This is a genomic window from Velazquezella soli (genome assembly GCF_977018685.1).
The window spans coordinates 231,579-288,575 of record NZ_CDRNXF010000005.1 but is presented as its reverse complement, the minus strand read 5'-3'; the positions used below and the strand labels follow the sequence as shown (position 1 = coordinate 288,575).

Annotated in this window: 51 protein-coding genes and 2 pseudogenes (2 of these 53 running past the window's edge); 21 read left to right on the top strand and 32 right to left on the bottom strand. The window is 59.1% G+C overall.

What is annotated here, in order from left to right; genetic code table 11:
* The 5 genes from AC0JZ8_RS21805 to AC0JZ8_RS21785 form a co-directional block, all read right to left on the bottom strand.
* Nucleotides 1–790, bottom strand: the 5' portion of a protein-coding gene (locus tag AC0JZ8_RS21805; RefSeq protein WP_062459725.1) for a branched-chain amino acid ABC transporter permease. The gene continues 209 nt to the left of window position 1, outside the view; 790 of the gene's 999 nt are visible here — the first part of the coding sequence; the start codon lies at nt 788–790; the stop codon falls past the left edge of the window.
* 15 nt (nt 791–805) lie between these two features.
* Complete coding sequence (locus AC0JZ8_RS21800) at nt 806–1,693, bottom strand: branched-chain amino acid ABC transporter permease (protein ID WP_062459730.1); 888 nt, start codon at nt 1,691–1,693, stop codon at nt 806–808.
* Nucleotides 1,694–1,790: 97 nt separating this feature from the next.
* The gene (locus tag AC0JZ8_RS21795; protein ID WP_471893859.1) at nt 1,791–2,495 is read right to left on the bottom strand and encodes an ABC transporter ATP-binding protein; all 705 of its coding nucleotides are present in this window, start codon (nt 2,493–2,495) and stop codon (nt 1,791–1,793) included.
* Nucleotides 2,495–3,277, bottom strand: a complete 783-nt coding sequence (locus AC0JZ8_RS21790; protein ID WP_174197701.1) for an ABC transporter ATP-binding protein — start codon at nt 3,275–3,277, stop codon at nt 2,495–2,497. The genes AC0JZ8_RS21795 and AC0JZ8_RS21790 overlap by 1 nt, the downstream gene beginning before the upstream one ends.
* A gap of 3 nt (nt 3,278–3,280) precedes the next feature.
* A complete protein-coding gene (locus AC0JZ8_RS21785; RefSeq protein ID WP_062578008.1) occupies nt 3,281–4,495 on the bottom strand; it encodes an ABC transporter substrate-binding protein in 1,215 nt (404 codons plus the stop codon).
* A gap of 212 nt (nt 4,496–4,707) precedes the next feature.
* Between AC0JZ8_RS21785 and AC0JZ8_RS21780 the strand changes: the two genes are divergently transcribed.
* On the top strand, nt 4,708–5,628 hold the full coding sequence (locus AC0JZ8_RS21780) for a LysR family transcriptional regulator (protein ID WP_174197702.1): 921 nt from the start codon (nt 4,708–4,710) through the stop codon (nt 5,626–5,628).
* A gap of 77 nt (nt 5,629–5,705) precedes the next feature.
* Here the strand turns inward: AC0JZ8_RS21780 and AC0JZ8_RS21775 are convergent, their stop codons facing one another.
* A complete protein-coding gene (locus AC0JZ8_RS21775) occupies nt 5,706–7,985 on the bottom strand; it encodes an FdhF/YdeP family oxidoreductase (RefSeq protein WP_471893542.1) in 2,280 nt (759 codons plus the stop codon).
* Between the two features lie 283 nt (nt 7,986–8,268).
* Between AC0JZ8_RS21775 and osmF the strand changes: the two genes are divergently transcribed.
* The 4 genes from osmF to AC0JZ8_RS21755 all read left to right on the top strand — a co-directional run bounded on the left by osmF (nt 8,269) and on the right by AC0JZ8_RS21755 (nt 12,096).
* On the top strand, nt 8,269–9,180 hold the full coding sequence (gene osmF, locus AC0JZ8_RS21770; RefSeq protein WP_062578000.1) for a glycine betaine ABC transporter substrate-binding protein OsmF: 912 nt from the start codon (nt 8,269–8,271) through the stop codon (nt 9,178–9,180).
* A gap of 68 nt (nt 9,181–9,248) precedes the next feature.
* Nucleotides 9,249–10,415: an ABC transporter permease gene (locus AC0JZ8_RS21765; protein WP_471893541.1), complete on the top strand. Its 1,167-nt coding sequence runs from the start codon at nt 9,249–9,251 to the stop codon at nt 10,413–10,415.
* Nucleotides 10,412–11,350, top strand: a complete 939-nt coding sequence (locus AC0JZ8_RS21760) for an ABC transporter ATP-binding protein (RefSeq protein WP_471893540.1) — start codon at nt 10,412–10,414, stop codon at nt 11,348–11,350. Before AC0JZ8_RS21765 ends, AC0JZ8_RS21760 begins: the two co-directional genes overlap by 4 nt.
* A complete protein-coding gene (locus AC0JZ8_RS21755) occupies nt 11,347–12,096 on the top strand; it encodes an ABC transporter permease (RefSeq protein WP_062459757.1) in 750 nt (249 codons plus the stop codon). The genes AC0JZ8_RS21760 and AC0JZ8_RS21755 overlap by 4 nt, the downstream gene beginning before the upstream one ends.
* A 33-nt stretch (nt 12,097–12,129) precedes the next feature.
* On the opposite strand, the gene AC0JZ8_RS21750 is transcribed toward AC0JZ8_RS21755, so the two are convergent.
* From AC0JZ8_RS21750 to proV, 4 genes are all read right to left on the bottom strand, one after another.
* Nucleotides 12,130–12,390 (bottom strand): helix-turn-helix domain-containing protein, encoded by a 261-nt coding sequence (locus AC0JZ8_RS21750; protein ID WP_062459760.1) that lies wholly within the window; start codon nt 12,388–12,390, stop codon nt 12,130–12,132.
* A 78-nt stretch (nt 12,391–12,468) separates the two neighbouring features.
* A complete protein-coding gene (locus tag AC0JZ8_RS21745; protein WP_430245663.1) occupies nt 12,469–13,341 on the bottom strand; it encodes a glycine betaine ABC transporter substrate-binding protein in 873 nt (290 codons plus the stop codon).
* 67 nt (nt 13,342–13,408) lie between these two features.
* The gene (locus AC0JZ8_RS21740) at nt 13,409–14,299 is read right to left on the bottom strand and encodes an ABC transporter permease (RefSeq protein ID WP_062459766.1); all 891 of its coding nucleotides are present in this window, start codon (nt 14,297–14,299) and stop codon (nt 13,409–13,411) included.
* A gap of 88 nt (nt 14,300–14,387) precedes the next feature.
* Nucleotides 14,388–15,620 (bottom strand): glycine betaine/L-proline ABC transporter ATP-binding protein ProV, encoded by a 1,233-nt coding sequence (gene proV, locus AC0JZ8_RS21735; RefSeq protein ID WP_471893539.1) that lies wholly within the window; start codon nt 15,618–15,620, stop codon nt 14,388–14,390.
* A gap of 267 nt (nt 15,621–15,887) precedes the next feature.
* On the opposite strand from proV, the gene AC0JZ8_RS21730 reads away from it, so the two are divergent.
* The 5 genes from AC0JZ8_RS21730 (at nt 15,888) to AC0JZ8_RS21710 (ending at nt 19,752) form a co-directional block, all read left to right on the top strand.
* Nucleotides 15,888–16,022: a hypothetical protein gene (locus tag AC0JZ8_RS21730; RefSeq protein ID WP_471893538.1), complete on the top strand. Its 135-nt coding sequence runs from the start codon at nt 15,888–15,890 to the stop codon at nt 16,020–16,022.
* A 309-nt stretch (nt 16,023–16,331) separates the two neighbouring features.
* Nucleotides 16,332–17,510: an amidohydrolase family protein gene (locus AC0JZ8_RS21725; protein ID WP_471893537.1), complete on the top strand. Its 1,179-nt coding sequence runs from the start codon at nt 16,332–16,334 to the stop codon at nt 17,508–17,510.
* 67 nt (nt 17,511–17,577) lie between these two features.
* Nucleotides 17,578–18,576, top strand: coding sequence for an alpha/beta fold hydrolase (locus AC0JZ8_RS21720; RefSeq protein WP_471893536.1), 999 nt, complete (start codon nt 17,578–17,580; stop codon nt 18,574–18,576).
* The gene (locus AC0JZ8_RS21715; RefSeq protein ID WP_430249823.1) at nt 18,563–19,006 is read left to right on the top strand and encodes a DoxX family protein; all 444 of its coding nucleotides are present in this window, start codon (nt 18,563–18,565) and stop codon (nt 19,004–19,006) included. The genes AC0JZ8_RS21720 and AC0JZ8_RS21715 overlap by 14 nt, the downstream gene beginning before the upstream one ends.
* A 128-nt stretch (nt 19,007–19,134) precedes the next feature.
* Nucleotides 19,135–19,752: a hypothetical protein gene (locus tag AC0JZ8_RS21710; protein ID WP_062460469.1), complete on the top strand. Its 618-nt coding sequence runs from the start codon at nt 19,135–19,137 to the stop codon at nt 19,750–19,752.
* Nucleotides 19,753–19,769: 17 nt separating this feature from the next.
* Here the strand turns inward: AC0JZ8_RS21710 and AC0JZ8_RS21705 are convergent, their stop codons facing one another.
* The 3 genes from AC0JZ8_RS21705 to AC0JZ8_RS21695 form a co-directional block, all read right to left on the bottom strand.
* Nucleotides 19,770–21,128 (bottom strand): sensor histidine kinase, encoded by a 1,359-nt coding sequence (locus tag AC0JZ8_RS21705; RefSeq protein ID WP_371816254.1) that lies wholly within the window; start codon nt 21,126–21,128, stop codon nt 19,770–19,772.
* A 4-nt stretch (nt 21,129–21,132) separates the two neighbouring features.
* Nucleotides 21,133–21,786, bottom strand: a complete 654-nt coding sequence (locus tag AC0JZ8_RS21700) for a response regulator (protein ID WP_113165382.1) — start codon at nt 21,784–21,786, stop codon at nt 21,133–21,135.
* Between the two features lie 180 nt (nt 21,787–21,966).
* Complete coding sequence (locus tag AC0JZ8_RS21695; RefSeq protein WP_062459785.1) at nt 21,967–23,586, bottom strand: phosphoethanolamine transferase; 1,620 nt, start codon at nt 23,584–23,586, stop codon at nt 21,967–21,969.
* 432 nt (nt 23,587–24,018) lie between these two features.
* Between AC0JZ8_RS21695 and AC0JZ8_RS21690 the strand changes: the two genes are divergently transcribed.
* Together AC0JZ8_RS21690 and AC0JZ8_RS21685 are read left to right on the top strand one after the other, a co-directional pair.
* A complete protein-coding gene (locus AC0JZ8_RS21690; protein ID WP_471893535.1) occupies nt 24,019–25,248 on the top strand; it encodes a M24 family metallopeptidase in 1,230 nt (409 codons plus the stop codon).
* Between the two features lie 184 nt (nt 25,249–25,432).
* Nucleotides 25,433–27,541, top strand: a complete 2,109-nt coding sequence (locus tag AC0JZ8_RS21685) for a carboxy terminal-processing peptidase (protein ID WP_471893534.1) — start codon at nt 25,433–25,435, stop codon at nt 27,539–27,541.
* Nucleotides 27,542–28,271: 730 nt separating this feature from the next.
* Here AC0JZ8_RS21685 and AC0JZ8_RS21680 read toward each other — a convergent pair.
* From AC0JZ8_RS21680 to AC0JZ8_RS21645, 8 genes and pseudogenes are all read right to left on the bottom strand, one after another.
* Nucleotides 28,272–29,918, bottom strand: a pseudogene (locus AC0JZ8_RS21680) (HAMP domain-containing methyl-accepting chemotaxis protein); the annotation flags it as partial.
* A gap of 457 nt (nt 29,919–30,375) precedes the next feature.
* Nucleotides 30,376–30,861, bottom strand: a complete 486-nt coding sequence (locus tag AC0JZ8_RS21675; protein WP_062459796.1) for a chemotaxis protein CheW — start codon at nt 30,859–30,861, stop codon at nt 30,376–30,378.
* 1 nt (nt 30,862) lies between these two features.
* Complete coding sequence (locus AC0JZ8_RS21670; protein WP_471893533.1) at nt 30,863–32,098, bottom strand: HD-GYP domain-containing protein; 1,236 nt, start codon at nt 32,096–32,098, stop codon at nt 30,863–30,865.
* 11 nt (nt 32,099–32,109) lie between these two features.
* The gene (locus AC0JZ8_RS21665; RefSeq protein WP_471893532.1) at nt 32,110–34,302 is read right to left on the bottom strand and encodes an ATP-binding protein; all 2,193 of its coding nucleotides are present in this window, start codon (nt 34,300–34,302) and stop codon (nt 32,110–32,112) included.
* Nucleotides 34,299–34,808, bottom strand: coding sequence for a putative pterin-binding protein (locus AC0JZ8_RS21660; RefSeq protein WP_471893531.1), 510 nt, complete (start codon nt 34,806–34,808; stop codon nt 34,299–34,301). The genes AC0JZ8_RS21665 and AC0JZ8_RS21660 overlap by 4 nt, the downstream gene beginning before the upstream one ends.
* 341 nt (nt 34,809–35,149) lie before the next feature.
* Nucleotides 35,150–35,884, bottom strand: a complete 735-nt coding sequence (locus tag AC0JZ8_RS21655) for a helix-turn-helix transcriptional regulator (RefSeq protein ID WP_062459805.1) — start codon at nt 35,882–35,884, stop codon at nt 35,150–35,152.
* Between the two features lie 102 nt (nt 35,885–35,986).
* The gene (locus tag AC0JZ8_RS21650) at nt 35,987–37,444 is read right to left on the bottom strand and encodes a chemotaxis protein CheW (protein WP_471893530.1); all 1,458 of its coding nucleotides are present in this window, start codon (nt 37,442–37,444) and stop codon (nt 35,987–35,989) included.
* A gap of 3 nt (nt 37,445–37,447) precedes the next feature.
* A complete protein-coding gene (locus AC0JZ8_RS21645; RefSeq protein WP_471893529.1) occupies nt 37,448–39,550 on the bottom strand; it encodes a methyl-accepting chemotaxis protein in 2,103 nt (700 codons plus the stop codon).
* Between the two features lie 266 nt (nt 39,551–39,816).
* Between AC0JZ8_RS21645 and AC0JZ8_RS21640 the strand changes: the two genes are divergently transcribed.
* The 4 genes from AC0JZ8_RS21640 to AC0JZ8_RS21625 all read left to right on the top strand — a co-directional run bounded on the left by AC0JZ8_RS21640 (nt 39,817) and on the right by AC0JZ8_RS21625 (nt 44,226).
* Nucleotides 39,817–40,065 (top strand): hypothetical protein, encoded by a 249-nt coding sequence (locus tag AC0JZ8_RS21640; protein ID WP_062459810.1) that lies wholly within the window; start codon nt 39,817–39,819, stop codon nt 40,063–40,065.
* A 359-nt stretch (nt 40,066–40,424) separates the two neighbouring features.
* Nucleotides 40,425–41,126, top strand: coding sequence for a gluconate 2-dehydrogenase subunit 3 family protein (locus AC0JZ8_RS21635; protein ID WP_471893528.1), 702 nt, complete (start codon nt 40,425–40,427; stop codon nt 41,124–41,126).
* Between the two features lie 2 nt (nt 41,127–41,128).
* Nucleotides 41,129–42,898, top strand: a complete 1,770-nt coding sequence (locus AC0JZ8_RS21630; protein WP_062459814.1) for a GMC family oxidoreductase — start codon at nt 41,129–41,131, stop codon at nt 42,896–42,898.
* Nucleotides 42,899–42,909: 11 nt separating this feature from the next.
* Nucleotides 42,910–44,226: a c-type cytochrome gene (locus tag AC0JZ8_RS21625; RefSeq protein WP_471893527.1), complete on the top strand. Its 1,317-nt coding sequence runs from the start codon at nt 42,910–42,912 to the stop codon at nt 44,224–44,226.
* Between the two features lie 64 nt (nt 44,227–44,290).
* Here the strand turns inward: AC0JZ8_RS21625 and AC0JZ8_RS21620 are convergent, their stop codons facing one another.
* The 4 genes from AC0JZ8_RS21620 to AC0JZ8_RS21605 form a co-directional block, all read right to left on the bottom strand.
* Entirely contained in the window at nt 44,291–45,265 is a 975-nt protein-coding gene (locus AC0JZ8_RS21620) for a GGDEF domain-containing protein (RefSeq protein WP_471893526.1), read from the bottom strand.
* Between the two features lie 4 nt (nt 45,266–45,269).
* Complete coding sequence (locus tag AC0JZ8_RS21615) at nt 45,270–45,689, bottom strand: hypothetical protein (protein WP_156461768.1); 420 nt, start codon at nt 45,687–45,689, stop codon at nt 45,270–45,272.
* Between the two features lie 39 nt (nt 45,690–45,728).
* The gene (locus tag AC0JZ8_RS21610; RefSeq protein ID WP_092663004.1) at nt 45,729–47,318 is read right to left on the bottom strand and encodes a globin-coupled sensor protein; all 1,590 of its coding nucleotides are present in this window, start codon (nt 47,316–47,318) and stop codon (nt 45,729–45,731) included.
* 520 nt (nt 47,319–47,838) lie between these two features.
* Nucleotides 47,839–48,183, bottom strand: a complete 345-nt coding sequence (locus tag AC0JZ8_RS21605) for an ArsR/SmtB family transcription factor (RefSeq protein WP_471893525.1) — start codon at nt 48,181–48,183, stop codon at nt 47,839–47,841.
* Between the two features lie 281 nt (nt 48,184–48,464).
* Between AC0JZ8_RS21605 and fliQ the strand changes: the two genes are divergently transcribed.
* Nucleotides 48,465–48,731, top strand: coding sequence for a flagellar biosynthesis protein FliQ (gene fliQ, locus AC0JZ8_RS21600; RefSeq protein WP_062459823.1), 267 nt, complete (start codon nt 48,465–48,467; stop codon nt 48,729–48,731).
* 21 nt (nt 48,732–48,752) lie between these two features.
* Here fliQ and AC0JZ8_RS21595 read toward each other — a convergent pair whose 3' ends face one another.
* On the bottom strand, nt 48,753–49,124 hold the full coding sequence (locus tag AC0JZ8_RS21595; protein ID WP_062459825.1) for a hypothetical protein: 372 nt from the start codon (nt 49,122–49,124) through the stop codon (nt 48,753–48,755).
* A 151-nt stretch (nt 49,125–49,275) separates the two neighbouring features.
* Complete coding sequence (locus AC0JZ8_RS21590; protein WP_471893524.1) at nt 49,276–50,148, bottom strand: MBL fold metallo-hydrolase; 873 nt, start codon at nt 50,146–50,148, stop codon at nt 49,276–49,278.
* Nucleotides 50,149–50,614: 466 nt separating this feature from the next.
* Between AC0JZ8_RS21590 and AC0JZ8_RS21585 the strand changes: the two genes are divergently transcribed.
* The 4 genes and pseudogenes from AC0JZ8_RS21585 (at nt 50,615) to arsK (ending at nt 53,750) form a co-directional block, all read left to right on the top strand.
* On the top strand, nt 50,615–51,148 hold the full coding sequence (locus AC0JZ8_RS21585; protein ID WP_062577956.1) for a lipocalin family protein: 534 nt from the start codon (nt 50,615–50,617) through the stop codon (nt 51,146–51,148).
* Nucleotides 51,149–51,448: 300 nt separating this feature from the next.
* A complete protein-coding gene (locus AC0JZ8_RS21580; protein ID WP_113165418.1) occupies nt 51,449–51,781 on the top strand; it encodes an ArsR/SmtB family transcription factor in 333 nt (110 codons plus the stop codon).
* 46 nt (nt 51,782–51,827) lie between these two features.
* The gene (gene arsH / locus AC0JZ8_RS21575) at nt 51,828–52,523 is read left to right on the top strand and encodes an arsenical resistance protein ArsH (protein WP_471893523.1); all 696 of its coding nucleotides are present in this window, start codon (nt 51,828–51,830) and stop codon (nt 52,521–52,523) included.
* Between the two features lie 7 nt (nt 52,524–52,530).
* Nucleotides 52,531–53,750: pseudogene (arsK, locus tag AC0JZ8_RS21570) on the top strand (arsenite efflux MFS transporter ArsK).
* A gap of 45 nt (nt 53,751–53,795) precedes the next feature.
* On the opposite strand, the gene arsB reads toward arsK, so the two are convergent.
* The 5 genes from arsB to AC0JZ8_RS21545 all read right to left on the bottom strand — a co-directional run.
* The gene (arsB, locus tag AC0JZ8_RS21565) at nt 53,796–54,866 is read right to left on the bottom strand and encodes an ACR3 family arsenite efflux transporter (RefSeq protein ID WP_471893522.1); all 1,071 of its coding nucleotides are present in this window, start codon (nt 54,864–54,866) and stop codon (nt 53,796–53,798) included.
* Nucleotides 54,867–54,917: 51 nt separating this feature from the next.
* On the bottom strand, nt 54,918–55,352 hold the full coding sequence (arsC, locus tag AC0JZ8_RS21560) for an arsenate reductase (glutaredoxin) (protein WP_471893521.1): 435 nt from the start codon (nt 55,350–55,352) through the stop codon (nt 54,918–54,920).
* The gene (locus tag AC0JZ8_RS21555; RefSeq protein WP_471893520.1) at nt 55,349–55,876 is read right to left on the bottom strand and encodes an arsenate reductase ArsC; all 528 of its coding nucleotides are present in this window, start codon (nt 55,874–55,876) and stop codon (nt 55,349–55,351) included. The genes arsC and AC0JZ8_RS21555 overlap by 4 nt, the downstream gene beginning before the upstream one ends.
* Nucleotides 55,873–56,226, bottom strand: a complete 354-nt coding sequence (locus tag AC0JZ8_RS21550; protein WP_184655806.1) for an ArsR/SmtB family transcription factor — start codon at nt 56,224–56,226, stop codon at nt 55,873–55,875. The genes AC0JZ8_RS21555 and AC0JZ8_RS21550 overlap by 4 nt, the downstream gene beginning before the upstream one ends.
* Nucleotides 56,227–56,324: 98 nt before the next feature.
* Nucleotides 56,325–56,997, bottom strand: the 3' end of a protein-coding gene (locus AC0JZ8_RS21545) for an ATP-binding cassette domain-containing protein (protein ID WP_471893519.1). The gene runs 1,829 nt beyond the window's last position; 673 of the gene's 2,502 nt are visible here — the last part of the coding sequence; its start codon lies beyond the right edge, outside the window — the gene reads right to left on this strand; the stop codon is at nt 56,325–56,327.

The window sequence follows — 56,997 nt, the reverse complement described above, 5'->3', positions numbered from 1 at the left end:
GCAGCGTCATCAGGATCACCTCGCCGGACATCTGCCAGCCGACATCGGTCAGCGTCGCGAACTGGAAGACGAGCGCCTTGGTTCCGCCGGCAAGCCCGGCAAGCGCCGCCGACATGACGAAGGCGCCGAGCTTGTAGCGGGATACGGAATAGCCGAGCGAGATGGCGCGCTGCTCGTTTTCGCGGATCGATTTGAGGATCATGCCGAAGGGCGAGTTGATGAACCGCCAGATGATCGCCATGCCGATCAAGAAGACGGCCAGCACGAAATAGTACATGTTCGTCGTTTCGCTGAGATCGATAAAGCCGAACAGGTGGCCGCGCGGCACGGACTGGATGCCGTCTTCGCCATGCGTGAATTCCGCCTGCAGGCAGAAGAAGAAGAACATCTGCGAAAGCGCAAGCGTGATCATCGCAAAGTAGATGCCCTGCCGTCGAATGGCAAAGAAGCCCATGATCAGGCCAAGCACGGCCGCTCCGAATGCGCCGACGAGAATGCCGAGTTCCGGCGACAGACCCCAGACCTTCACGACATGGGCAGTAAAATAGGCGGCTCCGCCGAAGAACGTCGCATGGCCAAAGGACAACAGGCCCGTGTAACCCAACAACAGGTTGAACGCGCAGGCAAATAACGCAAAGCACAAAAGCTTCATCAGAAAGATCGGGTAGAAGAACAGCGGTGCAACAAGGAGCAGCACCAGTCCCAACCCGATGAAGATCGCGTAGGTTTTCGTGGCTGTGCCCGATCTCTCGATGCGCGGCGGGGCGGCGGTGTGGATGATGTCGCTCATCTCTGGCATCCTTCCCTAAACATCCCGGCCGAAAAGACCGGCTGGCCGCAGAAGCAGCACGATCGCCATGATCACGAAGATCACGATGCTCGATGCTTCCGGATAAAACACTTTCGTCAGGCCCTCGGCGATTCCGAGCATGTAGCCGGTCAGGATCGCACCCATGATCGATCCCATGCCGCCGACGACGACGACCGCAAAGACCACGATGATGATGTTGGACCCCATCAGCGGCGAGACCTGGTAGATCGGCGCCGCCAGAACGCCGGCAAAGGCGGCAAGGCCCGCGCCGAGCCCGTAGGTCAGTGTCAAAAGCACCGGCACGTTGACGCCAAACGCCTGCACCAGGATCGGGTTTTCCGTGGCTGCCCGCAAATAGGCGCCGAGCTTGGTCTTTTCGATCAAAAGCCAGGTGCCGATACAGGCGACCAGGGAGACGACCACCACCCAGCCGCGATAGATGGGTAGGAACATGAAGCCGAGATTGGTGCCGCCGGCAAGCTGCGTCGGAACCGAATAGGGCTGGCCCGACGAACCGTAGAGATACCGGAACGTGCCCTCGATGGTGAGCGCCAATCCGAAGGTGAAGAGCAGGCCGTAGAGGTGGTCCAGTTTGTAAAGCCGTGACAGCAGGAAGCGTTCGGTAATTGCTCCGAACAGGCCGACGACGAGAGGTGCGAGAACGAGCGCGAACCAGTAGTTGATGCCGAAATACTGCAGCATCAGCATGGCAACGAAAGCGCCGAGCATATACTGCGCGCCGTGGGCAAAGTTGATGACCCGCAGCAACCCGAAGATGACCGCAAGACCGAGGCTTAAAAGTGCGTAGAAAGAGCCGTTGATCAGGCCGATCAGGAGCTGTCCGAGGAAAGCCTGGAGCGGAATGCCGAAAATCATGGTCATGGTGCGGCGCTCCTGGCGTCGTCTGATTTTACCGAAATTGGACGCGAGCGCGTTGCCAGGTCGTCCGTGCGGTGATCCGTTTGCATTACGACCATGCTCAAACCCCCAGAACCTTGTGCAGCATGTCCATCCTCTCCTGCAGTTCGCCGACCGGGAAATTTGCCACCATTTTTCCGTGGTCCATCAGGTAGAACCGGTCAGCGACGCGGCTTGCGAAGCGAAAATTCTGTTCGACCATCAACACCGTCATGCCGCGGTCCTTGAGCGTCTTCAGCACTTCGCCGATGCGCTGCACGATGACAGGCGCAAGCCCTTCGGTCGGCTCGTCGAGGATGAGCAGTTTTACCCCGGTGCGCAGGATGCGGGCGATCGCCAGCATCTGCTGTTCGCCACCGGAGAGCTTCGTGCCCGGGCTGGAGCGGCGTTCGTGAAGGTTCGGGAATAGCTCGTAGATCTCGCTGAGTGGCATTCCTCCTTGCGCAACGACCGGCGGCAGCATGAGGTTTTCCTCGACGGTCAGCGTCGAGAAGATACCACGCTCCTCAGGCACAAAGCCGAGACCCGCATGGGCGGTTCTGTGCAATGGAACCCGCGACATGTCCTGGCCGGAAAAGAGGATCTCGCCGCGGCGTTCGCGGATGATGCCCATGATCGTGCGCAGCGTCGTGGTCTTGCCGACGCCGTTGCGACCGAGAATGGTGATGGTTTCGCCCTCATGCACCGTCATGTCGACGCCGTGCAGGACGTGGCTTTCACCATACCAGGCATTGAGATTGGAAACCTGAAGCAGGGGTTGCGCCATCATGCCTCCTCCGTGCCCATGTAAGCCGTGCGGACGCGCGGATCCTGGCTGACCGTCGCGTAATCGCCCTCGGCCAGAATTTCGCCGCGCTGCAGTACTGTGACGTGGTGGCAGATATCTGCAACGACGGAAAGATTGTGCTCCACCATCAGCACCGCGCGGGTTTTCGCCACTTCGCGGATGATGGCGGACACGGTACCGATATCCTCCTGGCCCATGCCGGCCATCGGCTCGTCGAGCAGCAGCACTTTGGGATCGAGTGCCAAAGTCGTGGCAATCTCCAGTACCCGCTTGCGACCGTAGGAAAGGTCGGCCGCCAGCGCGTTGCGCTCGCGTTTCAGCCCCACAGTCTCGATCAGCTCGTCGGCGCGGGCATCCAGCCGGTCGAGCGAGGAGAGCGGCAGCCAGAACTGTGTCGACAACCCGCTCGGACGCTGCAATGCGACGCGGACATTGTCACGCACGGTCAGATGCGGAAACACGGCCGAGATCTGGAACGAGCGGACCAGCCCCATCCGCGCCACCTTGTCGGGTGGCAGTTTCGTGATGTCGGCGCCCATCAGCGTGATCGAACCGGCCGTCGGTTGCAGGAACTTGGTGAGAAGGTTGAACACCGTCGTCTTGCCGGCTCCGTTCGGACCGATCAGCGCATGGACACTGGCGTCGTGAACATCGAGATCGACATTCTTGACGGCTGCGAATGCTCCAAAGCTCTTCGACAGGCCACGGGCGGACAAGACCACCCGTGGCTGCTCGTTAGTCGAGATCGATGCGACTGCCATCGCTCACTTCACCAGCTCGCAACCGGCCTTGGCCGGGTCGAGATAGGCCTCCTTGCCGGGAATGGTGGCAAGCACGTTGTAATAGTCCCACGGTTCCTTGCTTTCATCAGGCTTCTTCACCTGCAGCAGGTACATGTCGTGGATCATTCGGCCGTTTGCGCCAACCGTACCGCCGCGAGCGAAGAAGTCGTCGACCGGCATTTCATGCAGCGCTTTGGCCACCGCGTCGCTTTCGTCCGTACCGGCCTTCTGCACGGCTTTGAGATACTGCGTCACGGCAGAATAGGTGCCCGCATGAACCATGTTCGGCATCTTGTTGGTCCGGGCAAAAAACTTCTTGGCAAACTCGCGGCTCTTGTCGTCGAGGTTCCAGTAATAGCCTTCCGTCAGCGTCAGGCCTTGTGCTGCCTCAAGTCCGAGCCCGTGCACTTCGGCCAGCGTGAACAGGAGCGCCGCCAATTTCTGCCCCCCCTGGACAATACCGAACTCGGCCGCCTGCTTGATCGAGTTGGCCGTGTCGAGACCGGCGTTGGCAAGCCCGATCACCTTCGCGCCTGATGACTGCGCCTGCAGCAGGAAGGATGAGAAATCCTGGCTCGACAGGGGATGCCGCACCGAACCGACGACCGTGCCGCCATTGGCCTTCACGTAGTCGCTGGTCTGCTGCTCGAGGGAATAGCCGAAAGCATAGTCCGCGGTCAGGAAAAACCAGCTGTCACCGCCCTGCTTGACCATCGCACCGCCTGTGCCGACCGCAAGCGCATGGGTATCATATGCCCAGTGGAAGCCGTAGGGCGTGCAGGACTTGCCCGTGAGATCAGTGGTCGCCGCACCGGTGTTGATGGTGATCTTCTTCTTGTCCTTGGACAGCGCCTGGACCGCGAGACCGACCGACGACGTTGTCAGGTCCATGATCGTATCGACCTGCTGGGTATCGTACCACTGGCGGGCGATGTTGGAGGCGATGTCGGGCTTGTTCTGGTGATCGGCGTCGATGACCTCGATCGGAACATCCAGAACCTTGCCGCCAAAATCCTCGACCGCCATCTTTGCAGCCTCAACGGACGACTTGCCGCCGAAATCGGAATACACGCCGGACTGGTCGTTCAGGATACCGATCCTGACCTTGCCGTCGGATGCCGTTTGGGAAAATGCAGTGCTGCTGGCGAGCAATACGGCCAGCGGTGTAACAACGGACGCCACAAACGTCTTTCGCATAAGGTCTCCTCCCAGAGATAACAGCGCGCGAATCTGTTCAAATTTGGCGGGCCACCCTCCTCAAAGCAGCCCCTCCTGTGGGTATGGTCGAGTAAAACGAACGTTGACGCAAGGAGGAGCGCGCTATTAATTGCAAACAGCCTCTGTTCAATTTTGAACAGACCCGTGACAGCGTTTGAACAGATAGGGACATTGGAGCGCTAACCGCCGACATGACAGCCAGCCCGAACTTCACCTGGGACGACCTTCAATATTTCCTGGCCGTCGCCCGAACCGGGCAGCTTTCCGTCGCGGCCCGGCAATTGCGCACCAGCCATGCCACCGTATCGCGCCGCATCGACCGGCTGGAATTCAGTCTCCGGATCAAGCTTTTCGAGCGCAATCCGCGCGGCTATGTCCTAACCGGAATTGGACAACGCTTCATCGAAGCTGCGGAACGCATGGAGGCGGAAGCGGACCGGTTGCAGATGGATATCTTCTCGGGGAGCGCTGCTCACCAGGGCGTCGTCCGTCTCAGTGCTCCGGAAGGAATTGCGAACTTCTTCCTCGCGCATCAGATCGGCGATTTCACCGTCCAGCATCCCAATCTCTCGCTCGAGCTGGTGACGATCCAGCAGATCATGTCCTTGTCGCGCAAGGAGGCCGACATTGCCATCTCGCTCGATCCGCCGAAGGGCGGACCCTACGAAATCGAGAAGATCACCGACTATCGGCTGAACATCTACGGCGCAAAATCCTACCTGTCCGAGCGACCGGAGATTAAAAGCCGCGACGACCTGCTGCTACACCCGTTCATCGGCTACATCCAGGATATGATCTTTGCGCCGGGACTGGACTATCTTGGCGACGTCCATCCGGGAATCCGGCCGCGGTTTCAGAGCTCAAGCATCTCGGCGCAACTGACGGCGACGCTTCAGGGCCAGGGACTCTGCATCCTGCCGCATTTCATTGCGCGCCGTCAGCCGGATCTCGAGCTGGTGCTGCCCCGCGAGGTGCAGTTGACCCGGCACTACTACCTGGTCCGTCACCGCGACATGAGCCGCATTCCCCGTGTACGTGCCGTCGCCGACTACCTTTTGGCGGTCGTGCAGAACAATCGAGATGCGTTTCTTGGCGAAATTGAAAGCGCCTGAGCAGAACGAAGTGTGCCCGCCAAACCTGGTTTACCTGGCGTGGCGGGCACTGTACCGGACGGTACTCGCGTTCGGGATCAGTGGCTGACGATCTTCACCGGGATTGCCTTGGACGCCGGCGTCTTGGACATCTCGTCGTGATGGTCGATTGCGTTCAGCACGTTGCATTCGGGATAGTACCCGCCGATCGTGCCGCGCGGAAGCTTGTGCGCTCTGACCGTCAGCCCTCTAAGTTCGCGATGTTTGCCGTCTTCGAAGTCACTTACGAGCGATACGACCTGACCTTCCCGAAGTCCTGCTGCAGCAATGTCTTCCGGACACATGAGAAGCACGTCTCGCGTACCCTCGATGCCGCGGAATCGATCCGAATAGCCATAGATCGTTGTGTTAAACTGGTCGTTGGATCGCATCGTGATCAGCCGGAACCGACCAGGCGCATCCTCGAACGACAACGCGTTGAGCTGATGCGGCGTTGTAAAGACCGCTTTCTTTTCCTCGGTATTCCACTTCCGTTCGTGTGCATCATTGCCGCGATAAAAACCGCCGGGCTCGAACATCCGCTGGTTGTAATGCTTGAAGTCGTCGGGGTAGGTTGCCTCGATGAGATTGCGAACGAGGCTGTAGTCCCGCGTCCATTCGTCCCATTTCAGCTTCGGGTTATGGTCGAGGGTTGCCTTGGCGATGCCGGTCACGATCGCAAGTTCGCTCTGGAGTTGCTTGGATGCCGGCGTCCGCTTTCCGATCGAACCGGAAATGTGGGAGAAGCTGTCTTCCGTCGTGACGGACTGATTTCCGGTCGCCTGCATGTCGATCTCGGTTCTGCTGAGACATGGCAGGATCCAGGCCTCCTTGCCCGGAAACAGATGGCTGCGGTTGAGCTTCGTCGAGACCATGACCGTCAGCTCCTGCTCGGCCCAGACCCGCTCCATATCGACCTGATCCGGCACGGCCCGAAGTAGATTGCCGCCCAGTGAGATCGTGGCGCGAATGGTTCCTGCCATCATGCCTTTGACCGCATCGACGATGTGCGTTCCGTCCTCGGTCGGAGGATCGAAATCGAACAGTTCCTTCAGTTTGTCCATCGGGATGAGCTTGGTCTTTTCGGCAATGCCGACGGTCCGCTGGCCCTGAACGTTCGAGTGGCCACGCACCGGACAGCAACCAGCCCCCTCGCGGCCGATATTGCCGCGCAGGAGGAGAAGGTTGACTAGCATCGCGATGTTAAGGCCGCCCTGCGAGTGCTGGGTCAGTCCCATTCCGTAAACGCCGATGACGCGCTTGGCGGCAATATAAGTCGCGCCTGCCTCGCGCAGGCCAGCCTCCGTGAGCCCGCTTTCGCGCACAATGTCCGACCAAGGCGTGTCGCGCACGCATTCGATGAACTTGTCGAAGCCCGTCGTATGCTCGGCGATGAAATCGACATCGAGAACGCGCGCCCGGCCAGCGGCAACCGCCGCATCATCGGCCTCGACGACGGTCTTACAGAGACCCAGCATGGCAGCGACGTCACCACCGGCCTGCACCTGCAGATACTGATCGGATATCTTGGTCTCGTTGCCCGTGACCATGTCGAGCGGATTTTGCGGGTTCACGAATGACACGAGACCCTGCTCGATAACAGGGTTGAATGTGACGATCTTCGCGCCGCGCTTTTTGGCTTCCTGCAGCGGATGGAGGAAACGTGGACTGTTGGTGCCCGGGTTCTGGCCGAAGAAGAAGAAGGCGTCGGTCTTTTCCAAGTCTTCCCAGACGATGGTACCGACCGGCGAGCCGATGACCTTGGTGAGGCCGACGGACGTCGTCTCGTGGCACATGTTCGAGCTCTGCGGCAGGTTGTTGTTGCCATAGGCGCGTGCCAGCAAGGCATAGAGGTAGGATGCTTCCAGTCCGGCATGGCCGGACGAATAGAAGACCACGCTCTTCTTCTCCAGGCGCTTTAGCGTTGCGCCGATCTTCTGGAACGCCTCGTTCCAGGTGGCCTCCACGTATTGTCCGGTCGCGTGGTCGAAGCGGAGAGGATGGGTTAGGCGACCTGTCATCTCCAGATCGTGGTCTTTCCAGCCCTTCAGCTCCTCCACCGTATGCTTCTTGAAGAAATCAGGTCCGCAACGGGAGTTGGTCAGGTCCCACATGGTGGCCTTGGCACCATTCTCGCAAAACTCGAAAGGGTGATAGTTTTTGGGCTTTGGCCAGGCGCACGAGACGCACATGAATCCGCCCGGCTTGTTTTGGCGAGACAACGTTTCGAGAAACGCTGGTGGAGGCGAACTCTCGCCGTAGATCCGGAAGATCGACTTTACCGAGCCCCAACCACCTGCAGGGCCTTTGCCTTCAGGATTGCTGATGTTGTCTGCCATGGGTGGGCCTCCGAAATGTTCGCTGAAAGGGATGCTAGGGGCGGCATCGACATAACTCGAAGAAGGCGCGATCGTTCCTCCCGCCGGGCAGTCGTTTCCGAGCGGCTGTCGGATCCGGAGACGGCATACGGCCTCGGTTTCAGGACGAGGCATACCGCAAATGACTGACGTGACGTTGCTCCACTATTCTTCTTGAACCGGCGGCATATATAGGCGTTTGCGTCCGGACGATTGCGGTTGGGCGCGCCAGGCAAGACTAGTTGTAAACAGGGAGATACCGGCCGTGCACCTGCCCAAGATCGTGATCGGAACCATATTCGCCATTGCCGCATCTGCGGCCACGGCATCGGCGCAAGTCGTCGTATCATCAAAGATCGATACCGAGGGCGGCGTCCTCGGCAACATCATTTTGTCCATCCTGAACGCAAACGACATCAAGACGACGGATCGCGTTCAGCTCGGCGCCACACCTGTCGTGCGCAAGGCGATCACCGCCGGCGAAATCGACATCTATCCGGAATATACCGGCAATGCGGCGTTCTTCTTCGAAAAAGCCGAAGACCCGGCCTGGAAGGACGCGGCAAAGGCCTATACTGAGGCCAAGAAGCTGGATTACGATGCAAACAAGATCGTCTGGCTGACCCCGTCTCCGGCAAACAACACCTGGGCGGTCGCCATCCGCAAGGAAGTCGCGGACGAAGGCAAGATCAAGACCTTCAGCGAATTCGGCTCGTATGTTGCTGGCGGCGGTAAGGTCGTTCTGGCTGCCTCCTCGGAATTCGTCAACTCGGCTGCAGCCCTTCCGGCCTTCCAGAAGACCTACGGCTTCACGCTCAAGTCCGACCAGCTGATCACGCTGTCCGGCGGCGACACCGCTGCCACGATTGCAGCAGCTGCAAACCAGACCAACGGCGCCAATGCGGCGATGGTCTACGGCACGGATGGTGGCATTGCGCCATCGGGTCTCGTCGTTCTGGAAGACGACAAGGGCGTCCAGCCGGTCTACCAGCCGGCTCCGATCATCCGTGAAGCGGTTCTGAAGGAGCATCCGCAAATCGAAACGCTTCTGAAGCCGGTCTTCGAAAAGCTCGATCTTGTGACGCTCCAGGAGTTGAACGGTCGCGTGCAGCTCGGTGGCGAACCGCCGAAGGCCGTTGCCGAAGACTTTCTGAAGAAGAACGGCTTTCTGAAGTAACACTGTCTGCTTGATGCATTCCTCCCGAAAGGGCGGGATGCATCATCCGGGGGCCAAGGAGGATCGGATTGAAGCTTCGCCTCGATAAGCTGGGTGTCGTCGTGGCGCTGCTGGCGGTCTACGCTGCCTTCTTCGCGCCCCTCATGATTTTCCGTCCCAACCGGATCGTGCCGGGGCAGGGGAAGTCTCTCTGGGAATCCCTGCCGCCATCCACGTCGATCGCCTTCGTCGTCGTTATCGGCGTCGCGATCCTCATCACACTCTTCAAAACACCTCTTTATCTGAGGCTGTCGGCTGCGGCGGCCGTTCTCGCGGGACTTGCCATCTCCGTCGGTTCCGCCGCGTCGTTTCTGACGCCGGACGGCAATACCTATGCTCGTGTTTCGCCGGCCTCCGGTGCCTGGCTGTTGATGCTTGCCTTCGCTCTGCTCGCCGCCGATGCGATCGCCAGACTGCGGCCAACACCCGTCGTTCGGATCGCCTTTCTGGCGGTCAGCGTAGCGGGCATCGCGCTCGTCCTGTCTTCGGGTCTCTGGGACGGACTTTCCATCATCAGGGAATATGCGGGCCGCGCCGACGTCTTCTGGCAGGAGGCGGGAAAACACGTGACATTGGCGATCGGATCGCTGATTGCAGCCGTCGTCGTCGGTCTTCCCCTCGGCGTTCTTGCCCACCGAGTCACTTCCTTGCGTGCCGGCATTCTCAACACGCTGAACTTCGTCCAGACGATCCCGTCGATTGCCCTGTTCGGCATTCTCATCGCGCCGCTCGGCTGGATCGCCATCAACGTGCCGGGTGCGGCCGCGATCGGCATACGCGGCATTGGCGCTGCACCCGCGTTCGTGGCGCTGTTCCTCTACTCCCTGTTGCCTGTTGTCGCCAACACCGTCGTGGGACTCGAAGGCGTGCCCCGGGAAGCAAACGAGGCGGCCCGCGGAGTCGGCATGACCGGGCGCCAACGCCTGTTCGGCATCGAACTGCCGCTCGCCATGCCCGTCATCCTGACCGGTATCCGCATCGTTCTGGTTCAGAATATCGGGCTTGCGACCATTGCGGCCCTGATCGGCGGCGGCGGGTTCGGCGTCTTCGTCTTCCAGGGCGTCGGCCAGACGGCAATGGATCTTGTGCTCCTGGGCGCCGTACCCACCGTCGTGCTTGCCTTCACCGCAGCCACCGTATTGGACGCACTCGTCGAACTGAACGCCCCTGTTGGCACTCGAGGCAAAGCCGCATGATCGAAATCCAGACCCTCACCAAGCGTTACGGCGACAATACGGTTGTCGACACAGTGACTATGACGATCCAACCGCGCACGGTAACGGTCATTGTCGGAACGTCCGGCTCCGGCAAGACCACGCTTCTGCGGATGATCAACCGGCTCGTGGAACCGACCTCTGGAACCATCAAGCTCGACGGCGTCGACAATCGCGACCTGCCGGGGTTCGAACTGCGGCGCAGGATCGGCTACGCGATCCAGGGACACGGGCTTTTTCCGCATCGAACCGTCGCGCAGAATATCGCCACTGTTCCGGGTCTGCTTGGCTGGGACCGGCCCCGCATCGACGCCAAAGTAAAAGAGCTGCTCGAACTCTTCCAGCTCGACCCCGCCGATTTCGCGGCGCGTTTTCCGCATGAACTCTCCGGCGGGCAGCAACAGCGCGTCGGCGTGGCACGCGCTCTTGCGGCCGAACCCAACGTGCTCCTGATGGATGAGCCGTTCGGCGCTCTCGACCCGATCATTCGCGCCAAGGCGCAGCAAGACCTTATCAGCATTCAAAAGGTGCTCGGCACGACCATCGTTCTCGTCACGCACGATATGGACGAGGCCTTTCATCTGGCGGACCGGATTGCGGTGATGGACAAGGGCAAGGTCGTTCAATACGGCGCGCCTGTCGAACTGGTTCGACAGCCTGCGACCCCGTTCGTCGAAACGCTGATTGGCGATACGGAGCGGCCGTTCCGGCTCCTGTCGATGCAGACTATCGGTGACGCCCTCGAGCCCAATCAAGCGACAGGGGAACCACTGTCCGAAGACATGAGCCAGCGAGAAGCGCTATCAAAGCTTTTGTGGACGGGACAGCAGGCATTGCCTGTTCGCGCATCCGATGGGCGGATCATCGGTTCTGTTTCGGTCGAAGGACTGTCCAAGCGCGCGGCGGGTCTGGCATGAGAGCGTGGCTTCCTCTCATGCTGCGGGCGTTACTGCTCGTTCTTCTGCTGACGTTCCTGCTGATGCCCGAATCGTTCGATCCCATCCTGCGCCCGCTGGTTCAGCAGAATGCGCCCGCGATCTACAATCAGGGAAGTCTTCTGACACTCACGCTTCTGCATCTGAGGACGGTCGCCATCGCCACGACAGCAGCGATTCTTGTGGCTGTTCCCATGGCAATTCTCGTGACGCGGCCGATCGGCGCCGAGTTTTTGCCGCTCTCGCGGGGCCTCGTGAATATCGGGCAAACCTTCCCGCCAGTAGCGGTGCTGGCGCTCGCGGTTCCAACGCTGGGGTTTGGTGAAAAACCGACGCTGGTCGCGCTCTTTCTCTACGGTTTGCTGCCGATTTTCGAAAACACACTGACGGGGCTGACGACCCTTCCGCCGTCTGTCATGGAGGCGGCGCGCGGGACAGGCATGACCGGGTTGCAGCGGCTGTTCAAGGTCGAGCTGCCGCTCGCCACACCCGTCATCCTCGCCGGTATCCGTCTGTCGGTCGTGATCAGTCTCGCCACGGCCACGATCGGTTCGACCGTTGCCGCAAAAACCCTGGGCGAAGTCATCATCGCCGGCCTGCAGGCCAACAACCTCGCCTTTATCCTGCAAGGCGGCCTGATCGTCGGCGCTCTTGCGATCCTCATCTACGACACGCTGTCCGCCGTCGAGCGGGTTGCAGCTCGTCGTACGGGCCTGAACGTGCGGTAATTCCGCTTCTGGTAGAGCTTCAACGCTGACAGTCTAGCTGTCCCACTTCGGCCCGACACCGCGGCCGGTAATCAACCAGCCGAGGCTTACCTGCAGGGAGCGTGCGACGATCTCGAGATCGGTTGCGATCGGTGCGTCACGGTCGTTCTCCCAGGCCTCCCAGACACTCCGGTCGACACCGGACATGTGGGCAGCATCATCTACCGAAAGATCAGTCGCATCGCGTGCCAGCGAGATACGCCCGCCGAGCGTATCGCCGGTAGCCTGGTCGAGATCCGTTCCGTCAATAAACATCGTCTGCTCCTAACAACTGGACGCTGGCATCAAGTAGCAAAAGGGCTCCGCGGATAACCGCGAAGCCCGAGGCCTATGTCAGCCTTCTTCTCCAACCCAGGCCTTGACCTGATCCGGATGGTCCTTGATGTATTTTGCGACCGCTTCGTCGTAGGACGTCTCCTGCGCGGTAAACATCCCCGCTTCGAGATCAGCGATCGGCAGCTTCATGCGCGAGAGGAAGCCGGCAACCTTCGGATTTTCGGTCTTGAAATCCTTGCGGGCGAGAACGTCGACGTGTTCTGCTTCACCCAGCGACTTCTTGGGGTCGGTCAGGTAACGAAGCTTGTACTTGCCGAACATCCAATGGGGGCTCCAGGACGTGGCGACGAACCACTTTTCGCTGCGCATGGCGCGATCGACCGTCGTCAGCATGCCCGCCTCACTGGAGATCTGCAGCTTGTAGTCGTCGAGACCGTAATCCTTTACGGCCTTTTCTGACAACCGTGTCAGACCTGCGCCCGGATCGATGCCCTGCACGATGCCGGAAAGCTTCTTTTGCACTTCAGGCTTCTTCAGATCCTCGATCGAAGCGATCTCGCTTTCCGGGATATAGGCCGGAACGACCCAGCCCAGCTTTGCGCCGTCATAGACGGTACCGAGCGTTTCGACCTTGTCCTTCACCTTCTCGTAGTAGTCCGCATGGGTCTGCGGCAGCCAGGCCATCATCATCGCGTCGAGATCGCCGCGGCTGACACCCTGGTAGAGCGGAGCGACATCGGACTGTACCAGCTCGACTTCCGTGCCGAGTTCATCCTTGATGAGCTTTGCGGCGAGCTTGGTGACAAATTCAGCATCGGACCAAGCGGACCAGCCGATCTTTACCGGCTTGGCGTCCTGCGCCATCGTTGCGGTCACAGATCCACCGATGAGAGTGGCGGCGAGCCCGAGGGTTGCGAGGGTCTTGAACATGTAGTCTCCTTTTTGGGAGGTTTGCAATTGCGGGTTCATCACCCGCACGGTTCGGCGAAGGACTGGATCAGGCGGTTGCCGTCACCATGTCCTCACGCTCGTTTCTCTTGAAAAGCGCGCGCCAGAGGGCGTTCGGCTTTCTGGATTTCTGGCCGAGGCTCTGGGTGATCCGGTCGAGAATGACGGCCAGGATGACGACGGCAAGACCGCCCTCGAAGCCCGTGCCCACATCCAGGCGCTGGATACCGGTCAGAACCGTGTTGCCGAGCCCGCCGGCGCCGATCATCGAAGCGATGACGACCATCGACAGCGACAGCATGATCGTCTGGTTGATACCGGCCATGATCGAGGGCAGGGCATTGGGAAGCTGGATCTTGAACAGAAGCTGCGTCGAGGTGCAGCCAAACGCGTTGCCTGCCTCGATAAACTCGTGATGTACCTGGCGGATGCCAAGATTGGTCAGTCGCACGACGGGCGGCATTGCGAAGATCACCGTGGCGATGGCACCCGGCACCGCTCCAAGCCCGAAGAACATCGCTGCCGGAATGAGGTAGACGAAGGCCGGCATGGTCTGCATCAGATCGAGGATGGGCCGGACGATGGCTGCGACACTATCCTTGCGCGCCATGGCAATGCCGAGCGGCAGGCCGATGATCATTGCCATCAGCGTCGACGCGATCACCAGGGAAAGCGTCTCCATCATGGCGCTCCAAAGACCCATGTGGTCCACCAGCCAAAGTGCGATGCCGGTCAGCAGGCCGAAGCCGAGGCCGACCCGCCAGAGGGATAGCGCGACAAAGATGGCAATGCCGACGGGCATCGGGAGCGCAAGCAGCGCATCCTGGATCGTCCCGGTTACAAAGCCGATCGCCGACGCGATCAGATCGAGAAAGGGGGAGAAGTTGTCGAGGATGTAGTTGACGGCTGTATCGATACCGTCGCCGATGTTGAAATTCATGTCTGTCTCCGGTTTCTGGCCGGCTACAGCGCCGCCTGCATCATGGGCCGGCAGGGCGCTGCAACAATTCTAAGGTCGTGAATGGAAATCAGCTGGCGCGGTCGAGCGTTTCAAGCAGCGTCGTTTTGCTGATCGATCCGAGATAGCGCTTGGCGTCATCGATGACGGGGACCGGCCAGGCGCTGGCGGCGACCGTGCCGAGAACGTTCGACAGCGGTTCGTCGGCTGCGATTGTCTCGATCCCGGTGAGAAACGCTCCGCGGTAGGGATCATCCGCCTTGGCGCGCAGCTTTTCGACAAGCGATGTCTGGCTGACCATTCCCTGGTAGGTCTTGTCGCGACCAAGAATGATCGCGTATTCGCGGTCGAAGTGCTTCATGCGTTCGAGTGCGGCGGCGGCCGATACACCCTGACGGTCGATGATCGTGACCTGGGTCTTGCGAGCAACATCGCCGGCCTTGAAGACATGGCTGACATCAACATTGCGGAAGAAGGAGCGGACGTAATCATTGGCCGGGCTCATGACGATTTCGTCCGGCGTGCCGACCTGAATGACGCTGCCGTTCTGCATGATGCAGATACGGTCGCCGATCCGCATGGCTTCGTCGAGATCGTGGCTGACGAAGACGATCGTGCGGCTTTGTTCGGACTGAAGACGGACCAACTCGTCCTGCATCTCGGTCCGGATGAGCGGGTCAAGTGCCGAGAAGGCTTCGTCCATGAGAAGAATGGTCGGTTCACTGGCCAAAGCACGGGCAAGGCCGACGCGCTGCTTCATGCCGCCGGACAGCTGATCCGGAAGGCTGTCCTCGTAACCGTCGAGGCCCACGGCCTTCAAAGCAACGAGAGCCTTCTGCCGACGCTCGGCTTCGTTGACGCCTGCGACCTCGAGACCGAAGGAAGCGTTGTGGAGCACGGTACGGTTGGGCAGAAGCGCGAAGGACTGGAACACCATGCTGATATCGCGGCGCCGCAGATCGATCAGTTCCTTGCGCGACATCTGGGTGATGTCACGCCCGTCGATTTTTATCGCACCGGATGTCGGCTCGATGAGCCTGTTCAGCAGACGAAGGAGGGTGGATTTTCCGGAGCCGGACAGGCCCATGATCACGAAAATCTCGCCAGCCTTGATCTCGAAGCTCGCGTCGTTGACACCGACGGAGCAACCGGTCGCTGAATGGATTTCGGATTTTGTCTTGCCGGCGCGGATCATGCCCAAGGCCTTGTCAGGCCGCTCGCCGAAGATTTTGTAGACGTTGTTTAGACTGATCTTGGTCGGTGTCGCTTCGAGCGGCGCGTCATTTTCAGTTGCATAAGCCATTAAAAATTTGGCCCGGGCTCGGTAGCGCGGGCATTCTCCTAGACAGTCGGATCTACTCTACGGCGGAAGCATAGGCTTTCCGGCCAGAGGTCGTCCGTGTATTTTATTTGGGCGATATAGCCATCGCCGGCGAAGAACCAATCCGATCAGCGTATCGCGAGGATTGTATCAAGTCAGACGTCACGCACTAAAAGCGCGCTTCAGACGCACATTCGTTATGCGCATCTGCAGCCCGTCCATGACCTGTTTGTAGAGCGAGAGATGTGGATGTCCATCAAAAAATCCAATTTGCATGGGTCGGAAAACCTCCCGAAGCAGGCTCATCCATCGCAGATCCACTGCATCAACGAGCATCTCGCCCTATCGAACCCGGATTTCAGACCGGCCATCACGAAACCGTGAAACAATGAAAATCTTGCTCTAGCCCAGATTGCGAAGGTCCAGACTTGTGAGCCGGTGAGCTAGACTGCGCCGCGCAATCGTCCCAACAAGCCGATTTCCCGACCGTTAGCCAGCCAACGCAACTCCCCGCAGCCGCTCTGAGAAACACTCGCGTTGCAATGCGACATGGGATATTTGCATTGTTGGGTGATGGGCGAGTAACGACGTCTGGTCTTTGTGAAGCGGTTTACTCAGCGTGGTCTCATGAGCGTTGTCGGGCAGAGTACTTTTATCATCGACAATCTGAGATTAGCGGACGGTCGCCAAGGCATGTCGCTGAGTGTTTCGAACGGCGTGATAGTCGCGATCGGAGAGCAGACCGCACAGCTATCGTCGCCGCGTTTCGATGCTGGAGGGGTGCTGATCCTGCCGGGACTGACGGATGCGCATGTCCATCTCGACAAGGCGATGATCCTTGGCCGCTGCCCGCTGTGCGAGGGGACCCTTGCTGAAGCCGTTCGGCTGACGGCGCAAGCGAAACGCAGCTTTACCGCAGAGGATGTCGAAGCGCGCGGCGCGCAAGTCTTGGAATTGGCTGTGCGTGCGGGTACGCAGCGCATGCGCAGCTTCGTCGAGGTGGATCTACGCGCAGGTCTTCGAAGTCTGGAAGGTCTGCTGCGGCTGAAGCGCAGATGGTCGGGTCTCATCGACGTCCAGCTTTGCGCCTTCGTGCAGGAAGGCCTGACCAACGAGCCTGAAACCATCGACCTTCTTCACGAAGCCATGAAGATGGGTGCGGATCTGATTGGCGGATGTCCTTATACGGACCCTGATCCCGTTGCCCATGTCGAGCTCATCTTCGGCCTTGCCCGTCATTACAACGTTGATGTCGACTTCCACGCCGACTTCGATCTCGATCCCGGAAATTCCATTTTGCCCGAGATCATCAGGCAGACCGAAGCCTTCGGCTGGGGTGGGCGTGTCACTGTCGGCCATGCAACGAAGCTTGCAGCCTTCGACCCTGACGAGCGTGAGAGGATGGCGCGGAGCATGGCCGAGGCCGGTATCGCTCTCGTCGTCTTGCCCGCGACAGACGCGTTTTTGAACGGATCGCACGACAACCCGATGCGGCCGCGCGGGATCGCTCCGGCAGCCCAGATGAAGCGCTTCGGGGTGGATGTCGCGCTCGCCACCAACAATGTGCAAAACCCGTTCACACCGTATGGCGACGCCTCACTGCTTCGGATGGCAGGCCTCTACGCCAATCTTGATCAGCTCTCGACGGCAGCTGATATGCACAGCGTTTTCGAGATGGTGTCGACAGATGCGGAGAAGATCACGGGGATGCTGGCGCCACCGATCGCTGTGGGGGCGAAGGCCGAATTCATTCTTGTTGCCGCAGAAACGGCTGAAGATGCGATCCGCCGCAACGCGCCCGTCGTCGCCGCTGTCAAACGCGGCGTGTTGCGACTATGGGCGCCTCTTGCGCCTTTGATCATTCCGGACTGAAACTTTCCTTGTCACGCGCGCGTAGTAGGAGCGAAATGCTCATTTCGGCGAAACGCATTGAGGACTAATGCAAAAGATTGTCTTGCTTCTGGGGTTTGCGCTCGCGGCGTTCGGCATCGTCGGCGCGCGGCAGGTGACGGCCGATGACCATGCGGCACAAGCGGTCCGGATCGATGTCGGCGGTTACAAACTCAACAGCGTTCTGATCGAGCCGGACAAAAAAGCGGATCTTCCCCCGATCGTTTTTCTCCATGGTGCGAGCACGAGCCTGAAAGATCCCCTCTTTTCGTTCAGGAAGACGTTGCAGGGCAGGGCGCGACTGCTGTTCGTCGACCGACCGGGCCATGGCAGTTCCGATATCGGAAGCGAACAGAATATCCTTCCGGATGGCCAGGCTGATGCCGTCGCGCAACTGATGAGGAAGCGGGGGATCGGCAAGGCCATTATCGTCGGCCATTCCTTCGGGGGCGCCATCGCCGCAGCATTTGCAGTTCGGCATCCGGACATGGTGTCCGGTCTCGTCTTCCTGTCGCCGGCGGTCTACCCCTGGGACGGAAGCGTCGCATGGTATTATTCTGCAGCCACAGCCCCTGTCACGGGCCAGGTCTTCAGCGCGCTCGTCGTTCCACCGGTGGGGCTGCTGGCGATCAAGGGGGCGGCCAGCGCAGTCTTCTCTCCCAATCCTGTCCCAGCCGGCTATATTGCCGAGACCAATGCGTTTCAGGCGCTGAGCCCAACCGCATTTCGCCATAATGCGCGGGAAATCTCGGCGCTCAGCGACTGGGCACGTACCGCCTCGCGACAATATCCGAAGATCAAGGCGCCGACAGTGATCATCACCGGTGATGCCGATGAGATCGTGTCTCCCGAAATCCATGCCAAACATCTGGCGCGCGATATCCGCGGCGCAAAACTGATCGTCGTCCACAAGCTCGGGCACAAGTCCGACTACATCGCGAGGGATCTGGCGGTGGCTGCCATGGAAAGCGTTGCGGGCCGACGCAAGGACTTAGCCTCCATTGCAAAGTCGGTGGAGCGACGGATAGCGGCAGATGCAAAGGATTGAACCCGCCAGGGAACGCGAGGGACAGGACCTGACCGTCTGGCGCCGTCGGTGCCGGTTGGGCCTCTTCCTGTTCTATGCCGCAGCGGGCGTCCTGCATATCACCGTGCCGCGGCCGTTTCTCAGCATCACACCCAGCTGGGTCCCTGATGCACCGGAGGTGATTCTTGTAACGGGCCTCTGCGAGATCGCAGGCGCGATCGGATTGCTTATTCCTTGGTCGCGTCGGTATGCGGGCATTGGCCTGGCGCTTTACGCAGCCTGCGTCTTTCCTGCCAATATCAAGCACGCAGTTACCAGCCTGACTGCGCCAGATGCCTCGCAGTGGCAGTGGCTTTATCACATGGTCAGATTGCCGTTGCAGCCTGTTCTGATCTGGATCGCCCTGTTTGCGGCGGGCATCGTCAGGTGGCCGATGAGGGCGAGGGGCTGATCTGTCGCCTCTGCGCGACAACAATTCCGCGCCGGCATCGTGCCGCGCTCGGCGAAGGTCGGAGGGTTTTCGACCCGAATCCACCGGCGGCACGACACGACCTCAAGGGTTTCAAAAAGGAAGAGACCATGTCCTCCATTTCCAGAACCGGCTTTACGATACTCTCAGGCGCACTGATCGCCGTCACGCTCGGTGTTTCGGCCTTTGCGGCAGACACCGTCCGGGTCCGCGGTACAGTCGAGAGCCTTCAAGGCAAGACCCTGTCTGTCAAAACCCGCGAAGGCACGAATGCCAAGATCACGCTCAAGGATGACTGGAAGGTGTCGAGCGTTGCCAAGGCCTCTATCGATGACATCAAGCCTGGTGACTTTGTAGGGATCGCCTCGCTGCCGACTGCCGATGGCGGTGATGGCGCTCTTGAAGTTCTGATCTTCCCGGCGGCGATGAAAGGCACCGGCGAAGGCAGCTACGCCTGGGATCTGAAGCCGAACAGCTCGATGACCAATGCGACGGTTGCCGATGCGGTCAAATCCGTCGATGGCCACACGGTCACCGTGACGTACAATGGCCAGGAGAAAAAGATCTCGATCCCTGAGGGCACCCCGATCGTGACGTTCGCGTCAGCAGTCGAAGCGGATATCAAGGCAGGCGCGACTGTGTTTGTGCCGTCGGAAAAGGCGGCCGATGGCTCCATGTCGAGCGGCCGGGTCGTTGTCGGCACCAACGGCGTCGTGCCTCCGATGTGAACGAGCTCGTCGATCGCCTAGAGATGGCGCAGTTCTATCCGCGCTTCGAAACCGTCGGAGCGTCCTGTCGCCGGAGATGCGAGGATCAACTGTCCGTTCATCTGACCGAGTAGTCGGTCCACAATTGAAAGACCGAGACCGGAGCCTTCGGCTTCGGTCCGGCCACGCCCGAAGCGCTTGCGAATGGCGGCAAGTTCAATCGCACTCATAACCGGCGATCCGTTGGTAATGCGCACTGGGCCACCATCCTCAAGAAACACCTCGACCGGTTTATCCGGTGTCCCGTGAATGAGTGCGTTTTCGATCAGATTGCGCAGCACGATCGCGAACCCGTCTTCGCTCACCGGCGCCGTCAGGCGCGCGCCAGTTGGATGGCGGAGGACCAGCCGGTCGGGATCGGCCATGCCGCGCTGAAAATCGGTCACCACCATGTCCAGAACACGACCGAGATCGACGGCGTGGTCGGCGAGGCCGATGCCCGCCTCCGCGCGAGACAGTTGCAGCATCTTTTCCGCAAGGTGGCTCAGTCGCGTCAGTGAGGCTTCAACCTGGTCGGCACGCCGGCGATGAGGGTTTCCCACAAGTTCGGCGACCAGCATCTGGGTCTGCGCCAGCGCGCCCGCAATCGGCGTTCTCAGCTCGTGGGCGCTGTTGGCGGTAAATTCACGCTCCGCATCAAGTGCTGTGCGCAGGCGCTGCATCAGCCGATTGACCGATGCGGCAATCGGCATCAACTCTTTCGGAAGCGCCGTCGCGTCGATCGGCTCGGTGTTGCCGCCGTCCTTGGTTTCGATCTCCTCGCGCAACGCACCGACGGGACGGACAGCTCGCCGCACCACGAACCAGATCGCCATTCCGCAGACGGGAATGAGCAGCAGAAGTGGCAGAAACAGTGCCATGGCGCCTTCGCGAAGCGCTTCTTCTCTGTTTTCGAAAGCGTCGGCGACCTGCACGAAGACACTCCGATCGCCATTCGCCGCGGTATAAAATTGATAGGTGTCGTTTCGCCACAGCCCTGCCTTCAGCGGCGCCTCGAAAGGTTCTGCCGGCGCATCATGGGACCGGATCAGGATCCGGCCGGCCGTGTCTCTCACCTGATAGATCAGGTACTCCCGTTCGCCGCTCGAACTCGCGGTCTGTAGTTGTTGGGGGGAGGCGCCGACGAGGCTGCGATGTTCAAGGTCGTCGACGGCAAGGGGAACCAGTCTTTCGGCCGTATCCTGCAGAGTGCCATCGAAAATTTCGGCGAGCTCCTCTTCCATCACAACGAGGCCGAGGCCCACGGCAAGCAGCCAGAGAAACGCCATCACCACGGTCAGCCACAAAATCAAACGCCGGGTCATGGAAGGCGCCGTCTTGGAAAGAAGCATGCTCATCGATCTACCCTAGCCGATATCCAATTCCGCGCAGTGTTGTGATGTGGTCGCGGCCAAGCTTCTTGCGCAAGCGGCTGACATAGACTTCGACGGTATTGCTCTCGATTTCCGAGCCGAAGGCGTAAAGCGCTTCCTCGATCTGTGATTTGGAAACGACCGCGCCGACACGAGACGACAGCGCGTCAAGCACGGCCCATTCCCGGCTGGAAAGTTCGATGACGGTGCCCGTTGCGGTAACGCGGCGGTCGGTCGCATCGATCTCGAGATCGCCCACGCGAAGAAGCGAAACCGGACGGCCGCTGTAACGGCGACTGACCGCCAACATGCGCGCGGTCAGCTCACCCAGGTTGAAAGGCTTCACAAGGTAGTCGTCTGCACCGCTGTTCAATCCCTCGATGCGATCTGAAATCTGGTCATGCGCCGTCAGAATGATCACCGGCGTGGTAATACCCTTGGCGCGCAGGCGTTTCAAAAGCGCGATGCCGCTGCCATCCGGCAGGCGCAGATCCAGAAGGACAAGACCGTAGCCGGTCGTCGAGAGGGCGCTCTCTGCAGCGTCAAGCGTCTTGGTCCAGTCGACGGCATGGTCGGCGCTCGCCACATGGTCGCGCACTGCTTCCCCAAGTGTCACGTCATCCTCGACCAGAAGAACTCTCAAGCAGTCTGCTCCATCCCTTTGCCATTTCGCTTCGGCGATCCGGAGGCGAGAATAGCCGGAAATCTCAGGAAGTGGAGCGACAATCGTGCGCACACAAGCGAAGCACGAGAGCCCTGTTGCCAACCCAGCAAGCGATGTCGAGAAGAACTGTCTGACCGGACTACCACCAGTGTCGAACGGTCAGAAGTCTGCACGCGCGCTGGCAACGCCGCTACTGTCTCTCACCCGCCGGCATGATGCCATTACGTCAAGGTCCGGTTTGTAGCTCGAAGTCCGAACGGACATCATTCCCAGTACGGTGTGAAACAGATTGTCATGTGAGGCGGGTGCAGCCGCTCGGGAAGAGAGGCATTGCGGATCGGTCGTGGTTTTCAACTCCGACCCTTGCCACAGCACAAAGGGCACGTGGGTCTGCTGCGATGGCGCAACGACATACGGAGCGCCGTGCAGATAAAGGCCATGCTCACCGAGCGACTCGCCGTGATCGGACATGTAGATCATGGCTGGAGCGATGACGTCCTGACGCGCCTTCAGACTGTCGATAACCGACGCGAGGATGTGGTCCGTGTAAAGGATCGTGTTGTCATAGGCGTTGACGATCTCGTCGGTTTTGCAATTGCCCAGTTCAGCATTGCGGCATTCCGGCTTGAAGCGGGCAAAGGCCGTGGGATAGCGCTCAGAATAGGCGGGGCCATGACTTCCCATCTGATGGAGGACCAGGACGCTGTCGCCCTTGACTGTCGAGAGCCAGCCATCGAGTGCCGCGACCATTCCCTCGTCGAGGCACTCCCTGTCTTTGCAGTAGCGGGGATCGTTGGCATCGGAAAACGAGTGGTAGGCGGTACGGCTTGCAACGTTCTTGCTGCCGGTGTTGTCGTCCCACCATTCCGTTTTGACACCCGCGTGACCGAGGACGTCGAGCAGATTTTCATTCGCGAGGCCGGCACGATGGGAATAGCCGCGCCGTGTCAGGTTGGAAAACATGCAGGGCACGGAAACCGCTGTTGCCGTGCCGCAGCTTGATGTTTCCTTGAAGTAGGTAATGTCTCGGCGGGCGAGCTCCGGATTGGTGTCGCGGCCGTAGCCACCGAGCGAAAAATTCTCGGCACGGGCCGTCTCGCCGACAACGATCACCACGACGCGCGGTCGGCCGGAGGATGTCGGGGCAATGACGCGGGCATCGGTCCCGAGCGATTTCACGACGACGGTTTCGTCCTCGCCGGTCGCCATGGCAAAGCCGATGGCATTGCCGATCGGCACGAAGGGGTTAAGTGTCATCATCAGGTCTTTGTGGAGCCGCGTGACCGAGGCAATGCTGCGAGCGCTGCTCATTCCGCAGGCGAGCGCGACCAGCAGAAGTGGAACGATTGCCGCGCTGTTCCACAAGACTTTGCCGAAGAACGGCCTGTGTTCGATCTTGACCCAGCAGACCAGAAGCGATGGCAGGATGCCGAAAACGGCCATGTGCAGCACGAAGGCCGGTGTCAACAGATGCCCGGCTTCGGATGACGTCGTCTGGACGGCGTTGCGGATCATGTCGACGTCGATGATCGTTCCGAACCTGTCCATGAACCAGGAGCCCGCAGCAGCGCTCACGAAGAGAAAGACCAGAACCGGCTTCAGGACATACTTGAGCGACAACGATACGATCAATGCTGCGAAAAGGCATGCGAGACCGAGTATGAAGGCAGCAAAGGCGAGGTGACTGTCGAAATAGGCGAAAGCCCGCGTGAGAAACATCCGGTTGGTAAAGGCCGCCAGATAGAGCGCACCTGTCACAGCCAGGGTAACGCTACCCATCCGCGGGCGGAAGAAAGGAGGTGCGGTTCTGGACAGACTGTAGATCGGCACTGGTTGATCCTCGGCGATATGGATTGCCACGGATTTGCATCGGATCCTGACACACACCTGAATGCCCTAGACCGACGGCCACCCTTCAGCTGGGAGTCAGCTTCGTTCGTCATCATTGCCTGAGTGAGAAGCAACAAGGCCTATACTCGGTGAACAGTTTTCGTCTTCGGCCCGGTCTAATTTTCGTGGGCATATTCGTACTGATCGTGTGCTCGATCTCGCTGCTGCGCGATCCCCGGCACGTTCGCAATCCCCAGACGCTACCGGGATCGAACGTTCGACAAACACATATGCCGACGGGTTGAGCGGCCGCATCTTGACCGGCGGATGTCCGGTGCGCCATGTCATAGGGTGCATCTTTACGGACGACGGGGGCAGGCAGTGGGCGATATCGATCGGGACAGGGCAGAGCGATTGATGCAAGAGGCCGATCTTGACGGCCTGCTGCTATTCCAACCCGAGGCATTCCGCTACGCAATCGGCGCATCCGCTGGCGTCGCAACGATGTGGGGCAGGGCAGGGGCAGCAATCGCTTTTGTCCCCGCGGATGCGGGGCTCGCGCTTGCCGCCGTCGTCAGCGATCACGCCCTGCCAAGCATCCGCAAATCCGCACCTGATGTCGAGCTGCGCAGTCATCGGATCTGGATCGACACCGTCGATACAACGGACGCCGGCTCCATCGCGCAAATCGACCAGTGCTATCGCCGAGGTGGGTCGACGGGGGAAAGGCCTGAAACCTTTGATCGCGAAGTGTCCTTCGGCCTGCTGGGGGAACTGCTTCGTGAGCGCGGTCTATCTGAGGCCCGTCTTGGCGTTGACGTGGAGTTCATGCCCGCCGCCGATTTTGCCGCGCTGAAGCACCATCTGCCCCGCGCCTTGTTGACCGATGGATCTACGGTTCTGCGCCGCCTGCGCTCGGTGAAGACGCCGGTCGAGATCGCTCGATTGCGTCTTGCGGCCAATGCGGCAGAGGCAGGCATTGTCAGAATGGTTGAGGCCATACGGCCTGGCTCCTCTGTCCAATCGCTTTCCGACGCTTGGAAATCCGGCGCGAAGGCTTTCGCAATCGGGAAGGGCGTCAGCCTGTCCGGGTCATGGGACTACATCTCCGTTGGCCCGGATCTTTCAGACGCGAAACCAGCGGTTGTTCCGGGTGCGCTCATCAAGGCAGATGTGGGAACGCTGGTGGAGGGATATTCTTCCGATAGCGCACGAACCTTCGTCTACGGCGAGGCGTCGCCGCTCGCGAACGATCTCGACAAGATCCTCCTCGAGGCATTTGAAGCGGGCCTCGAGCAGATCCGGCCCGGCAATACATTCGGCGCGGTGCATCGGGTTGTCACGGCCGCCATCCGCCGTGGGGGATTGAGCGAGTATCATCGTGGGCATTTCGGGCATTCGGTCGGCGGCAGTGCCGGCATCGAGGAATGGCCATTTTTCTCGATGGGAAATGAGGAACTGATCCAGCCGGGCATGGTGGTGGCGCTCGAGACGCCCTTCTACGGGAATGGCTTTGGTGCCCTGATGATCGAGGACCAGTTCCTTGTGACCTCTGACAGCACAGAATGCATGAATAGATTGCCGCGCGGTCTTCAGAAGATCATGCATTGAAGCCTGACGACCGAACGCCCGCGAACGGCATTCTTCAGAAATCAGGGGCCCGCTGAGCACGCCGTTCGTCCTGGTTCTTGCGATGGACACGCAATATTGCACACCCAGACAGTTGCCAAAACTCGATCATTGTTGCACCACCATTGCGCAAAACGAACCGACATCGCAATTGGAACATAGCGGAATGCGTCTGAGATATTCTTTCCTTGGTCTACTTCTTGCCATCGCACCAGCAGCCTATGCCTTGGAACCGGGCACACCCCCCGTCTTGGCTCCGCTCGATCGGCAGGCACAGGCGGCCAATATCAGCGCACAGTTTCTCGGCCGCTACAGCTACAAGCCCGTACCGCTGGACGACGCGCTGTCGGTCAAGATCATGAACAGCTTCATCAAGTCGCTGGATCCGGACCGGAGCTTTTTTCTCAAATCCGATATCGACAGCTTTGCCGCGAACAGCAAGAAGATCGACGATGCGATCGAGGACGAGGACCTGAAGCTTCCCTTCTCGATTTTCAACGTTTATTCGCAGCGCGTTTCAGAGCGCCTGACCTATGCACGTGAGTTGCTGAAGCAGGGTTTCGACTTCACCCAGCGGGAAGAGTATTCCGTGCTGCGAGACGACGCGCCGTGGCCGCAGTCGCAACAGGAAAGCAACGACCTGTGGCGCAAGCGTGTGAAAAGCGACTGGCTGCGCCTGAAACTGGCAGGCTCCCAAGACGCGACGATCCGCGAGACGCTCGACAAGCGCTACCAGAACGTCCTTGATCGGACCTACCGTTATAAGAGCGACGATGTATTCCAGTCTTTCATGGCTGCCTACACGACGTCGGTTGACCCGCACACGGACTATTTCGGGGCGAGGGCAGCGGCTGAATTTGACATCTCCATGAGCCTGTCTCTCGTCGGTATCGGCGCGGTTCTGCAAGAACGCGACGGTTACACCACGATCCGTGAACTCGTGCCTGGCGGCCCGGCGCAGCTCTCCGGCAAGCTCGCTGTCGGCGATCGCATCGCAGGCGTTGCGCAAGGTGAAGATGGCCCGATGAAGGACGTCGTGGGTACGCGCCTCGACGAAATTGTGCAGATGATCCGTGGCGCGAAGGATTCTGTCGTCCGTCTGGACGTGCTGCCTGCAGATACCGGTGAGACCGGAAGCCACCGGGTTATCAGCCTCGTGCGCGACCGGGTTAGTCTCGAAAAACAGGCAGCCCAGAAAAGCATTATTCCGGTCGAGGACAAAGGTGTCACCCGCCGCATCGGCGTGATCACTCTGCCTGCCTTTTACGAGGACTTCGAAGCGAGACGCAAAGGCGAGAAGAACTACAAGAGCGCCAGCCGCGATGTCGCCAAGCTGCTCGTTGAACTCAAACAGGAAAACGTTGATGGCGTCCTGATTGACCTGCGCGATAACGGAGGCGGATCCCTGTCTGAAGCGATTGAACTCACCGGGCTCTTTGTCGGCAAGGGACCGGTCGTGCAGCAGCGCGATGCCAAGGGTAAGGTTGAAATCCTGAAGGACGATCGGTCTGCTCCCGCTTGGGCGGGCCCGGTCGGCGTGCTCATCAACCGCGGTTCGGCTTCGGCCTCCGAGATCTTTGCTGCAGCTATCCAGGATTATGGTCGCGGCGTTGTGATCGGCGAGCCCAGCTTCGGCAAGGGAACCGTGCAGACCGTCGTGGATCTCGATCAGGCGACGCGCAGCAGCGAATCGAAATATGGCGAATTGAAACTGACCATCGCACAGTTCTTCCGCGTCGATGGCGGTACGACCCAGCTTCGCGGTGTGACGCCGGATATCAACCTCCCGGGCCTTTCTGACCCGAAGACGCTGGGTGAGGCGAGCTATGACAATGCCCTGCCATGGACACGTATCAAGCCTGCCAAATATGCCGCAGTCGGAAATGTCGCATCGGTTCTGCCACAACTGCAGACCCAGCACGAAGCCCGAACCAAGGATGACCCGGATTTCCAGCGGTTCATCGAGGACGCTGCCGAACTGAAGCAGCAGCGCGAGAAAAAGGTCATCTCGCTCAACGAGGCCGAACGCCGGGCAGAACTCGCAGCCGTCGCCAGTCGTCTGAAGGCTCGCGAGCAGATCAACAATGGCCTGGTCGGCAGCGAAGACGATGGTCTGCAAGCAAATGAACGTAGCTTGAGTGCTGAGATCGCTCTTGAGGATGCGCGCAAGAATGCCAAGGACGTCCTGAAAAACGAGGCGTCTGCGATTGTCGCCGATCAGGCGACCTTGCTGCAAGACAGCAATGCACAGCCCGGGCGCGCCAAGCGGAACTAGTCACCAGCGGGCTGCGGGGTCGTCGGGGTTCAAGTGAACCTTACGACGGTCATTAGAGCAACTTCGAATGACGTCGACAGCGCGCGGTAGCGATACCGTGCGCTGTCGTTAAAGCGAAGGGGAGATGCAGTTTCAGCGACGTGGAAAATCCGAGCCGCCCAACAGAGAGCATCAACTAGTTATCAGATAATATGCATTATGGAACCAACGGATATTGATGGCGTGTAGCAGGCTTAGCGGCCTTGGCTGAGACGGTAGATACGTCCGCTACGGTTCAACGTGCCGCCTCTGAAGCGCCGATATCAGCACGCCATTTCCGGCTATCTTTGCCGACGCGTGAGAGACGAAGCGAGAGAGACGAAGCGTAACAAAGCAGTGGCCGCGGGTTTAAAAAATGCAAATCCTAGTTCAGCCGCGACCATCGGTAGCTTGTAATCCCGGCCGACCTGGGAGCCTTACCAGACCGCGGCTAAAACTCCTCCCACGCCTCGGCGACAGCAGCACTTGTTGGAAAAGAGCTGTTCACTCTCGCCATCAGCTTTCTGGCTGGGGACGGCATATGGGGTGCGCCGTTGGCGTTTCCGGTTCGAGGTTGAAGGTCATGTCCTTTGCTCAACGTGAACCGACCAATCATGGTGAAAAGGTTATCTGCTTCGCGGGCAAGGCTGTTGCTGGCTGCAGTCGATTGTTCGACCATGGCCGCATTCTGTTGCGTGCCCTGGTCCATCGTATTGACCGCCGTATTGATTTCCTTGAGCCCGACCGCCTGCTCCTTGGCCGCCTCGACGATGGCGGTGACATTGACGCTGACGTCCTGGACGCGGGAGACGATCTCAGTGAGCGATTTTCCGGTTTCTGCAACAAGCTGAACCCCGTTTCGAACCTGCTCGCCTGACGTGTTGATCAGGGTTTTGATCTCCTTCGCCGCCTTTGCAGAGCGTTGAGCAAGTTCACGGACCTCCTGCGCGACGACGGCAAATCCCTTTCCGGCCTCCCCGGCGCGCGCCGCCTCGACGCCGGCATTCAATGCCAGCAGATTTGTCTGGAAAGCGATATCATCGATGACCCCTATGATATTGACGATCTCGTTCGACGAGCGCTCGATTTCGCCCATTGCCGAAATCGCTTTTCGCACGACATCGCCAGATTTTTCGGCACTGTCCTTTGTCTCGGTGACAAGGCGGCCAGCGGCTTCGGCACGCTTGCTCGATCCGGCAACGGTGGTCGTGATCTGCTCAAGGGCAGCAGCCGTTTCTTCAACAGAGGCAGCCTGTTGCTCGGTGCGCTTCGAAAGATCATTGGCGGCCGACATGATCTGGTTGGAACCCGCCGCGATCGTCTGCGCGTTCTGGCCGACAGTGCGCAAGGTCTGCTCGAGGCGTTCCATGGAGCTGTTGAAGTTCGTCCTCAACACATCAAGCTGCGCAACGAATGCTGCATCGATCCGATGCACGAGGTTCCCATTCGCAAGCTGATCGAGACCATGTTTCAGGTTATCGACAGCGAACTCCATCGCTTCGGCTTCCGCGGCTCTGATCCGGTCGCGTTCGATACGCTCCCGCTCTGAAACGCTTCGGTTTGCATCGGCCTCGGCCTCAAGACGAGCTCGATCTTTCGCACTTTGCCTGAAGACACCAACGGCGCCTGCCATCGTACCGATCTCGTCGCGGCGGCCCTCTCCGAAGATGCGCACGTCAAGTTTGCCGCTCGCCAACTCGGTCATGGCCCTCGTCATCTCGGTCAACGGCCGGATAACCGCAGAACGGACCGTCCACACCGAAATCACCACGACGGTAAGACCCGCGAAGGCAATGATCGCCATGACCAATGTCAGGCCAGCCTTCATCTCCTTTCCTGTCGCGAGCGTTTCGGCTGCGACGCGAAGCTGAAGCTTCACCAGTTCGTCGATTGGACCACCAAGCGGATCGATTGTCGGATAAAGATCGGCGTCGGCGAAGCGTCCCAAGGCATCCAGATCGCCGGATGCAATCAGGGTCAGCAGGCCTTTCAGCTTTGCATCGGCCGCTGAGCGAGACGCCTCGAAGGTCGTAGCGATCGCCTGCTCTTCGGCTGTCAGCTTCGTGTTGCGATATTCGCGCCATCGCAGGTCGATGACCTTCATGGCGGTCTCGATGTTTTCGGTCGCCTGCCGGGCTGTCAACGTTCTCGCGCGGGCCTTGTGGACCGTATCGACGATGTTTACCGCGTAACTGTCGGCGACCTGCTTCAACTGCGCCAAGGGGATGACGCGATCTTCAACGATGGAATTGGCAAGCTTGCCTTCTTCATCGAGTGCATAGAAAGCAAAACCAGCCATCGACAGTAGCGCCGTAGCGAGGACGAAAAGACAGGCTAGAAGCTTTGTTCGTATCAACATTTTCAACCTCTCATCGGGCATCGACCTGCCACCGGCACAACGGGCCGGAAGTCAGTATGGTCGCAGATTGTGGATTTTGGAAAAACTGACCGTATGCAGTGGCACGGCGTCTTGCTCGCCGGTACCGCAGGGGTCGATCGGAAAAGGAATTCTAGACGATTGGCCCAAACTAAAATTGTTGCCGTTTACCGGGCAGTGCAAATCCTGAAATCGGTCTCGCGCTGACAAAAGACGAGCGCCTACCCACTCCCTCGATTTGTAGGGCAGATTCGTTAAACTGTGGTTACGATGCGAAAATCAGCAATTCGTCTTAATCAAATACTCATACGTTGTGCGATTGAGGCGTAAGTTGCGTTTCAGGTTGTACCTGCTTCCGCAAGCCAAGCTTGGTCGTGCACCGAACCGTCATCTGACAGTCACGGAGCGTCTAGGCGGATGCGTGCGAACGGCGCAGCTATCAGGCGGCGATGAGGCCGGCAGTATTCAAACCTTCGAACATTCGTTCCAGGTTCAGAAAACAGATCATTCCTGTGGGCTGGACGATGATGCCGTCGGAATAGCTCGTCGCGGCACCCGCGTTCATGTCAGGCACAGGCTGCATGTTTTCGACGGGAATCGTGAGGATGTCCGAGACCCGGTCGACAACAAGACCAAAGGCCATTCCGTGGACTTCCGCCACGACGATCGCACTCCGCTCATTGGGTTCGGTACTCCGCATACCGAGCTTGCAGGCGAGGTCGATGATCGGAATCACTGCACCGCGGAGGTTCATCACTCCCAGAACCTCTCTGGGTGAATGCGGGATCGGCGTCGCGGGGCCCCAGCCGCGGATTTCGCGGATCGTCACCGTCCTGACGCAGAACTCCTGGTCGTGAAGGCGGAACGCGATGATTTCCAGGGTCTCACCGGAACGTGCAGAATTGGAAGGATGCAAAGTGTTCATTTCATCGTCCTTGCAAAGCGGTCGGTTGATTTTCGAGTTCGTAGTTCTGTGTTGTTGGTGACGTCATCATTGCAACAGTCAGTGTACCGTCATTTTTCTCCACGCGGGCATCGCTGATTGCGCGGCGGCAGCGTTCAAAGGATTCCTTCGACTGCGAGCACCCAGCGTGAACCGGGATGCAGCTTGTAGGCACTGAAAGCAGGCTTTCCCTGCGATCGGTCTCCATGATTTCGAGAATGACGGACAATGCCTTGTCGAAGGCATCGACGCAGCGGGGGTCGAAGTGGCTCCCCGATCTTTCACGTATGTGCGCCACGGCGCGATCCACGCTCCACGCCTCTTTGTAGGGCCTTGCGGTCGTCAACGCATCGAAATTATCGGCAATGGCGACGATGCGGCCGGAAACCGGAATGGTCTCACCCGAAAGACGGAACGGGTACCCCTGCCCGTCCCAGCGTTCATGATGACTGCCAGCAATTTCTGCAGCAAGCTGCAGGAGGCTCGACTTCGACTCCCGGAGAATATCGCAGCCGACGACCGTATGCCGCTGCATGGCCGCGAACTCCTGTTCGGTCAGCTTGCCATTTTTCAGGAGGACGGCATCGGGAATGGCGACCTTTCCGATATCGTGCATCGGCGAGGCAAGCCTGATGTCGGAACAAGCCCGCGCCTCCATGCCGTAGGCCCGCGCGATTGCCTCGGAATAAAGGCCTACGCGCCGCGTGTGCCGGGCCGTCTCGAAGTCCTTGTAGCTTGCTGCAATCGTCAAGCGGTCAATGATTTCCTCCTCGCGGGCACGCAGCTCGACGACCGCTTTCTCGACCTCGATACGAAGCCACTCGGCCTTGTCAGCAAGCTTGTTGCGCGCGTCCACGAGGGCGACCAGGTTCTTGATCCGGGCCTGGAACTCCAGCGGGTTCACGGGTTTCGTCAGAAAGTCGATCGCGCCTGCATTGAGCGCCGCCATGCGCGTCGCCGTATCGGTATCGGCCGTGACAAATACCACGGGCTTGTCGCGGTAATTCTCGAAGCGAACAAGTTCGGTCAACAGCTCGATGCCGCTATAGACAGGCATCTGGAAATCGATGACGGCGATGTCGAATTCGAGCGCTGGAGCATCTGCCAGCACGTCTTCGGGATGAAGATAGGGAATGGCGACGCAGTCCGGCAGTTTCTCGACGAGTCTCGTCAGGAGAGAGAGGTTCGTTTTATTGTCGTCGACAAGTAGAATGCGCATGTGAACGTCCCTTATGCGACAAGGAGCTGCCTGTAGCGGGTGACTGTGTCTTCAAGGTCTGCAAGTACGGTTTCGGTGATTGATGCATGACGGAGGTCCTGAGACCGGTCAGCCACGTCTTGAAGACCGACGCTGCTTGCTGCGCCCTTCAGAGTGTGCAGCAGATGATCGGTATGACGGTGGTCATTGACGGCCAAGGCGGAGTGAAGATCTGTGAGGAGTAGGCTTGCGTCTTCGAAAAAGCTCGACAGGAGTTCGTCGAACGTCTCTTCGCCCAGTGCCTCCACGATCTCCAACCGCCGGGTTTCGAACGCGTTATCGATGCTCGGACTTTGGATAGGCTCCACAGCAGTTTCCGCAGCCGCCTCCAGAGACCCGATGATACCCCGAAGCTGATGCATCGAGACCGGCTTCGACTGGAACCCCGTCATCCCCGCCTCCTCGCAAAGCCGCCTGTCGTCGTCAGAAGCATTCGCGGTCATCGCGATGATGGGAGCGTTCCGGCTAAGGCCGTTGGAAGCGCGAATTTGCTTGGTAGCCTCTATGCCGTCCAGCCTCGGCATCTGCATGTCCATGAGGACGAGATCGAAGCGGGTTGTCTCCGCCAGTTTGACGGCTTCCAGCCCGTCGTTCGCGATCGTGACCAACTGGCCGAGATGGGCGAGAAACCCGGCCGCGACCTGCTGATTGATCACGTTGTCCTCGACAAGAAGGATATTCCATGCCTGAAACTGTTGGGGCGCGGCCTTTGCCGCCAAGGCGTCGACAAGACCCTTCTCGGCCGGGTTGGCAGGGATTACGAACCAAAAGATGCTGCCCTCGCCTTTGCGGCTGTTGACACCTATTGTTCCCGACAGCGCCTCTACGATCTGCTTGCAGATGGTCAGTCCCAGTCCCGTACCACCGTATTTCCGGCTGATAGACGCATCGACCTGCGAGAACGGCTGGAATAGCTTGCCAAGACCTTCACCGTCGATCCCGATGCCTGTATCTTCAATCTCAAACCTCAGCTGTGCGTCTTGCGGATCGCCAATCTCCAGCACGCGCAACGTGACGGTGCCCTCGCTCGTGAATTTGATGGCGTTGCTCAACAGGTTGAGAAGAACCTGACGCAGACGGGTGGGGTCCGAGGATATGACCGGCGTGGTGAACGAGATCGGCAGTTCGAGCGCAATGCGATTTCCGTGTTCAGTTGCCCTGTCTCGTACCATTTCGACCGTGGCTGTGACGACGGCCCGAACGTCAACCGCGCGGGTCTCGACGTCCAGTTTTCCGTGTTCGATCTTTGCGAAGTCTAGGATTTCGTTGATGATCTCGAGAAGCGCCTGACCAGAACGCCTGATGGTCTGCAGGCCAGGGGCAACTGACGGCGGTAGCGGAGACAACTCCAGTAGTTCCGCAGTTCCGAGAATGGCGTTCAAAGGTGTGCGGATCTCGTGTCCCATCGTCGCCATGAACTGGGACTTGGCGCGGTTCCCGGCTTCCGCCGCGAGATATGACTCCTTCAGCTGGTTCGAAATCGCCTCTAGGCTGAGACCGGCAAGCTGAACTGACTTGAGCTGACGTCGCAGCGTAAGAATGAGGAATACCACGCAGCAGACAAGAAGTGCGACGAGACCCGCAGATTTCATCTGAAGGTCAAGGACTGCGTCCCGAGCCTCAGCCCGTTCGATGCTGACGGTGCTGTTCGTATAGAGAAGCAGTTTTTCCGTATTCTCTACCAGCCTCTCAAACTCTGAATCTGCTGTCTCTAGCTGCACCGGATCCACGGGGTCGCCTGCGGCCAGTCTGTCGAAAACGGCGCTGCGACCGAACACCGCGTCGCGAATGGCAGTGACCTGCTCGGCAACAGCCGCATCCAGCTTGAACTTCGTCTCGAACGAGGTTTTGTCGAGAATATTCATTCGCGAGTACAGAATGTCGTAGCGCGTCCCGAGAGCCTTGATGCGCTCCGGAGTCAGGTCGTTTTCAACGAGCATGATGTGCAGGGTCTCGTGCAACCGGCGCGCTTCCCGGTCGAGCTGGTAGACGGACCACAAAGCGTTCTCGCGAATGCCGTCCTGCAGGGCGGAGTATTTCCTTGAGATATCGGCAAACAGAAAAACGAGGCCCAGCAACAGCAACACGGCAAAGCACTGCAGCACGACGGTCGCCTTGCTGGCTTTCCGGATGATATCGCCACTCTGCTGGGCGGCAGTGATCATTCAGCGACCTCGATATCCTTGATCTGCCAGACCGACCGGGAGAAGTATTTCTCGTTGAACAGACCTTGGTCCTTATCGAAAGGATACACGAGGAAGAGCGGGCCCTTGTCGCGGACAGACATCAGCTTGCCGTCCATGCGCGTGGCGAGCATTGTGTCGAGCAAGGTTGCATCTTCCATCGGCAGGTCAGCGGCATAATCGTTGAGCGCAATGACCTTGAGCTTGGTGCCATGGGCCCCCGCTGCCTCGAGTACAGACCGCAGAAGCGGGCCGGAGAACTTGACCACGCCTTCGGTCCAAGGGGTCTCCATTTCACCCGTGCGGCCCCCAAGGGCTTCGAGCATAGGCATGTCGAACTGGGCTTTGCCATCGACGTTGGGATGATCGAGCTTGGTGCCAGTCACCGTAAGCACCACCTTGCCTTTCGGCAAGTCAAGCGCCGTCGCCTGAAGAGGAAGCAGCGCGCCGGCGACAATGACGGCTGCGATCATGATGCGGTTTATCACTTGAAACTCCAAGATACGAAGTAGACTCGCGGCGCGCGCGACAAGCTGTCAAAACGGGGGGTGCCTATTGGCCAGCGTCCCATCGGGGCATGCGTGGTGGAATACACCGCGCGCTCCTCCCAGATCGGCGTCATGCCGATTGCGTGTTCAACGCTGTGGACGCCTTAATTCTAGGGCGGAGGCATTTATATTAGGTGAATCTTGAAATGAGAATTGGAGTAGAAAGAGACGTTACGAGACGTATCGCTCAATTCTTACTTCTTTGCTGTTGCCTCAGGCGCTTACGGTCGAAAAGATGACCGCCCCCTGTGGCAGATCGCTTTTTAGCTAGGGCGATGCGATCAGGCGATGAGCCGGCGGCGTATAGCTTCGGCAATGGCCTGCGTTCGGTTGGTCGCGCCGATCTTCTTCACGGCCGACTTTATGTAACTGTTGACCGTATCGTTCTGGTATCCAGTCGCGACCGCAATCGCCTCGCTCGTCAGCCCGAGACTGGCCTGGGTCAGGCAGGCAATTTCACCCTTGGAAAGCCGAAGCTGGTGGGCAGCGAAGCGATCCATCAGCGGCTTGGTGACAGCCGTGTGAATGGATTCCGCTACCAGCGAAAGGAAGATCAACTCCTTTTCGTCAAACGGTGTCGAGCGGGAAAAACAGATCGCTCCGTAAATGACATCGTTCCTGAGGATCGGGATAAGCGTTCGGTTGTGCAGGCCGAAGGTTCGTTGGAGGTAAACGAGCCTCTGCGGCGGCGGAGTTTCCGCGTAGACCTCGCTCTCCACCACGATCACGTTCGAGGCCTTCGCGGCTAGGACGAACGGGTCGGTCAGATAGAGGCGATCCGCGTCATAGGCGTCGAGGAATGCAGGAGGCATGTCGGTGTCGATCGAAAAACCCTGACCGAACCTGTAGTGGTCGACGTCGAGACCGCTGATGGAGATGTAGTCAAAGGGAACCGCCAACCGCAGGCGGTCAACAATGTCGTTTTTTCCGAAATGACGATGCTTCGGCACCGAACGCAGGTCGCAATAGTCGTCGAGAGCGTTTGGATCAAGAATGGAAAGCGCGCTGACGGGCATATCAGAATCCGTTGGAAGATCGTCAACACGAGTTTTGGCGTCTCAGCGTTAACAAAAGGTAAAGACTCAACCGTGGATTTTGCAACCAACAGTCGGGCTCTTTCAAGCGAGGGCTTTTCTGAGGTCGATATATGGGAGGAGCCGCCCGTCCGCTGACCGAACCATGAAGTCTCCCAGGATCCGATGCTCGAACCCGCTGGAGTCCGTAGCGTCCGGTCCTGTCGCACATTTCGAGGCCATTTCGATCCGTGCCAGACTGTCGACCACCAGGCCAGTCGTCTTGAGGCCGTCCGACACGAGCAGAACGCGACTTTCTTGGCCGGGAGGAACTGCAGGCAACCGGAGCCGTCTGGCAAGGGAGATGAGAGGGATAGCTGTGCCACGGTGGACAAACAGGCCCATCGTGCCGCGTCCGACATTGTTCAACGAAACGTAGTCTTCGGGCATCTCGACGATCTCCCGGACATCGGCAACCGGCGTTGCCATGTCTCCCCCTGCTCTGAAGACCAAGTATGGCAGCAACGCGTCTCCGCGCTGCCCCGGCGCTCGACCGGCCGCCGCTGTCTTGCGCTTGGTGGATGAAAGTCGCGAAAACATCAGCAGGACATCGTCACTCATCATTGTCCGCTCGTCGAGGACGAGAAACAATGTCCGTCCGTCGACGGAATAGACACCGCTGAGAACAGACCCGGTCTCTACGGCATGATCAGGCATCGCCATAATGTCGTCCAACGGTATCGGCCGTATATCGACGACGGTATCGAGCGCAAAGCCCAGCAGCCGGTCGTCGGGGTAACGCAGGACGAGGACGGACGACTGCTTGCGTTCCGACAGGACGCCCATGCCAAGCACCCGAAGCGTATCAAGAACCGGCACCTGGGTGCCATGATGATCGATGACACCGAGGCAGGTCTCCGTCTTCATCGGCGAATCCTTCAACTGCGCGGTCGGCGCGGTGGCCTCGACCACCCCGGCCGCAACGCCGAAAGAAAACGCGCCGCACGTGAACAGCAAAAGTGGCTTCGCATTCGAGCTCGTCTTTGCGACCGCCTTCACGACTGGCTCTTGCACCGACGGAATTCCCGGCAACGCCAAGATGCGCTCCGCTGCCAGGACCGAGACTACCTTTCCGCTGTGGAAGAATGAATGCGTGACCAAAGGTCCCTGTACGGCGGGTCGCGACACGCCCAGCTCATCGAGTGCCGCGACGTCTTCTGTCGCGATGCCCCGCACTTCGTCAGCAAAAATGCATATCAGCCTCTGTCTTACCCGCAGGACCAAAATTACGGCGCCGAAGGCCTCCGTCGACGGCAGGCCGAGCATCGGTCGAATATCCATAACCGGGATGGTGCTGCCTCTCAATTCGAACAACCCGCACAAGCCGGTTGCCGCGATTCCTGCATTCGATAGCCCACCGGGCGCCGGAACGACTTCTCGGATATTCTCGACATTGATGGCAAGCATCGCCTCGCCAATGCGCAGGAGGCCGAACTGCTGCGTTGCAGGGCGACTGCCTCTCAGCACTTCCGGCATCGCGAGAGATCTGACCATCTGGTTCATGGGTTAACCCACTTTGCGCTGTTGCGCCGTCGATGACGTCAGGTCATTGATGAGCTCGACAACAGTCCTTGAGACACGCTGCTGAGCATCCGTCGATTGCGCAATCTCCCGGATGGACTCGCCGGTCTTGTTCACGCTGCCGACGATCCGTTCGAAAGCCAGTCTCGCATGCTGCGACCGGTCCGTTCCCTGGTTGACGCGCATGGTCGATTCCTGGATGAGCTTGGATATCTCGTGCGCAGCTTCCGAACTTCTCTCGGCGAGTTTCCTGACCTCGCCCGCGACGACCGAGAACCCGACCCCATGTTCCCCTGCCCTTGCGGCTTCGATTGCCGCGTTGAAGGCGAGAAGGTTGGTCTGACTGGCGATCTCGCCAATCACCTTGACGATATCGGAGATTTCCGTGGAGGACTTCTGGATGAGATCGATTGCCGCGATCGCGCTGCCCAGCGCTTCTGAACCCTGTTCCGCATTGCCCTGCGTCTCGGACGCAAGCGTGGTGGCCGTGCGGGTGTTAGCGGTGATTTCCGCGATCAATCCGGACAGTTCTCCGACAATGCTGGTCATTTGCTGCGATTTCGAACGGATGTCATGCTCGAGCTTGACCTGATCGGTGATGTCGCTGGCATACTTCACCACGCGCACCGTCTCGCCCCGCAGATTGACGATCGGGCTGTAGATCCCCTGAATGTGCACTTCCCGGCCATACTTTCCAACGCGGGCAAAACGCCCCGAAAAGAATTCACCCTTGTTGAGGCGCAGCCAGAAATCCCGGTAGTCTTCCGAAACGATGTAATCCTGGCTGCAGAACATGCTGTGGTGCTGCCCCGTGATTTCGCGAAGCGAGTATCCCATGACCCGTAGGAAGTTCTCGTTGGCGGAAACGACATGTCCGTCGAGATCGAATTCGACGACCGCCTGCCCCCGCGAGATCGCGTCGACCCTTCCCTCGAACTCGATGTTGCGCAGTTTCGCCTGCGTGATGTCAGAGGCGAACTTTACGATCTTGATCGGGCGGCCTGCGAGGTCGAGGATCGGATTGTAAGTCGCCTGAAGCCATATGTCGTTACCGCTTCTGGTGAGGCGCCGGTATTCCCCTCCTTCGAACTGGCCACGTCCAAGCCGGTCCCAGAAGGAAGCGTATTCCGCTGTCTGCGTGAAGGCAGGGTCGCAGAACATCCGGTGGTGCTTGCCCCGGACTTCCTCCAGTGAGTAGCCGACGGCGGCAAGAAAATTCTCGTTCGCGTCAAGGATATTGCCGTGCAAGTCGAACTCGATGACGGCCTGGGCCCGGCCGATCGCGTTGACCTTGCCTTCGAACTCGGCGTTCCGGATCTTGCTGGCAGTCACGTCATAGGCATACTTGACCACCTTGCAGGGGTTGCCGTTGAGATCGAAGATGGGATTGTAGGTCGCCTGGATCCAGACATCCTTTCCGCCCTTGGCGAGACGACGGTACTCTCCGCTCTCATAGTCGCCGCGCCCCAACCTCTGCCAGAATGCCTTGTAGGCGGGTGTTCGGGTTTGGTCGGCTCCGCACAGCATCCGGTGATGCTGACCGATGACTTCTTCCCGAGCATATCCCATCAGGGTGAGGAAATTTTCGTTCACTGCGAGGACGTGGCCTTCGAGGTCGAATTCGATCACGGCCATTGCGCGGTCGATCGCCGCTACTTTTCCCAGGAGTTCCGCCTCTACCGACTTGGTCGCTGTGACATCCATCGCGTACTTGACCACCCCGATGGTCACGCCGTTGTCGTCGAGGATCGGATTGTAGCTCGCCCGGATCCACACCTCGCGTCCGCCGCGTCCGATGCGCTTGAACTCTCCGTCGTGGAGCTTGCCCTCCGCCAGATCACTCCAAAACGCGGCATATTCGGGAGCTTCGACGATCTCCGGCTCGCAGAACATGGAGTGATGTCGGCCACGCACCTCGGCCAGCGAATAGCCCATGAGGGAAAGGAAGTTCTCGTTAGCGTTCTTTACCGTGCCGGTTAGATCAAATTCGATGACCGCTTGCGCACGGTCGATTGCGCGTGCCTTGTTGCGCAGAACGGCGATCTCGTTGAGGTCCGAAAGGGTGCTGACAGAAGACTTTAAAGTCATGGGAGAGCACTTTCGGTAACCAGGCAAACTTCGAATTTCATCACGAACCCCCTCCATCTGAAGCAACGGCACGACCGCGACGGTCTGATACCCGAATTTTAGAGGCAACTAACTAATGAAGGATTAATGCTAAATTAGAGCCCGCGTCGTTATGCGTCCGTTTCCGGTCGTACTGGCGCCGTCGCGGTAACCAAGTCGCTGTAACCAAATTTTGACGGGTTAGCGCTCATCCTTGTCCTGAATTGTAGTGAGTACGGGATAGGAACATGCGTTTCAGCGCTCAGCGGCTTGGCGATCTCGCCGGTATCATCCGGCATCTGAACTGGCGCCTCAGCCCGCTCAGCCGGATGGGTGTCGCCCGGATGGTCAACGACACGACGGCAGCGCTGGAAACTCTTGCTCGCAGCGAGGCCGATCTCTCGATATCGGAGCAAGCTGAAATACGGGCTATTGCCTCGCGGCTGATCGTGATCCTCCAGGACGCGTATTCCGGCAAAACACCGACAATCCACTGACGTCGGCAACCGGCCGTGTCCCTCCCACCTTTTGTATCGGACCGGTCCTGCGGATCCCGCCACCTGAATTTCGAACGCCGACAGCGATCCGCCGGCAAATTGACAATTGATAATAATACTCGATGAAGTCGAGCAAGCCACGAACTTCCCGCAGAGGTAGGCATTTGTGCGCACGCATGGCGGCATCGCTAATTAGCGCAAAATTTTTCTCATAAATCGTACCTCATAAGCATTGCATACTCAAACCTTGCGGGTTTAAAGGTCAGCAACGAATGAGGCCATATGTCGCAGCGACGGGTGCCTCACGTTTCCAGCCTATTCGGTTCCGGCCCCCTGTCGGGACACCAAGGAGCGATACAATGAGAGATGTCCCGGGGTTACCGTCCCGCCGTAGCTTTTTGAAAGCTTCGGCGGCAAGTGCGGCCGTCGTCGGCGTGGTGATGCAGTCGAAGGCGGAGACCCCGCCGGCCCCGCCGCCGATCGAAGAATACCAGCCGGTCTGTCTCAAGCCCACTGAGTGGGCCTTCGTTATGGCTGCCACGGCGCGGCTCATTCCCTCCGAAGGCGAAGGTCCCGGTGCCATCGAGGCCCGCGTCCCCGTCTTTATCGACAAGGAACTGGCCGGTGGATTCGGTGAGGCGGCAGACTGGTACATGGAAGGTCCGCACGATGCCGCAGCCCATCCGTTCCGCGGCTGGCAATCGCCTTTGACGCCGCTGCAAATCTATCAGCAGGGTATCCCGGTGTTCGACGAATGGTGTCAGCAGACGCACGGCAAGATATTTGCCGAGCTTGACGCCGCAACCCAGGACAAGGCCCTGACCTCCCTCCAGAAAGACGAGATGAAGATCGAGCCCGAACTGCGCGACTTCTTCACGATCCTCTTGCAGAACACCAAGGAGGGCTACTTCGCAGACCCGATGTATGGTGGCAATCACGGCATGCAGGCCTGGAAATATATCGGTTTCCCAGGTGCCCGCGGCAGCTACAAGGAGTGGGTGTTGAAGCACAACGTCGCCTACCCGCTCGGTCCCGTTTCGATTTCCGGTGAGAGGGCATAACGATGGCACGCACTGCAAAGAAGAAGGACGTCGTCATCGTCGGTCTCGGCTGGACCGGCTCGATCCTCGGCATGGAACTCGCCAACGAGGGTCTGGAGATCGTTGCGCTCGAACGCGGCCATGACCAGAACACCGTTCCGGACTTTCAGTATCCGAACATGATCGACGAGCTGAAGTACGGCGTTCGTCTCGGCATGATGCAAAAGCCGCGCAATTCGACCCTGACGATCCGTCGCAACGTCGATGAAGCTGCCCTGCCCTATCGCAGCCTCGGTTCGTTTCTGCCGGGTATCGGTGTGGGCGGTGCAGGCACCCACTGGAACGGTCTGAACTGGCGTCCGCAGCTCTCGGAATACCGTCTGCGCTCGCATGTGGAAGAGCGCTGGGGCGCCGGCATCATTCCGGAAGACATGAACCTGCAGGATTACCCCGTCAGCTACGAAGAGCTGGAGCCGTTTTTCGATCGGTTCGAGCATGTCGCGGGGATTTCCGGCAAGGCCGGCAATCTCAATGGCAAGAAAATCGAGGGCGGCAATCCGTTCGAGGCACCGCGCTCGCGCGAATACCCGATGCCGCCTATGCCGGTGACCTGGGACGGAGCCAAATTTGCCGAAGCCGCGAAAGCTGCCGGCTGTCACCCGTTCCCAAGCCCGGGCGGCATTGCCTCGCAGGCCTATGTCAACGAATACGGAATGCAGATGGGCCCTTGCAACCACTGCGGTTTCTGCGAGCGCTACGGCTGCTACAACTATTCAAAATCCTCGCCGCAGACGGCGATCCTCGACGCGTTGAAGCGCAAGCCGAATTTCGAATACCGCACCCATGCGGAAGTGCTGAAAATCGAAATGGCGCCCGACGGCAAAACCGCGACCGGCGTCACCTATTTTGACGAAAAGGCCGGGGAAGAAGTGTTCCAGCCCGCGGATCTGGTAATCCTGGCCGCCTACCAGTTGCACAACGTCCATCTGATGCTGCTCTCGGGCATCGGTCAGCCGTTTGATCCCGCAACGAACGAAGGCGTCACCGGTCGCAGCTATGCCTACCAGATGAACGGCGGCTACACGATGTTCTTCAAGGACGAGGTGTTCAATCCGTTCATCGGTACCGGTGCCAACGGCATGTCGATCGATGATTTCGGCATGGACAATATCGACTTCGGTCGTGAAGGCTTTATCGGCGGCGCCTACTGGCGTGCCGGCCAGTCCAACGGTCAGCCGATCCGCTCCATGGCGCTCCCCGCGGGCACGCCGACCTGGGGTGCCGGCTGGAAGAAGGGCATCGGCGAGTGGTACGGCCACTCGATGTCGATCGGCTCGCACGGTTCGCATATGTCCTATCGCGGCAATTATCTCGACCTCGACCCGACCTACAAGGATCGCCACGGTCGTCCGCTGATGCGCATGACGTTCAACTGGCAGCCGAACGACATCCGCATGACCCAGTTCATGAAGTCGAAGATGGAGCCGATCGCCAAGTCGATGAACCCGACCTCAATGCAGGAAGGCTTCAAGAAGGACGGCGCCATGTACGACGTGCGTCCTTACCAGACGACGCACAATGTGGGCGGCACTGTGATGGGTGACAATCCGAAGACCTCGGCAATCAATCGATATCTGCAGGCCTGGGACAAGCACAACATCTTCGTGATGGGCGCCGGCGCCTTCCCGCAGAACACCCAGTACAACCCGACCGGCATGGTCGGCGGCCTGGCCTATTGGGCGGCGCATGCGATCCGGACGCAGTACCTGTCCAATCCGCGGCCACTGGTGTGAGGAGAGCAACGATGAAAACCTTTCTTCGCGTCATTCTCATCCTCGCCGTTCTCGGCGTCGTCGGCCTTCTCGCCTTCATCTTCGTGCCGGTCCAGCGCACTGCCGCGGTTGCCCAGCTCCCGGCTGATTACAAAGCACCGGCAGGCAGTGGCGAATACGCCATGCGGGCCGGTGACTGCATGGCCTGTCACACCGCGGAGGGCGGCAAGCCCTTCGCCGGCGGCCGGCCGATCCACAGCCCTATGGGCACGATCTGGGCCACCAACATCACCCCGGACATGGAAACCGGCATCGGCAATTACACGCTCGATGATTTCCGCGCGGCGCTCTACGACGGCGTTCGCAACGACGGTGCGCATCTCTACCCGGCCATGCCTTACGAAAACTATCGCAAGCTGACGGAAGAGGACATCCAGGCCCTCTACCAGTATTTCATGACCGAGGTGCCTGCAGTTTCCAACAAGGTCGAGGAAACGGCACTGTCCTTCCCGTTCAACCAGCGCTGGGGCATTCGCGCCTGGAACTGGCTGGCGCTGGGCAAGCCGGGCTTTGAACCTGTTTCGCAGGACGAGCAGTTCAACCGCGGTGCCTATCTCGTGCAGGGCGCCGGACACTGCGCCGCCTGTCACAGCCCGCGCAACCTGCTGATGGCACAGGACGGTACCGACGAGAGCAGCGCTGCCTTCCTGACCGGCGGCGAGATCGACGGCTATACGGCACCTGACCTGCGCGGCCCGCAAAGCGCACCGCAGAAATGGTCCACCCAAGAGCTGGCGGCCTATCTTACGACTGCCCGCAACGCGCATTCCACGGCAACCGGCGAGATGATGCTGGTGGTGCGCGATTCGCTGCAATACATGACGCCCGAGGACAATCTGGCGATCGCAACCTACCTCAAGAAGATCGGCAGCACTGGTGGTTCCACGGCACCGGCAACGCCTTCGGCGGCGCCTGAAAAGGCCGAGGTTACCGACACCGAGAAAATGCTGACGGAAGCCAAAGCGGATATGCCGCTCGGTCCCCGCCTCTATCTCGACAATTGCGGTGGCTGCCACTTTGTCAACGGCAAGGGTGCCGCGGAAATCTTCCCGGAGCTTGACGGAAATTCGCTGGTTACCGCGAAGTCTTCAAAGGGCCTGTTGGATGTCATGCTGCACGGAGCGGAACTGCCTTCGACCAAGGACCGTCCCATGCGCGTGCGCATGCAGGGCTATAACGACCGCCTGAACGACGAAGAAGCGGCAGCACTTGCCACCTTCCTGCGCCAGGCCTGGCATAACGACGCTCCGCCGGTCACTGCGGAAGATGTCAAGGCTGTCCGCCGCTAGACCACGACATCAGACCCTGCCGGTTCGTAACCGGCAGGGTCTTTACACGTCGCCATGGGTGGCATCAGCCGTTGGCCGTTGCCAAGGCCTCCGGCGGCCCGAGGATCGCAATACTTCGCCGCGTCAGTTTGGCGTGATACATGCGCCGATCTACGAGAGCGACAAGAGCCGTTCTCGACCACTTGACCTCGCTTGCAAAGCCAAAACCGAGCGCCGCACCGACGCGCAGCGTTTTGCTTCCGATCGTGACGGCGGCCAGCACAGTGTCCATCATCACGGCGAGCCTCTGCTCCTGCATTTCACTGTCTCCCATGTCTGACTGGAACAGGAGGGCAAACTCGTCACCGCCCAGCCGCGAGACGAATTCGCCCGCTCTCAGGGACGACAACAGCCTTTTCCCGATAACCGCAAGCAACTCGTCCCCGACCGGGTGACCGTGCATGTCATTGACGATCTTGAAGCCGTTGAGATCGAAGATTGCGAGCCCGAACTCCTCATGGTTGGCGCGATCTTCGATAAAGTGAGCGATCCGTTGCTCGAACCCAAGACGGTTCGGAAGCCCGGTCAGGCTATCGGTGACGGCCGCGGCTCGCAACGCCTCTTCCTGTCTGATTTGCGCGCTCGTCTGTTCAGTGACATCGGTCAGCGCCTCGAGATCGTAGAGGCCGTTTCCGATCGTGATCCGGCGTGCGGAGATCATCACGGAAATTTCCCGCCCGTCACGATGCAGGATCTTGCCCGACTGCGCGGAGTAATACCCAACCTCGTCAAGGAGTTTGATCCTGGCAACACGGTCTGAACCATCGACGATCAGGCCGACATCCGTCAGTTTGCGACCAACCAGTGCCGTTTCGTTCATCCCGACGAGGTCCATGTAAGCCTGGTTGACCCGCACATAAACGGAGTTTGGCCCGGCCGTCGAAATGGCATAGGCAAGCGGAGAGATGTGAAACAGCGTCTGCAGCATTCCGTCCAGCCCATCTCCGCCTTGTGTCACATTGGAAAAGAGTGAGGCTGCCGCCCGTTCATCCGAAAGCATCGGCCTAACCCTTATTCGCTTTAGGGGATTGCCACAGCAGGACGACCGGTGACGGCAAGAACCGCAGATCCACCCGATATTGCATGTCGCAGGTTCTGTCTGTCATCATTCCCTCGCCGCAACCTCGCCCGATGGAGAGGTTCGCGGGTGAAAAACCTCCAGCTAGTTTTGCGTCCACAATACGAGTCACAAACTCGACGACTTCCGTCATCTCTATCCATTCGGCCCCGGCCGCTTTGGATCCCGACCTATACCCTCGGCGACCCGCAAACCCCGTGAGCATGTTCAGATCGAACTGCGCCGTATTGCCGATGTCCAGGTGCTCGAGATTCCTTTTGACCAAAAGGATCAGTTTATCGAGCGCTTGTGCGGTGGAGAGCCCGGCAGCCAGCAGTGCGAGTGGTATTGCGATCAGCATTTTCACAAAACTACCCTCATGATGTCGCGTACCGGGTCGCCCTGCTCAGAATTCCGACCAGCCTTCATTGGCCGCCTTCGACCGCTGTAGTTTGCCAGGAAGCGACTGGATCATTTGTCGCGCAGGCGAAGCTGCAGGCGCATGCGCCCGACCGTTGCTTTGCCCCACCGCGCTTGGCGTCGTTTTGAACCCGGCGACAAGCTCGGAAAGTCTCTCGGCCTCGTTGGAGAGTTTTATCGTCGCCGCAGACGTCTCTTCCACCATGGCAGCGTTTTGCTGCGTGATCGTATCCATGCTGCCCACGGCAGAGTTGATTTCAGCTATCCCAGTCGCCTGTTCGCGCGACGACATGGCAATCGATACCATGTGTTCGTCGATCGTCTGCACCTGTCTGCCGATGCTTCTCAATGCCTTGCCCGTTGTGTTCACAAGATCGACGCCGCGCGCGACATCCTGAGAAGATCTCGAGATGAGATCCTTGATTTCCTTGGCGGCCCGGGCTGAGCGTTGCGCGAGCTCCCGCACCTCCTGCGCCACCACCGCAAAGCCTTTCCCCTGGTCACCGGCACGGGCTGCTTCGACCCCCGCATTGAGTGCGAGGAGGTTCGTCTGGAACGCGATTTCGTCAATGACACTAATGATGTCGTTCATTTGTTTGGATGACTCGACAATGTCGCTCATCGCCTTGACGGCCTGCTCTACGATTTCTCCGGACGTTGCTGCCTCTGTTGCAGAGGCCGTTACGACCGCCTGGACTTCTGTCGTCCGGGTTTGAGACTGCCGCGCGATTGAACTGATCTGCTCTAGCGCTGCCGCTGTTTCTTCAAGCGCCGTGGCCTGCCGTTCGGTGCGCTTTGCCATTTCGTCGGTCGCAGTGGCGATTTCGGCCGACTGCGAGAGAACGAAGCCGACCGTGCTTGAGATCTCGGAAAGAGCACCGTTGAGGCTCGATACGGAATCGTTGAAATTATGCTTGAGCCCGTCGAAACTGACCGCGAGGGGCTGTTCCAAGGGCCGGGTCAGATCACCGCCGGAGAGAGATCTCAACGCACTTTCGAGGGCTGAGAGCGCTGTGTCTTGTTCCGCTTTCAGCGTCGCCTGCTCCGCTTCGGCCTTGGCTCTCTCGTCCGCAAGGACGTCGAGATAGACGGAGATCGCGTAATCCATGTCCACGAGGGCCGCTTTGACAACCGTCGTTACGTCGTCTCCGATCTTCTGGCGTTTGCCGCGCACCAGGAAACTACCGAGCTCGTTATCGATGACGGCGCGCACGATGTTCTCGATCATCAACGCATAGCCGCCAATGTACCAGCGCGGTTGAAGCCCAAGCCTTGCATGGGCTTTGCCGATCATGGTGACTTCATCAACATAGGCTTCGTCGAACTTTGCCGAGGAAATCGTTTCCCAGTGTCGAGCCTGTCGTCCTTTTGCCTGGGTGATGTGATTTTCACCGGAAAAGTATTTGGAGGTTTCCGGGTGATGACGGACCTTGGCGTAAAACACATCGAGCGCGCTATCGAGCGACCCGTTAATGATGGGCGCCAATGCTGCGAGTGTCCTGCGCTGTGGATCACCAAGACCAGCGAAGTCCAGTCGGTCGTTAAGCGTTGCCTGTGCTGATTTCTGCGTACTCATGTATGTCCCCTGCTGCGGTCCCTTGGTAACAAGGCATGGTTGGTCTGCCCGCTAAAGCGAGTGCGATCTGTTGCTGACGGGAACGCAGTCCATCACCGGCGCGCGTGCTTCGAAGCCATCGCGGGGCAAGCAAGGGGGCTCAAAAACCCAGATGTCTACCGAACAGGTGTTAGACTGTCAGGTGGCGGCTGTTCCTGATCTTCACGGCCATAAAACCCTCATGGGTATGCGGCGCCACGGCGCCTATCTGGCACCACAAATCTAGGATTCAGGGGATAAAAAACCGTTAATAGTTCGCCCTATGCTATAGTAGCAGAACTTGATTTAAGCTGCGCCATCGTTTGACCGAGGCTAAATCTGGCAATCGTCAAGCATAGAGCCAAAAATACGAGTTTTTGCCTTAAAATTCATGCCGCATGTAAGCGCTGCTATGACCGGCAGCGTGCTCATTGCATTCTCAAGACAGCGGTCGATATCGACAGAAGAGAGCTGGGACATCGTCAAGGTCATTGCGTAGGGTCTAAGCGTAGGCAACCGCCACAGCATCGTGAGTCTCTGCGACGGGACAGAATATGCTTTGCATACAGTCAAGAACCTGGCGGACACCTTCCTCGTGAGAGCGATAGAAAACCGTCTGCGCTTGTCGACGCGCCGAGACGAGGTTCGCGTCCCTGAGAATCTTCAGATGTTGAGAGAGTGCCGATTGGCTGAGATTCACCGCCTTTGCGAGTGATCGCACGTCGCGCTCGCAATCCTGTACCAGACAGAGGACTTTGAACCGTGCGGGGTGCCCCATAACCTTCAGTAGATCAGCGGCATCGCCCTCATCGAAGGGAAGAACTTCTCCCGACAGACCGATGTCCATAACGCCTCCAACCACCATTGAATAAAATCGCGTATCTTCATGGACCGAACCAAGTCCGGCGCCACATAAGCGCGTAGGAATACAAGCAAGATATAAACTGCGGTGGCTAAGCATCTCCGCATTACGTCTCTGCTTCAATACGCAAATTGTACGTTATTTTATCGCAGTCCAGACGTTTTACGCATCTTAACAATACTTAACTCTGACAACCGCCGAATCTGTATTAAGGCAGATACGAAACGCGGTCTCGCCGCCCAATATACATTCAATGCTGGTGTGAAATGACAGAAGCAGACGCGTTGGAGATCCTGCGGATCTCTGTCTGGGCAATGCTCCTTGCTTCAGCGCCTGCGGTTTTCACCGCGATGGCAGTCGGCCTGGTTATCAGCCTTGTCCAGGCTCTCACGCAGGTCCAGGAAAGCACGCTGAGCTTTGCGCCAAAGATTGTTGCTGTCTTTGTAGCGCTGGCAGTGGCCGCCCCGTTCATAGGCGGCCAACTCAATCTTCTCGTTGTCGAGATTTTCTCTCATGTGCAGTCGGGTTTCTAGGCCGGCTGCGATCTCAAGAGGTCAGGCGTCTGCAGTCTCTCGCACTTCGTCGAGCAGGAAGAACACGACCACATAGCGGGTCGCATAGGATCGGCCGCCCTCGGCATCGCCTGCGTCCGAACCTCCGTCGGCCGGGTGCCATTGCTGGTAGTGCGGATTGTTGGCGATCAGCGTGATCGCTTTGCCAGTACGGCTACCGCCAAGACGATAGCGTGTTTCCGCCAACGGCCAGACACGTTCGTAATCCTGTTGCGTGAGACGGACCTTAAGAGCATGGCGCGTTACCGTTTCGCCCTGCGAAACATCTCCCTTGCGGGCCACTGGAACCTCCAGCGAAACCTCCTCAGCCCCATCCAGTATGAAGTCAAATTCCTCAGGCCACGTCCGCTTCATGTAATCGCTCCTCCAAGCTATACCGAGGGTTGCCGACAACTGTATCGTCGTCTGCCGAGACAATATGCAAACATTATCCCCTTCTGAAAAGCATCAAACCGCCTACGGCCGCACTATTTCGTGAGGTTGCGCTTGGCGCCGACAAAATGTCTTACCAGGCCGCCACAGGGAAGGCGTCGATCGGGATCTTCAGGTACCTCACGCCGTTCGCCTCCTTTGGCGGCAGCTCTCCTGCCATCAGATTGACCTGCAGGGCATGCAGCATCAGTTTTGGAAACGGCAACGTTTTGTCACGGCTGATGCGGGACTGGATAAACTCGTCACGCCCTGACCGGAGGTGAATGTTCTGCGCCTTCTGTTGCGCGACGGTGCTCTCCCAGAGCGCTTCCCGCCCGCCATGACGATAATCGTGGCCGGTGAACAGCCGGGTGTCGTCGGGCAAGTTCAGGATTGCCTCGATCGACGACCACAGATCTTCAGCGCTGCCTCCGGGAAAATCGGCGCGGGCCGAACCGCTGTCGGGCATGAACAGCGTGTCGTGGATGAAGGTCGCATCACCGACCAGATACGTGATCGATGCCAGTGTGTGGCCGGGCGAATGCATGACGCGGCCCTCGATCTCACCGATCACGAACCGGTCGCCATCCGAAAACAGCCGGTCCCACTGGGATCCGTCGGTTGGCATCGCCGGCGCATTGTAGATGTCCTTCCATAGCGCCTGGACCTTGACCACGTCGGCGCCGATCGCGGTCGGCGCGCCGGTCTTCGACTTGAGGTATGCTGCTGCGGTGAGATGGTCTGCATGGGGATGCGTGTCGAGGATCCACGCGACGTCCAGTCCCTGCATCTGGATATGTGAAAGGAGCGCATCGGCGTGACGCGTGGCCGTGCTTCCGGATTTCTCGTCGTAGTCGAGAACCGGATCGATGATGGCGCATTTCTTCGTGGCCTTGCAGCTTACGACATACTGGATGCTGCCGCTACGCGCGTCGTAAAAACCAGCGACTTCGGGTTGGGCACTCATGGTGTAAAATCCGGCTTGTCAAACGCCTACACTGGCGCGGCTCTATGATGGTCTGGCCACAGGATGTCCACGAGGCAGGTCTGATCGCAGCAACGCTGTGACAGCGGGCAAGACGAGGACATCAAGCGTCACGGCGGCCCCTCCTAAGTCAACCTCTCACGAACGTCAACTCGGAGCCCTTTGCCGCAATCTTGCTTACCAAGCGATAGGGCCAACCCGATAAGCCGCGCCATTGGATCGAGACCAGCCGAGCAGTTGTTCGCGCGTGGCAACGCGCTTGATTTTGCCCGTCGCAGCCATAGATCCACATCGTTGGCCGGCAAACAAACTGGTTGTGCCTGTGGCGCATGTCTCGGCGACCCTGGATGCGGCTGATGTGTGGTTCCGTTTGGCAACTGCGAGTACTTCCGCGGGGAGTACGGTTGCCTCGAGATCACGCGGGATCGGCAACCGACAGGATGAGCATATGCACAATCTTATCAGACATCTCAGCTTGCACTTAATCACATGCCTTTTCGCGATCGGCGTCGTATCGCAGGCCCTCGCGGCTCCCGATGTCGTCAAAGTCGGGCCGGATCATTACCAGGGGACATGGCTGGAAATCGGGAGGACCCCGATGTTCCTGACCGACGGCTGTGTTGCCGGTTATTCCACCTACCGCAAGGGCAAAACGCCTGACACGGTCATGGTCGAAGACGGTTGTCGTGTCGATACTCCAAACGGTCGCCTCAAAACGATCAATGGGACCGGGAAGATCCAGGATTACGGAACGACGAACGCAACGATGCGCGTCCGCTATCCACTGTTCATCACCTTCACCTACCGCGTGCTCTACAAATCGCCGGATAAATCCTGGTTCATCAGCGCCAACCCGTCGATGTCGGACCTGTGGATCTATTCGCGAACCGTACCATCGAAATCCAAGCTCAACCGCATGGTGCGCAAGGCGAGCGAACTCGGCTACGACGTAAAGAAGCTGGAATTTCCGCCAGCCCGCTAGGCTGACTGGAAAGCGTCCGAACGGTTTGGCGTCCACGCGACAAGACAACCGTTCGGAACGCGAGCTTCGCTGCGGCTTCGAGCCTTGGTTTTATAAAGCTCGGCCCCTACCCTGCGACCAGCTTGAGAGACCGAATGGAATTCTGGGATCGAGCGCGCGGGCTTCGTCACGCAGATTGTTTTCGGCCAATATTTCAATAATCCTTGAAGTCTTGAATAATTATTGTTCTATAGCCTTTACAGGGCTTTGAAAGCCGGGCAAGCGCCCGCGCCTGGTCACTATTGGACAAGGAATGAACTGGTGAACGAGCGACAGGTCCTTGATGCGTTTGGCGCATTGTCACAGCAGACCCGACTGCAGGTCATTCGCAAGCTCGTCGTCGCCGGCCCCGGCGGACTGGCGGCGGGTATGATTGCCGAAGCTGTGAACGTGTCGCCTTCCAACATTTCCTTTCATCTCAAAGAACTGGAACATGCGGGCCTGATCAGCGCTCAGCGGGAGTCACGCTCCATCGTCTACAGCGCGAATTTCGAGACCCTCAACGGCCTCGCACATTTCCTGATGGAGAACTGTTGTTCGGGCCAATCCGACGCCGGTTGCGGGCCTACAGAACTCGCCGGGTCTGGGTCATAGGAGCCCCAAATGCGAACGTTTCAATCTCATCCGATGGAGTATCCAAATGGCTGATCTGCCAGCCGCCTCGCTTGATCTCATTTCCCAGCCCGACCTTGAGGCACTTCGACCACCCTATTCGCAGCACAAGCCGCGGATCCTGATCCTCTATGGATCGCTGCGGAAGATTTCGTTCAGCCGTCTTTTGGCGGAAGAGGCAGCACGGCTCCTCGAGCACCTTGGATGCGAGGTGAAGATCTTCAATCCCGAAGGTCTGCCCCTTCCAGATGGCGCACCGGATACGGATCCGAAGGTTCAGGAATTGCGCGCGCTTTCTCTCTGGTCGGAAGGCCATGTCTGGGTCAGCCCCGAGCGGCACGGTGCGATGACCGGCATTATCAAAGCGCAGATCGACTGGATCCCCCTCACGACCGGTTCGGTGCGACCGACGCAGGGCAAGACGCTTGCCGTCATGCAGGTCTCCGGTGGCTCGCAATCCTTCAACGCGGTCAATCAGTTGCGCATTCTCGGTCGCTGGATGCGGATGATCACCATTCCGAACCAGTCGTCGGTTGCCAAGGCATGGCAGCAGTTCGACACGGATGGCCGCATGAAACCCTCGGCCTACTACGATCGCGTCGTCGATGTCTGCGAGGAACTGGTCAAATTCACACTGCTGACCCGCGATGCGTCCGACTACCTGACAGACCGCTATAGCGAGAGGAAGGAAGAGGCCGCAAAGCTCGAACAGCCGTGGATCTGAAGTCGATATGAGCGAGCGGCCGCCGATCGGCACTATCCTTGCCCTGGGCCTCACCCAGATCATCGGCTATGGAACTCTCTATTACAGCTCAGCATTCTTGCACCCGATATGGCGCGAGACCTGAACTGGTCGACGGAGTGGATATTTGCCGCACTTTCGGCGGCACTTCTTCTGGGCGGCTTGACCGCTCCCTGGCTCGGCCGGGCCATTGATCATTTTGGCGCAGGACGGGTGATGACGGCCGGATCCGCGATTGCCGCGGCAGCGCTGGTCGCTTGTGCCTATGCGCCGGGCAAGAGCGGCTTCGTCGCTGCTTTGATCGTGATCGAGATCGCCGCCAATCTCGTACAATATGGCGCGGCCTTTGCGCTGCTGGTGCAGGCAAGCCCCCGCACCGCCCAGCGCAGCATCACCTATCTGACCCTCATCGCCGGCTTCGCCTCGACGATCTTCTGGCCCATCACAACGGCTCTGCACGCCCATCTGTCCTGGCAGAATGTCTACCTGGTGTTTGCCGGGCTCAATCTGCTCGTCTGCCTGCCTCTGCACGCCTGGCTGTCCTACGGCCTTGCCCAGGGGAAGTCGCAGAAACAGAACGGCACGGCGCAAGTCGTCGAAGGGTGCCTCAGCCCGGACGTCCGGCAGTTCGGGTTCAAGCTGATGGTGGTGGGGTTCTCTTTGCAATCTCTCGTCAGTGCGGCGATCCTGGTGCATATGGTGCCGCTGCTGTCGGGTCTTGGCCTTGGGGCCACGGCCGCCATTGTCGGCACGCTGTTTGGTCCGTCACAAGTGCTGAGCCGGTTTGCTAATATGGTGCTCGGCGGCAATCTGCCGCCGCTGGCTTTGGCAACGATTGCCGCCACGTTGATCCCCGGGGGTGTATTGATCCTCACCCTCACCGCTCCGTCGGTGACAGGCGCCATGGCGTTTGCCGTTGTCTTCGGTTTGGGCCACGGTCTTTTCAGCATCGTCACCGGCACCCTGCCGCTGATGCTGTTTGGCAGCGCTGGCTACGGCAGGCTGCAGGGCAAGGTCATGGCCGCACGATTGATCCTGTCCGCGACCGCACCGTTTGCGCTGGCGTTTGCCATGGCCCATATCGGTACGCTGTGGTCACTGACCATCACAACAGCGCTCGGGGCCTGTGCGATTGTCGCCTTCGTCGGGATTGCGCGACTGGAGCGCCGTCAAAAGTCTGGCGATCATCTCGCGAGCCGTCCGGCCTGAACCAGTACGCCGGGTCCGTGCGTCCTTCGGTGCCCGCTAGGAGCGCTACACGGCCGGGCTTCCTGCCGATTTGGCAAAATATCTGCGGCCCATCCACAGTGCCATCTGTACCAAAAGGATCAGCACAGGCACCTCGACGAGCGGGCCGATGACGGCCGCAAATGCGACCGGGGACGCTAGGCCGAACGCGGCAATGGCAACCGCGATGGCCAGCTCGAAGTTGTTGCCGGCCGCAGTAAAGGCAACCGCTGTCGTGCGCGGATAATCTGTCCCCACCGACCTCGCCATCCAAAAACTGACAAGAAACATGATGAGAAAGTAGATCGTCAGCGGAATGGCGATCATCACCACATCGCCCGGCAGGCGGACCACGTCTCCGCCCTTCAGGCTGAACATGGCGACGATCGTGAACAGAAGGGCGGCCAGCGTCATCGGGCTGATCTTCGGCAGGAAAACGTTTTCGTACCAGTCCCTGCCCTTGCTCAGGGTCAGCAAGCGGCGCGACAGATATCCCGCAAGGAACGGAATACCGAGATAGATCAACACCGCTTCCGCAATCGTCCAGAACGAGACGTCAATCACACTGCCTTCAAGACCAAACAGCGGAGGCAGGACGGACAGGAAAAACCACGCATAGACGCTGAAAAACAGGATCTGGAAAATCGAATTGAAGGCAACGAGACCCGCGACATACTGGTTGTCGCCCCTGGCAAGCTGGTTCCAGACGAGAACCATTGCAATGCAGCGGGCAAGACCGATCAGGATGAGGCCGGTCATGTATTCCGGATAGTCCCGCAGGAAGATCACCGCCAGCGCGAACATCAGCACCGGACCGATAATCCAGTTCTGCAGGAGAGAAATCGCCAGAACCCGCTTGTCGGCAAACACCTGAGGGAGTTCCTCAAAGCGCACTTTCGCCAGAGGCGGATACATCATCAGGATGAGGCCGATGGCAATCGGAATATTGGTGGTGCCGATGGACAGGCTGTCGAGCGCTACGGGCAGACCGGTAAACACAGTTCCGAGCAGCACACCCAGTGCCATTGCGGCAAAAATCCAGACGGTCAGATAGCGGTCGAGGAACGACAGACGCAGTGTTGGTTCTTCGGGACGCATGGCGGCCTCCTTGGCAAAATCGTCGCACGGGTTCGGCTTGAATGGCTTGCGTCAGACGACGCGACGACCGGTCTGGTCGACGACGACTTCGCCATCTTCCTTGGCAAACGCAGCCTGCTGGCCAGCTGGAAGAATATCTAACACCGCTTCCGATGGTCGGCACAGCCTGACACCGGCAGGCGTGACGACGATCGGGCGGTTGATCAGGATGGGATGGTCCATCATGGCATCGACCAGTTGCTCATCGGACAAGGAAGGGTCGCCCAAACCGAGTTCGGAAAACGGCGTTCCCTTTTCGCGAAGAAGATCGCGCGCGGAAATTCCCATCCGGTCGATCAACTGCTTAAGCAGCGCGCGCGCTGGCGGGGTTTTGAGATACTCAACCACATGGGGTTCGATGCCGGCGTTGCGGATCATCGCAAGCGTGTTGCGCGAGGTCCCGCAGTCCGGGTTGTGGTAGATGACGATATCGATGGGGTTAGTCATGCAACGTCAGGCCTTTTGTTTGTCGATCCTTCGAGCTGACCGATTTCCTGAAGCTTGGCGGTCAAGCTTATCCTTTCGAGGCTTTCCAAAGGCAGCGCGGCGAAAGCTGCAATACGAAACTTCATGTGGCGAAGCGCTGTGGTGAAGGCGATGCGCTTTTCCGCGTCGGTACCCTCCACTGCAACAGGATCGTCGATACCCCAATGGGCGGTCATTGGTTTTCCCGGCCAGACCGGGCAGGATTCGCCAGCAGCGTTGTCGCAGACCGTAAAGATAAAATCGAATTGCGGAGCCTCGGCACCCGCAAACTCGTCCCAACTTTTTGACCGAAGTCCCTCCGTGGGAAACTTGTGGCCAACAAGCACATCGAGCGCCATTGGGTTGACGTTGCCTTTAGGCTGGCTTCCCGCCGAGTAAGCATTGAATTTCCCAGCGCCAATTTTTCGCAGAACACTTTCCGCGAGGATCGATCTCGCAGAGTTGCCGGTGCACAGAAACAGGACGTTGAATGTCTTGTCGGTCATGAGAGCGCCTTTTCCGGAGGGCAGCACGGGGTGAGTTCCGCAATCAGCGGCGCGCAGAGCTCTGCGTTTCCGCCACAGCAGTCCTTGAGAAGAAAGAGCACCAGTTCCCGTAACGTCTCCGTCTCCACACGGTAGGTAACGACGCGGCTTTGGCGCTGCGAAGAAACAAGACCCGCGCGTGACAAGATATTGAGATGCGCAGACATCGTGTTTTGCGGCACCGCGAGCGCGCGCGCTATGTCACCTGCGGGCAGTCCATCCGGTTCATGCCTGACAAGCAGGCGAAAAGCTTCGAGCCGGGTTGGCTGAGCAAGCGCCGCAAGGGCGAGAATAGCGACTTCTGATTCCATATATCCAGAATACTGGATTTATGGAATCAGTCAAGATGCGTGTTCCGGGTCGTCTTCTTACGCTTCGACGGCAGGTACTCGTGTTCAGAACCATGAGGTCAGTGCGATTTCCGCCGGCCAGCGCTTGCGTAGATCAGCGCTGCCACCACAACCAGCAATCCCTGGAAGAGATACTGGTAGGTCTGGGTCAGCCCCAGGAATGTCACCGCGTTCAGCACTTCGGTCAGAAGCACGGCTCCGAGAAGGGTTCCGATGAAGGTTCCCCGCCCGCCCGAAAGGCTCGTTCCGCCCAGAACGACTGCGGTGATGCTGGCCAGCGTGTAGTTCACGCCCTGGCGCGGGTCACCGACACCGATCTGCGTCATCAGCATGATGGCACCGACAGCGGTCAGCAGCGAACAGGCGATATAGCCGCCGATGAAGGTGAGTTCGACAGGAATGCCGGCCCGGCGCGCAGATTGTTCATCGGATCCGACCGCCCGCAGACGCCATCCGGCCCGGGTCCGGCGCAGCAAGAATTCGGCGCCGACCGCTGCAACAACCAGTACCAGAAAGGCGACCGGGAAAGGACCCAATTGCCAGTTGACCCAGTCGGTGACCGTCGCGCTGATATAGCCATCCGGATTGTCACGCAGCAGGAAGCTGCAGCCCTGGATCGCGATATACATGGCGAGCGTCGCGGCAATCGGGGTGAAATTCGCAAATCGGATCAGCACACCGTTGATAGCCCCGGTCACAAAGGCGCCGGCAAACATCAGGAGGAAGCCGACC

Excerpts from the sequence above, each read along its gene's own strand:
- AC0JZ8_RS21800 (WP_062459730.1), bottom strand. The coding sequence starts at position 1,693 with ATGACCATGATTTTCGGCATTCCGCTCCAGGCTTTCCTCGGACAGCTC.
- AC0JZ8_RS21795 (WP_471893859.1), bottom strand. The coding sequence starts at position 2,495 with ATGGCGCAACCCCTGCTTCAGGTTTCCAATCTCAATGCCTGGTATGGT.
- AC0JZ8_RS21790 (WP_174197701.1), bottom strand. The coding sequence starts at position 3,277 with ATGGCAGTCGCATCGATCTCGACTAACGAGCAGCCACGGGTGGTCTTG.
- AC0JZ8_RS21785 (WP_062578008.1), bottom strand. The coding sequence starts at position 4,495 with ATGCGAAAGACGTTTGTGGCGTCCGTTGTTACACCGCTGGCCGTATTG.
- AC0JZ8_RS21780 (WP_174197702.1), top strand. The coding sequence starts at position 4,708 with ATGACAGCCAGCCCGAACTTCACCTGGGACGACCTTCAATATTTCCTG.
- AC0JZ8_RS21775 (WP_471893542.1), bottom strand. The coding sequence starts at position 7,985 with ATGGCAGACAACATCAGCAATCCTGAAGGCAAAGGCCCTGCAGGTGGT.
- AC0JZ8_RS21760 (WP_471893540.1), top strand. The coding sequence starts at position 10,412 with ATGATCGAAATCCAGACCCTCACCAAGCGTTACGGCGACAATACGGTT.
- AC0JZ8_RS21755 (WP_062459757.1), top strand. The coding sequence starts at position 11,347 with ATGAGAGCGTGGCTTCCTCTCATGCTGCGGGCGTTACTGCTCGTTCTT.
- AC0JZ8_RS21750 (WP_062459760.1), bottom strand. The coding sequence starts at position 12,390 with ATGTTTATTGACGGAACGGATCTCGACCAGGCTACCGGCGATACGCTC.
- AC0JZ8_RS21745 (WP_430245663.1), bottom strand. The coding sequence starts at position 13,341 with ATGTTCAAGACCCTCGCAACCCTCGGGCTCGCCGCCACTCTCATCGGT.
- AC0JZ8_RS21740 (WP_062459766.1), bottom strand. The coding sequence starts at position 14,299 with ATGAATTTCAACATCGGCGACGGTATCGATACAGCCGTCAACTACATC.
- proV (WP_471893539.1), bottom strand. The coding sequence starts at position 15,620 with ATGGCTTATGCAACTGAAAATGACGCGCCGCTCGAAGCGACACCGACC.
- AC0JZ8_RS21730 (WP_471893538.1), top strand. The coding sequence starts at position 15,888 with ATGTCCATCAAAAAATCCAATTTGCATGGGTCGGAAAACCTCCCGAAG.
- AC0JZ8_RS21725 (WP_471893537.1), top strand. The coding sequence starts at position 16,332 with ATGTCGCTGAGTGTTTCGAACGGCGTGATAGTCGCGATCGGAGAGCAG.
- AC0JZ8_RS21720 (WP_471893536.1), top strand. The coding sequence starts at position 17,578 with ATGCAAAAGATTGTCTTGCTTCTGGGGTTTGCGCTCGCGGCGTTCGGC.
- AC0JZ8_RS21715 (WP_430249823.1), top strand. The coding sequence starts at position 18,563 with ATGCAAAGGATTGAACCCGCCAGGGAACGCGAGGGACAGGACCTGACC.
- AC0JZ8_RS21710 (WP_062460469.1), top strand. The coding sequence starts at position 19,135 with ATGTCCTCCATTTCCAGAACCGGCTTTACGATACTCTCAGGCGCACTG.
- AC0JZ8_RS21705 (WP_371816254.1), bottom strand. The coding sequence starts at position 21,128 with ATGAGCATGCTTCTTTCCAAGACGGCGCCTTCCATGACCCGGCGTTTG.
- AC0JZ8_RS21695 (WP_062459785.1), bottom strand. The coding sequence starts at position 23,586 with ATGGGTAGCGTTACCCTGGCTGTGACAGGTGCGCTCTATCTGGCGGCC.
- AC0JZ8_RS21685 (WP_471893534.1), top strand. The coding sequence starts at position 25,433 with ATGCGTCTGAGATATTCTTTCCTTGGTCTACTTCTTGCCATCGCACCA.
- AC0JZ8_RS21675 (WP_062459796.1), bottom strand. The coding sequence starts at position 30,861 with ATGAACACTTTGCATCCTTCCAATTCTGCACGTTCCGGTGAGACCCTG.
- AC0JZ8_RS21670 (WP_471893533.1), bottom strand. The coding sequence starts at position 32,098 with ATGCGCATTCTACTTGTCGACGACAATAAAACGAACCTCTCTCTCCTG.
- AC0JZ8_RS21665 (WP_471893532.1), bottom strand. The coding sequence starts at position 34,302 with ATGATCACTGCCGCCCAGCAGAGTGGCGATATCATCCGGAAAGCCAGC.
- AC0JZ8_RS21655 (WP_062459805.1), bottom strand. The coding sequence starts at position 35,884 with ATGCCCGTCAGCGCGCTTTCCATTCTTGATCCAAACGCTCTCGACGAC.
- AC0JZ8_RS21650 (WP_471893530.1), bottom strand. The coding sequence starts at position 37,444 with ATGAACCAGATGGTCAGATCTCTCGCGATGCCGGAAGTGCTGAGAGGC.
- AC0JZ8_RS21645 (WP_471893529.1), bottom strand. The coding sequence starts at position 39,550 with ATGACTTTAAAGTCTTCTGTCAGCACCCTTTCGGACCTCAACGAGATC.
- AC0JZ8_RS21640 (WP_062459810.1), top strand. The coding sequence starts at position 39,817 with ATGCGTTTCAGCGCTCAGCGGCTTGGCGATCTCGCCGGTATCATCCGG.
- AC0JZ8_RS21635 (WP_471893528.1), top strand. The coding sequence starts at position 40,425 with ATGAGAGATGTCCCGGGGTTACCGTCCCGCCGTAGCTTTTTGAAAGCT.
- AC0JZ8_RS21630 (WP_062459814.1), top strand. The coding sequence starts at position 41,129 with ATGGCACGCACTGCAAAGAAGAAGGACGTCGTCATCGTCGGTCTCGGC.
- AC0JZ8_RS21625 (WP_471893527.1), top strand. The coding sequence starts at position 42,910 with ATGAAAACCTTTCTTCGCGTCATTCTCATCCTCGCCGTTCTCGGCGTC.
- AC0JZ8_RS21620 (WP_471893526.1), bottom strand. The coding sequence starts at position 45,265 with ATGCTTTCGGATGAACGGGCGGCAGCCTCACTCTTTTCCAATGTGACA.
- AC0JZ8_RS21610 (WP_092663004.1), bottom strand. The coding sequence starts at position 47,318 with ATGAGTACGCAGAAATCAGCACAGGCAACGCTTAACGACCGACTGGAC.
- AC0JZ8_RS21605 (WP_471893525.1), bottom strand. The coding sequence starts at position 48,183 with ATGGACATCGGTCTGTCGGGAGAAGTTCTTCCCTTCGATGAGGGCGAT.
- fliQ (WP_062459823.1), top strand. The coding sequence starts at position 48,465 with ATGACAGAAGCAGACGCGTTGGAGATCCTGCGGATCTCTGTCTGGGCA.
- AC0JZ8_RS21595 (WP_062459825.1), bottom strand. The coding sequence starts at position 49,124 with ATGAAGCGGACGTGGCCTGAGGAATTTGACTTCATACTGGATGGGGCT.
- AC0JZ8_RS21590 (WP_471893524.1), bottom strand. The coding sequence starts at position 50,148 with ATGAGTGCCCAACCCGAAGTCGCTGGTTTTTACGACGCGCGTAGCGGC.
- AC0JZ8_RS21585 (WP_062577956.1), top strand. The coding sequence starts at position 50,615 with ATGCACAATCTTATCAGACATCTCAGCTTGCACTTAATCACATGCCTT.
- arsH (WP_471893523.1), top strand. The coding sequence starts at position 51,828 with ATGGCTGATCTGCCAGCCGCCTCGCTTGATCTCATTTCCCAGCCCGAC.
- arsB (WP_471893522.1), bottom strand. The coding sequence starts at position 54,866 with ATGCGTCCCGAAGAACCAACACTGCGTCTGTCGTTCCTCGACCGCTAT.
- arsC (WP_471893521.1), bottom strand. The coding sequence starts at position 55,352 with ATGACTAACCCCATCGATATCGTCATCTACCACAACCCGGACTGCGGG.
- AC0JZ8_RS21555 (WP_471893520.1), bottom strand. The coding sequence starts at position 55,876 with ATGACCGACAAGACATTCAACGTCCTGTTTCTGTGCACCGGCAACTCT.
- AC0JZ8_RS21550 (WP_184655806.1), bottom strand. The coding sequence starts at position 56,226 with ATGGAATCAGAAGTCGCTATTCTCGCCCTTGCGGCGCTTGCTCAGCCA.